This window comes from Rhizobium sp. HT1-10, from assembly GCF_049472505.1.
GTDB lineage: Bacteria > Pseudomonadota > Alphaproteobacteria > Rhizobiales > Rhizobiaceae > Rhizobium.
The window spans coordinates 1-57,671 of record NZ_JBCEBQ010000013.1 but is presented as its reverse complement, the minus strand read 5'-3'; the positions used below and the strand labels follow the sequence as shown (position 1 = coordinate 57,671).

Annotated in this window: 44 protein-coding genes and 4 pseudogenes (1 of these 48 running past the window's edge); 24 read left to right on the top strand and 24 right to left on the bottom strand. The window is 60.0% G+C overall.

The features are described 5' to 3' along the window. The 5 genes in view from tssK to VH564_RS23220 are tightly spaced (at most 10 nt apart) and all read left to right on the top strand, a layout consistent with a single transcriptional unit that may run on beyond the window. Nucleotides 1-914, top strand: the 3' portion of a protein-coding gene (tssK, locus tag VH564_RS23240) for a type VI secretion system baseplate subunit TssK (protein ID WP_423342222.1). 427 nt of this gene lie to the left of the window's left edge; only the last 914 of its 1,341 coding nucleotides appear in the window; the start codon falls outside the window, past its left edge; it ends in the stop codon at nucleotides 912-914. Next, the gene (tssL, locus tag VH564_RS23235; protein WP_423342221.1) at nucleotides 911-2,452 is read left to right on the top strand and encodes a type VI secretion system protein TssL, long form; all 1,542 of its coding nucleotides are present in this window, start codon (nucleotides 911-913) and stop codon (nucleotides 2,450-2,452) included. Before tssK ends, tssL begins: the two co-directional genes overlap by 4 nt. Continuing rightward, a complete protein-coding gene (gene tssM / locus VH564_RS23230) occupies nucleotides 2,449-5,931 on the top strand; it encodes a type VI secretion system membrane subunit TssM (RefSeq protein ID WP_423342220.1) in 3,483 nt (1,160 codons plus the stop codon). The genes tssL and tssM overlap by 4 nt, the downstream gene beginning before the upstream one ends. A 10-nt stretch (nucleotides 5,932-5,941) precedes the next feature. Next, nucleotides 5,942-7,333: a type VI secretion system-associated protein TagF gene (tagF, locus tag VH564_RS23225; RefSeq protein WP_423342219.1), complete on the top strand. Its 1,392-nt coding sequence runs from the start codon at nucleotides 5,942-5,944 to the stop codon at nucleotides 7,331-7,333. Next, complete coding sequence (locus tag VH564_RS23220) at nucleotides 7,326-8,252, top strand: serine/threonine-protein kinase (protein WP_423342218.1); 927 nt, start codon at nucleotides 7,326-7,328, stop codon at nucleotides 8,250-8,252. Before tagF ends, VH564_RS23220 begins: the two co-directional genes overlap by 8 nt. A gap of 45 nt (nucleotides 8,253-8,297) precedes the next feature. On the opposite strand, the gene VH564_RS23215 is transcribed toward VH564_RS23220, so the two are convergent. Beyond that, entirely contained in the window at nucleotides 8,298-9,401 is a 1,104-nt protein-coding gene (locus tag VH564_RS23215) for a polysaccharide biosynthesis/export family protein (protein WP_423342217.1), read from the bottom strand. Between the two features lie 226 nt (nucleotides 9,402-9,627). Here VH564_RS23215 and VH564_RS23210 point away from each other — a divergent pair. The 6 genes and pseudogenes from VH564_RS23210 to VH564_RS23185 form a co-directional block, all read left to right on the top strand. Further along, nucleotides 9,628-10,328 (top strand): annotated as a pseudogene (locus tag VH564_RS23210) (IS6 family transposase). Between the two features lie 13 nt (nucleotides 10,329-10,341). Beyond that, nucleotides 10,342-11,166 carry a LuxR C-terminal-related transcriptional regulator gene (locus VH564_RS23205; RefSeq protein ID WP_423342216.1) on the top strand — a complete coding sequence of 275 codons (825 nt, stop codon included), beginning with the start codon at nucleotides 10,342-10,344 and terminating at the stop codon, nucleotides 11,164-11,166. After that, nucleotides 11,167-12,822 (top strand): hybrid sensor histidine kinase/response regulator, encoded by a 1,656-nt coding sequence (locus VH564_RS23200; RefSeq protein ID WP_423342215.1) that lies wholly within the window; start codon nucleotides 11,167-11,169, stop codon nucleotides 12,820-12,822. A 1,645-nt stretch (nucleotides 12,823-14,467) separates the two neighbouring features. Then, entirely contained in the window at nucleotides 14,468-15,658 is a 1,191-nt protein-coding gene (locus VH564_RS23195; RefSeq protein WP_423342214.1) for an HlyD family secretion protein, read from the top strand. Then, nucleotides 15,655-17,793 (top strand): peptidase domain-containing ABC transporter, encoded by a 2,139-nt coding sequence (locus VH564_RS23190; protein WP_423342213.1) that lies wholly within the window; start codon nucleotides 15,655-15,657, stop codon nucleotides 17,791-17,793. The genes VH564_RS23195 and VH564_RS23190 overlap by 4 nt, the downstream gene beginning before the upstream one ends. Before the next feature lie 65 nt (nucleotides 17,794-17,858). Continuing rightward, nucleotides 17,859-17,990: pseudogene (locus VH564_RS23185) on the top strand (aquaporin); the annotation flags it as partial. Nucleotides 17,991-18,043: 53 nt separating this feature from the next. Here VH564_RS23185 and VH564_RS23180 read toward each other — a convergent pair. Both VH564_RS23180 and VH564_RS23175 read right to left on the bottom strand, forming a co-directional pair. Beyond that, nucleotides 18,044-18,367, bottom strand: a pseudogene (locus tag VH564_RS23180) (DDE-type integrase/transposase/recombinase); the annotation flags it as partial. Nucleotides 18,368-18,452: 85 nt separating this feature from the next. Continuing rightward, nucleotides 18,453-19,778, bottom strand: coding sequence for an NAD(P)/FAD-dependent oxidoreductase (locus tag VH564_RS23175; RefSeq protein ID WP_423342212.1), 1,326 nt, complete (start codon nucleotides 19,776-19,778; stop codon nucleotides 18,453-18,455). Between the two features lie 230 nt (nucleotides 19,779-20,008). Between VH564_RS23175 and VH564_RS23170 the strand changes: the two genes are divergently transcribed. Continuing rightward, nucleotides 20,009-20,485, top strand: a complete 477-nt coding sequence (locus tag VH564_RS23170; protein ID WP_423342247.1) for an Lrp/AsnC family transcriptional regulator — start codon at nucleotides 20,009-20,011, stop codon at nucleotides 20,483-20,485. A 6-nt stretch (nucleotides 20,486-20,491) separates the two neighbouring features. On the opposite strand, the gene VH564_RS23165 is transcribed toward VH564_RS23170, so the two are convergent. The 6 genes from VH564_RS23165 to VH564_RS23140 all read right to left on the bottom strand — a co-directional run bounded on the left by VH564_RS23165 (nucleotide 20,492) and on the right by VH564_RS23140 (nucleotide 28,305). Further along, entirely contained in the window at nucleotides 20,492-22,147 is a 1,656-nt protein-coding gene (locus VH564_RS23165) for an ABC transporter ATP-binding protein (protein WP_423342211.1), read from the bottom strand. 2 nt (nucleotides 22,148-22,149) lie between these two features. Next, nucleotides 22,150-22,998 carry an ABC transporter permease gene (locus tag VH564_RS23160; RefSeq protein WP_423342210.1) on the bottom strand — a complete coding sequence of 283 codons (849 nt, stop codon included), beginning with the start codon at nucleotides 22,996-22,998 and terminating at the stop codon, nucleotides 22,150-22,152. After that, nucleotides 22,995-23,948 (bottom strand): ABC transporter permease, encoded by a 954-nt coding sequence (locus VH564_RS23155; RefSeq protein ID WP_423342209.1) that lies wholly within the window; start codon nucleotides 23,946-23,948, stop codon nucleotides 22,995-22,997. The genes VH564_RS23160 and VH564_RS23155 overlap by 4 nt, the downstream gene beginning before the upstream one ends. 181 nt (nucleotides 23,949-24,129) lie before the next feature. Further along, the gene (locus tag VH564_RS23150; RefSeq protein WP_423342208.1) at nucleotides 24,130-25,731 is read right to left on the bottom strand and encodes an ABC transporter substrate-binding protein; all 1,602 of its coding nucleotides are present in this window, start codon (nucleotides 25,729-25,731) and stop codon (nucleotides 24,130-24,132) included. A gap of 344 nt (nucleotides 25,732-26,075) precedes the next feature. After that, a complete protein-coding gene (locus tag VH564_RS23145) occupies nucleotides 26,076-27,449 on the bottom strand; it encodes an aspartate aminotransferase family protein (RefSeq protein WP_423342207.1) in 1,374 nt (457 codons plus the stop codon). Between the two features lie 19 nt (nucleotides 27,450-27,468). Next, the gene (locus VH564_RS23140; RefSeq protein WP_423342206.1) at nucleotides 27,469-28,305 is read right to left on the bottom strand and encodes a GNAT family N-acetyltransferase; all 837 of its coding nucleotides are present in this window, start codon (nucleotides 28,303-28,305) and stop codon (nucleotides 27,469-27,471) included. Nucleotides 28,306-28,611: 306 nt separating this feature from the next. Between VH564_RS23140 and VH564_RS23135 the strand changes: the two genes are divergently transcribed. Next, nucleotides 28,612-29,280 carry a haloacid dehalogenase type II gene (locus VH564_RS23135; protein ID WP_423342205.1) on the top strand — a complete coding sequence of 223 codons (669 nt, stop codon included), beginning with the start codon at nucleotides 28,612-28,614 and terminating at the stop codon, nucleotides 29,278-29,280. An 11-nt stretch (nucleotides 29,281-29,291) separates the two neighbouring features. Further along, entirely contained in the window at nucleotides 29,292-30,566 is a 1,275-nt protein-coding gene (locus VH564_RS23130) for an NAD(P)/FAD-dependent oxidoreductase (protein WP_423342204.1), read from the top strand. A 124-nt stretch (nucleotides 30,567-30,690) separates the two neighbouring features. On the opposite strand, the gene VH564_RS23125 is transcribed toward VH564_RS23130, so the two are convergent. The 6 genes from VH564_RS23125 to argE form a co-directional block, all read right to left on the bottom strand. Next, the gene (locus VH564_RS23125) at nucleotides 30,691-32,148 is read right to left on the bottom strand and encodes an NAD-dependent succinate-semialdehyde dehydrogenase (protein ID WP_423342203.1); all 1,458 of its coding nucleotides are present in this window, start codon (nucleotides 32,146-32,148) and stop codon (nucleotides 30,691-30,693) included. A 10-nt stretch (nucleotides 32,149-32,158) separates the two neighbouring features. Further along, a complete protein-coding gene (locus tag VH564_RS23120; RefSeq protein ID WP_423342202.1) occupies nucleotides 32,159-33,208 on the bottom strand; it encodes a tartrate dehydrogenase in 1,050 nt (349 codons plus the stop codon). Between the two features lie 10 nt (nucleotides 33,209-33,218). Further along, a complete protein-coding gene (locus tag VH564_RS23115; protein ID WP_423342201.1) occupies nucleotides 33,219-34,682 on the bottom strand; it encodes an aldehyde dehydrogenase family protein in 1,464 nt (487 codons plus the stop codon). A gap of 147 nt (nucleotides 34,683-34,829) precedes the next feature. After that, nucleotides 34,830-35,183, bottom strand: coding sequence for a cupin domain-containing protein (locus VH564_RS23110; protein ID WP_423342200.1), 354 nt, complete (start codon nucleotides 35,181-35,183; stop codon nucleotides 34,830-34,832). A 19-nt stretch (nucleotides 35,184-35,202) separates the two neighbouring features. Then, nucleotides 35,203-36,126 (bottom strand): 2-hydroxyacid dehydrogenase, encoded by a 924-nt coding sequence (locus VH564_RS23105; protein WP_423342199.1) that lies wholly within the window; start codon nucleotides 36,124-36,126, stop codon nucleotides 35,203-35,205. A gap of 14 nt (nucleotides 36,127-36,140) precedes the next feature. After that, nucleotides 36,141-37,265: an acetylornithine deacetylase gene (gene argE, locus VH564_RS23100; RefSeq protein ID WP_423342198.1), complete on the bottom strand. Its 1,125-nt coding sequence runs from the start codon at nucleotides 37,263-37,265 to the stop codon at nucleotides 36,141-36,143. A 264-nt stretch (nucleotides 37,266-37,529) separates the two neighbouring features. Between argE and VH564_RS23095 the strand changes: the two genes are divergently transcribed. From VH564_RS23095 to VH564_RS23085, 3 genes are all read left to right on the top strand, one after another. Beyond that, nucleotides 37,530-38,387, top strand: a complete 858-nt coding sequence (locus VH564_RS23095) for a GNAT family N-acetyltransferase (protein WP_423342197.1) — start codon at nucleotides 37,530-37,532, stop codon at nucleotides 38,385-38,387. Nucleotides 38,388-38,457: 70 nt separating this feature from the next. Continuing rightward, nucleotides 38,458-39,450, top strand: a complete 993-nt coding sequence (locus tag VH564_RS23090) for an ornithine cyclodeaminase family protein (protein ID WP_423342196.1) — start codon at nucleotides 38,458-38,460, stop codon at nucleotides 39,448-39,450. Between the two features lie 116 nt (nucleotides 39,451-39,566). Then, nucleotides 39,567-40,559, top strand: coding sequence for a threonine ammonia-lyase (locus VH564_RS23085; RefSeq protein WP_423342195.1), 993 nt, complete (start codon nucleotides 39,567-39,569; stop codon nucleotides 40,557-40,559). Nucleotides 40,560-40,913: 354 nt separating this feature from the next. On the opposite strand, the pseudogene VH564_RS23080 reads toward VH564_RS23085, so the two are convergent. The 3 genes and pseudogenes from VH564_RS23080 to VH564_RS23070 all read right to left on the bottom strand — a co-directional run bounded on the left by VH564_RS23080 (nucleotide 40,914) and on the right by VH564_RS23070 (nucleotide 44,736). Continuing rightward, nucleotides 40,914-41,520 (bottom strand): annotated as a pseudogene (locus VH564_RS23080) (IS6 family transposase). Nucleotides 41,521-41,643: 123 nt separating this feature from the next. After that, on the bottom strand, nucleotides 41,644-43,788 hold the full coding sequence (locus VH564_RS23075; RefSeq protein ID WP_423342246.1) for a methyl-accepting chemotaxis protein: 2,145 nt from the start codon (nucleotides 43,786-43,788) through the stop codon (nucleotides 41,644-41,646). A gap of 18 nt (nucleotides 43,789-43,806) precedes the next feature. Beyond that, a complete protein-coding gene (locus VH564_RS23070) occupies nucleotides 43,807-44,736 on the bottom strand; it encodes a substrate-binding domain-containing protein (RefSeq protein ID WP_423342194.1) in 930 nt (309 codons plus the stop codon). Nucleotides 44,737-45,068: 332 nt separating this feature from the next. On the opposite strand from VH564_RS23070, the gene VH564_RS23065 reads away from it, so the two are divergent. The 3 genes from VH564_RS23065 (at nucleotide 45,069) to VH564_RS23055 (ending at nucleotide 47,270) form a co-directional block, all read left to right on the top strand. Next, a complete protein-coding gene (locus VH564_RS23065) occupies nucleotides 45,069-46,607 on the top strand; it encodes a PAS domain S-box protein (RefSeq protein ID WP_423342193.1) in 1,539 nt (512 codons plus the stop codon). Nucleotides 46,608-46,744: 137 nt separating this feature from the next. After that, nucleotides 46,745-46,924, top strand: coding sequence for a CsbD family protein (locus VH564_RS23060; RefSeq protein WP_423342192.1), 180 nt, complete (start codon nucleotides 46,745-46,747; stop codon nucleotides 46,922-46,924). Between the two features lie 76 nt (nucleotides 46,925-47,000). Further along, nucleotides 47,001-47,270, top strand: coding sequence for a BON domain-containing protein (locus VH564_RS23055; protein WP_423342191.1), 270 nt, complete (start codon nucleotides 47,001-47,003; stop codon nucleotides 47,268-47,270). Between the two features lie 363 nt (nucleotides 47,271-47,633). On the opposite strand, the gene VH564_RS23050 is transcribed toward VH564_RS23055, so the two are convergent. The 5 genes from VH564_RS23050 to VH564_RS23030 form a co-directional block, all read right to left on the bottom strand. Next, nucleotides 47,634-48,248, bottom strand: coding sequence for a DJ-1/PfpI family protein (locus tag VH564_RS23050; protein WP_423342190.1), 615 nt, complete (start codon nucleotides 48,246-48,248; stop codon nucleotides 47,634-47,636). 61 nt (nucleotides 48,249-48,309) lie between these two features. Continuing rightward, complete coding sequence (locus tag VH564_RS23045) at nucleotides 48,310-49,260, bottom strand: substrate-binding domain-containing protein (RefSeq protein WP_423342189.1); 951 nt, start codon at nucleotides 49,258-49,260, stop codon at nucleotides 48,310-48,312. Nucleotides 49,261-49,316: 56 nt separating this feature from the next. Next, complete coding sequence (locus VH564_RS23040) at nucleotides 49,317-50,309, bottom strand: ABC transporter permease (protein ID WP_423342188.1); 993 nt, start codon at nucleotides 50,307-50,309, stop codon at nucleotides 49,317-49,319. Next, the gene (locus VH564_RS23035) at nucleotides 50,306-51,793 is read right to left on the bottom strand and encodes a sugar ABC transporter ATP-binding protein (RefSeq protein ID WP_423342187.1); all 1,488 of its coding nucleotides are present in this window, start codon (nucleotides 51,791-51,793) and stop codon (nucleotides 50,306-50,308) included. Before VH564_RS23035 ends, VH564_RS23040 begins: the two co-directional genes overlap by 4 nt. Nucleotides 51,794-51,893: 100 nt before the next feature. Next, entirely contained in the window at nucleotides 51,894-52,595 is a 702-nt protein-coding gene (locus VH564_RS23030; RefSeq protein ID WP_423342186.1) for a GntR family transcriptional regulator, read from the bottom strand. Nucleotides 52,596-52,683: 88 nt separating this feature from the next. On the opposite strand from VH564_RS23030, the gene VH564_RS23025 reads away from it, so the two are divergent. From VH564_RS23025 to VH564_RS23010, 4 genes are read left to right on the top strand one after another with little or no spacing between them, the layout of a single operon-like run. Then, nucleotides 52,684-53,718 (top strand): Ldh family oxidoreductase, encoded by a 1,035-nt coding sequence (locus VH564_RS23025; protein ID WP_423342185.1) that lies wholly within the window; start codon nucleotides 52,684-52,686, stop codon nucleotides 53,716-53,718. Further along, nucleotides 53,715-54,941 (top strand): iron-containing alcohol dehydrogenase, encoded by a 1,227-nt coding sequence (locus VH564_RS23020; protein WP_423342184.1) that lies wholly within the window; start codon nucleotides 53,715-53,717, stop codon nucleotides 54,939-54,941. Before VH564_RS23025 ends, VH564_RS23020 begins: the two co-directional genes overlap by 4 nt. Before the next feature lie 14 nt (nucleotides 54,942-54,955). Continuing rightward, on the top strand, nucleotides 54,956-56,443 hold the full coding sequence (locus VH564_RS23015) for an NAD-dependent succinate-semialdehyde dehydrogenase (RefSeq protein WP_423342183.1): 1,488 nt from the start codon (nucleotides 54,956-54,958) through the stop codon (nucleotides 56,441-56,443). A gap of 15 nt (nucleotides 56,444-56,458) precedes the next feature. Beyond that, nucleotides 56,459-57,277, top strand: coding sequence for an alpha/beta hydrolase (locus VH564_RS23010; RefSeq protein ID WP_423342182.1), 819 nt, complete (start codon nucleotides 56,459-56,461; stop codon nucleotides 57,275-57,277). Nucleotides 57,278-57,386: 109 nt separating this feature from the next. Here VH564_RS23010 and VH564_RS23005 read toward each other — a convergent pair. Continuing rightward, a partial coding sequence (locus VH564_RS23005; protein WP_423342181.1) for an integrase core domain-containing protein occupies nucleotides 57,387-57,671 on the bottom strand: 285 nt, incomplete at its 5' end.

Here is a 57,671-nt window from a genome sequence, read left to right as displayed (position 1 = left end):
CGCCGATCGATGTCGGTCGCCTTAGCCTGCGGTATCTGAAGACGGGCGACGAACTCGCCGGTTACGAACTCATCGGGCTTGCCCGGGTGATCGAGGTGCGTTCCGACCGCGCTGTCATCCTCGATCCGGAGTTCATTGCCGCCAGCCTCAATTGTGCCGCCGAATCCCGGTTGAGCGAGTTGATGACCGAGCTGCTCGGCATCGTCCGTCACCGCGCCGAGGCGATTGCCGAGCGTATCGGCGATCCTACGATCCGCGGCACCGCAGAAGTCGGGGACTATTTCCTGCTGCAGATCCTCAACCGTGCCGATCCCATGCTGAAGCATATCGCCGCGAACGCAACGCGCATGCATCCGATGGATTTTTACGAGACCTGCATCCAGCTGGCCGGCGAACTGGCGACGTTCACCACCGATCGCAAGCGCGCATCGGACTTTCCACCCTATCGTCACGATGACCTGAAGGCGACGTTTGCAGCCGTGTTCGACGATCTGCGGGCCTCGCTCTCGGCCGTTCTCGAACAGGCGGCCGTGCTGATCGAGCTGGCAGAGCGCCGCCATGGGGTGCGCGTCGGTACCATCAACGACCGCTCGCTGCTGAAGGATGCAGGCTTCGTGCTTGCCGTCCGTGCCGAAATGCCGGCGGAGGACGTGCGCCGCAAGCTGCCGGCGCAGATCAAGGTCGGGCCCGTCGAACGGATCGCCGAGCTCGTCAACGTCGCGTTGCCCGGTATTCCCGTCCGGCCCCTGCCGGTGCTGCCGCGTCAGCTGCCCTATCGCGCCGGCACCATCTACTTCGAACTCGACACCAAAAATCCGATCTGGAAGCAACTCGAGACCTCCGGCGCCATCGCCTTGCACCTTGCCGGCGATTTCCCGGGTCTCGAAATGGAACTGTGGGCCCTTAGAGAATGAGCAACGAACCCACGCCTGGCTGGAAAGATCAGCCGACCCTTGTCGAAGTGACAGAGGAGGGTACCAAGAAGACCCAGTCCGCCCAGAAAATGGCGGAGATGCTCGACGACGTGCTGGACGGCGGGCATTCGATGCCGGCATCCGGCATTTCCGCGGCGCCGGGCGGCGGCTGGTCCGTCGAGACCATGGTCCGCGACTTCCGCTTCGGCGGCGAGGAAGTGCCGACGCTGGTGCGCTCCGCCGCGCCATTGCTGAACCTCGCGCATGTGCTGCGCTATACGGAAGAGCAACCGGATATCGACCAGCTGCGGCGGGTCGCGGTCGAGGCTGTCGGCCGCTATGAGCGGGACCTGGCGGGTGCGCGCATCAGCCAGGAGCGGGCCCGCGCCGCCCATTACGTCATCTGCGCCACCGTCGACGACGTGATCCTCAGCAAGCCCTGGGGCGTGCGGGCCGGATGGGCGCGTTCGGGGCTCGTGTCCACCTTCCATATGGACGTGACGGGCGGTGACCGGGTTTTCGATTTGCTCGACCACTTCCATCAGAGCCCTGGTGCCAACAAGGATTTGCTGCTGCTGCTCTATTTGAGCCTTTCGCTCGCCTTCGAGGGTCGCACCCGCGTTTCGCCGCGCGGAAACCTCGAACTCGGACGCATCCGCGACAGCCTCTACAAGACGCTGCTGGGCCAGTACGGGATTTTCGAGCGCGAGCTTTCACCGCACTGGAAAGGCGTCTCGGCCCGCCACAAGCCGCTGCGCACGTCGGTTGCGCTGTGGACCTTGCTGTCCCTCCTCGCTTTGATCCTTGCGCTCGGCTACCTGTTTTTCACGCTGTCGCTCAACGGCGCTTCCGACGGAACCTTCCAGCGGCTTGCTTCCCTGCCGCCGCGCGACACACCGAGCCTGCTGATCAGCGCACCGCAGCGGCCTCCGGAAGAGAAACCGGCGGTGGTAGAGGCCAAGCCTCAACCTGTTCAGGAACCACCGCCAAAGACCCCGCCGCCGCCGAGCCGGCTGGACAGCCTGCTTGCCTTCCTCCAGCCCGAGGTCGACAAGAAACTGGTGACGCTGTCGGATTCGAACGGCAAACTGCTGGTGCGCATCAACAACTCAGGCCTGTTCGAAGTGGGCAGCGCCGAGGTCAGCCCCGAATTTGAGGGCCTGATCCAGCGTATCGGTGGCGCCCTTGCGCAGGAGAACTTCCGCGCCGTCGTTGTCGGCTATACGGACAACATCCCCATCCGAACCATCCAGTTCCCATCGAACTGGCATCTATCGGAAGCGCGCGCCAAGGCCGTGGGCGACATACTCAGCGGCTTTACCGGCCCCGGTGCAATCCTCACCGAAGGTCGCGCCGACAGCGATCCGATTGCCGACAATGCCACGCCACAGGGTCGCGAGATGAACCGACGTACTGAAATCCTCGTGCTGACCGATCCAAAGGAAAGGCTGACCGATGCCGGTCTGAAGGTTCCGCCGGCGAAGGCGGAACAACAGACCACGCCAGAGGCCCAGGCTGAGCCAGGTGCAACCCGATGAACAATCCGCTTAGCCTTTTCTACACGCTGCGATCCTATGTCGAGGCCTATGCCGGCCTGGTCGGCCGGCGGTTCATCTCGGTCATCTGGGTCGCGGCGATCTGCGTGGTCGTCTGGTTCTACGGCTCTCTTGCAGCCTATGGCGACTTCAAGCCGTTGGCCACGCCGAACGCGCGGATCACGCTCATCGTCGCCGTCATCGTCGCATGGCTCATCTATCTCGGCTATTCGACCTACCGCGATCGTCGCCGCGACAAGCAACTGGTCGAAGGGATCGAGCAGGATGCCGCAGCGGAAGCGGCTGCCAGCCAGAATGCTGAGGTCGGAGAGATCCACAACCGGCTGAAGGAAGCGCTGCAGCTCCTGAGGCGGATTACCAAGAAGCGTTTCGGCTATATCTACGAACTTCCCTGGTACGTGATCTTCGGCGCGCCGGGCTCCGGCAAGACCACGGCACTTTCCAATTCCGGCCTGAAATTCCCGCTCGGCGATGCGCTGGGCAGCAATTCCGTTCAGGGGATCGGCGGCACCCGCAACTGCAATTGGTGGTTCACGGACGAGGCGATCCTGATCGACACCGCCGGACGATACACAACGCAGGACGATCTCAATGGCACCGCCAAGGCGGGCTGGGAGGGATTCCTGGGGCTATTGCGCAAGTACCGTCGCTCCCAGCCCATCAACGGCGCTCTGCTGACGATCTCGATCGGCGATCTTCTGACCCGCGATGCAGGAGCCCAGCGCGAGGAAATCCGCGTCATACGCCAGCGACTTTCCGAGCTCGACGAACATCTGCAGGCGCGTGTCCCGGTCTATCTCGTGCTGACCAAGGCGGACCTGTTGACCGGCTTCGTCGAATTCTTCGACGGTCTCAACAAATCCGACCGGGAGCAGGTCTGGGGAACGACATTCGGTCTCGACGAAAGCTACAAGGCCGAAACCCTGCCAGAGCGCTACATGGCAGAGTTCACGCTTCTGCAGGAACGGGTCGGCTCGATGCTGATCGAACGGCTGCAACAGGAGCCGAACCCGGAGCTGCGCGGCCGCATCTTCCGCTTCCCGGCCGAGCTCGCGGCCCTGAAGGAAGGCTTGCATGAGGTGATGACGGAACTTTGCTCCGGTTCAAAATTGATCGAGCCGCCTTTGCTGCGGGGTGTCTATTTCGCCTCGGGCACGCAGACCAGCCGGTCTGTCGTGACCGCGTCCCAGTCGCGCCGCAGCTATTTCCTGTCCCGGCTGTTCAAGGAGGTGATTTTCGAGGAAGCTTCGCTCGTCTCCCGCGACAAGCGGCTCTCCCGACGCCAGATGTTTTTCCGCCGGGCAGCCTATGCATCGGCCGTTTTGGTTCTGGCCGTGGTGTTGACCAGCTGGACTGCGACATACTTCCAGAACAATGCGGCGATTGCCAGCGCCGACCGTCGGATCGACGCCTACGAACAATCCATTCGCGGCGTGCCCGTGCGCGATGTCTCCGACGCCGATTTCCTGCGCATCCTTCCGGCCCTGGACAATCTCGCGGCTGTCACCACAGACTTCTCCAGAACCCGCGTCTGGCCCGTCAGCTTCGGCCTCGACCAGGAGGGAAAGGTGGCCGCCCGACAGCGCGATGCCTATCAGCGCGCGCTGAACGCCCTTCTCCTGCCGCGTATGCTGGTGCAATTGCAAAAGCAGATGACCGAGGCCACGAACATCGACGCGACCTTCAATACCCTCAAACTCTACGGCATGCTGGGTGGCCTTGGAAAGATGGAGCCGGAGTTCGTCAGCCTCGAAGCGGACGACATGTTCACCGCCCTTTATCCCGGCGAAGGCCGCGCCGCTGCCCGCCACGCCCTGATCGCCCATGCCCGGGCGATGGCCGACGGCGTCTTGCCGCCCATCGAACTCGACGATGCCTTGATCGCCAAGGCCCGCGATACCATCCGCTCGCAAAGCATCGCCAGCCGCGCCTACGATATTCTCGCCAACGAGCGGTCGGCCCGCGATCTGCCGGAATGGACGCCCGCAACTGCGTTGGGTCCATCCGGCGAGCAAGCCTTCGAACGGACGTCGAAGGCGCCGCTTCAGGATGGCATCCCCGGGCTTTTCTCGACCACCGGTTACCGCAGCGTCGTGCTGCCAGATATCACCGATGCCGCCCGGGAAGCGCTCGACGAGGAGTGGGTACGCGGTGTGGCCAATCCGGCCGGCACCACGATCGATACGACGACACAGGCAGCGCTCCAGCTCTATTTCAATAGCTTCGAACAGCGCTGGACTGCATTGCTCAGCGATATGCGGATCAAACCCTCGCAGACGATCGGCGATGCCGCCGAGACCACGCGGATCCTTGCCAGCGAACCAAGCCCCGTCGAGGGTCTGGCGAAATCCATCGCCGCCTTCACCGATCTGAGACCCGTCGGCGCCGATGTGGCCTCCACGGGAGACGTCGACCCGGTCAGCGCGACGAATGCGCTGACCGCTGCGGCCAACGCACCGGATCCTTTCGGCGGTCTTCGTCTGGCGTTGGAGGTGCCTGTGGCGCAGACACCGATCTCCGACCAGTCCAAGGACGCTCCGAAATCGCCGATCGGCCAGCTCAAGCCGCTGCTCCAGAAGGTGCACGATCAGCTGTCGCGCGCCACCACCTCGACGGCCGAAGTGGCCAAGGTGTTCGATGTCGATAGCCAGCTCACCGATGCCAACCAGGATCTTCTGCAACAGGCCCGTCGCCTGCCGCCGCCGGTGGACACCTGGATGGCGGGACTGGCTGCAGATGTCGGCTCACTGGCGGTAAAATCGGCCCGCACCCGCATCAGCGATGCCTGGACGGCGGAAGGGGCAAGCCTCTGCTCCAGTGTCGTTGCCGGCCGCTATCCCTTCGACCGGCAATCGCCGCGCGACGTGGCGATGAGCGATTTCATCAGGCTGTTCGGACCGAAGGGGCTGTTCAAGACATTCTTCAGCGAACGGCTGGCTGCCTTTGTCGATACCAGCGCCACCCCATGGGGCTGGAAGGGGACGTTCGGCGCAAAAAGCATTCCGAGCGAGGCGATCGCCCAATTCGAAAATGCCGACAAGATCAACCGCGCCTTCTTCCCGGCAGGCAGCGAAAATCCGGCAGTGGCCATCAACATCAAGCCGGTCTCGCTCTCGGAAGCCTCCAACGCGGTGATGCTCGAGATCGAGGGTGAGCGCGTCGTGTACTTCCACGGCCCCGTTCAATCGAAATCGATCTCATGGCCATCGACCGGCGCAAGCAACGTCTCCCGTCTCGCCTTTCAGCCCGGCGGCTGGGAGCAGGCATTGACGGAAAACGGCGACTGGTCGCCTTTCCGGCTGTTCGACGATGCCAAGATCGATAACCAGGGCAGCGACCTGTTCCGCGCGGCATTCAGCAAAAACGGCAAGGTCGCGGAATTCGACGTGCAGTTCGGATCGGTCCTCAACCCATTCCGGCTGGAAGCGCTCTCGGCGTTTTCCTGCCCGGCACAATTCTGAGTGGACCGATATGAACGACCGAGCAGCCCTCCGCCTCACCACAACGGACGCCGAAAAGATCGGCTTCTTCGGAAAGGTGCCCAGCCACGGTGATTTCGTCTCGACCTCGCTCTCGCGTGGCTTGCAGGATTTCCTTCAGGTGTGGCTGCAGGCCGGCCTGCAACGTGTGCAACAGTCTTTTCCCATAGACTGGGAAGCACGGTTCAGGGCGATGCCCGCATGGCGCTTCGTGATCGAGCGCGGCCAATGGGGTCCGGCGACGCTTGCCGGTGTCGTCGTGCCGAGCCTCGACCGTGTGGGACGCAGCTTTCCGCTCGTCGTGGTCGCCCCTGTCCCGGGCTTCAGCGGCGATCCGCGTCGCGTCTGCCTCGACGACAGCTGGTTTACCGCTGCGGAAGGGATTGCCGAAAGCTCCAGCCGCCGAGACTTCGACATCAAGGAGTTCACCGCAGGCCTCAAACGGTTGCGAAGGCCCCACCCCGGCGACCTCGAACCAGAGGCAGGACCGCGCACAACGGGAACCCTCTGGTGGCGCAGAGGCGATGACCGACGTCTTGTCGGCTTCCGCACATCCGCTGCACCACAGCCCGACGATCTCCTGAAACTGCTCCCGGATGACGCTCCGCCCAGCCGCCCGTCTGCCACGCCAACCCAGCCGCAGCCTGCGACGGCGTCGATCGCCAAGCCCGCTGCCGCCCCGCCTCCGCCTCCCAAAAAGCCGGCGCCGTCGTTGAGCTTCACCCACAGCGAGGTATCCCACCCCGGGACACGGCTTTCGGTGAATGCGGACAGCATGCTGATCGCAGCGGACCGGGGGCTGTTTGCCCTGGCCGACGGGATCGGAGACGGCCACATGGCGGGAGAAGCGGCCAGGATAACCGTTGCAGCGCTGGACGAGACCAACCCGCAAGAGACAATCGACGACGTCGTGCGGGACGTCAAAGGCAAGCTCGGCCGCGCGCACGGCCTTGTCCAGGCGGTGAAGATGTCGTTCGAACGCGACCCGCCGGGCGCCGCCGTTGCGGTTCTCGCGAGGCATGGACAAAGCTTCGCCTTGATCTGGGCCGGCGACGTGAGGTGCTACCTCATCCGCGACGGGATGATGCGCTGCCTCACCCGCGACCATCTCGACGTCGGACTGAAACGGGGCCTGTCGCGCTATGTCGGTCGCGCCGGCCAGTTCAGTCCTGAGGTCGTCACCGACACCATCCATCCCGGCGACCGGCTGCTGCTCTGCAGCAACCCGCTTTGCCGCGTGCTTTCGGAACGCAGCATTGCCGAACTGCTGATCTCGACAGCGCTCGATGACGCTGCCGAGGTTCTGGGACAGGAAGCGCTGATCGCCGATTGCCGCGAGAATTTCAGCGCCATCGTGATCGACGTCGGCGTGAAGAATGGCTAGCGCCTCTCCGCCACCGGGCTTCAGCGCGGTGCAACGCCAATTTTCCGCGCTCGTGCAAACCTTGTCGAGGGACGGCGAGCGGTCCCGGTCGGCCGACGAAAGAAGGCTCCTCGTCGACCAGATAAGGGCAGCGCTGGACCGCGGCGAGGCACGTCTCTCGCAAGAACCGGAAACGGTTGTCGCCAACACATTTGTGCTCGAAGAGCGGATCCACGCGGGGACATCGACGGAAGTCCACCGCGCCCGCCACCGCGATCTCGGCACCTATCATGCAATCAAGACGCTGACGGCGCAGCAGGCCGGCGATCCCGTCGCCAGCCGATTGCTCTTGCACGAAGCAGCGATCGGGCTGGCCCTCAGGCATCCCCACATCGTCGCAACGCAGGCGCTGCTGCGCCTTGCGGATGGGCGCCCCGCCCTGGTGTTCGAATGGAGCGGCCGGAGCCTTGCCGAACACCTCCGGAAGGGCCCGATTTCGCTCGCCGATATCCATGCCGTCATGGCGGCGCTGCTCTCGGCTCTATCAGGCCTGCACGACGCGGGCTGGGTCCATTGCGACATTTCGCCTGGCAACCTGCTGATCGACGAGGACCGAGCGGGGCAGGCCCGGCTTGCAGACTTCGGCGTTGCCGTGGCCACCGGCCTTCGCCAATCCGACCTCGATCTCAGCTTCGCAGGACAGCCGGAGTTCGCCGCACCCGAGCAGATCGCCAGCGAACCGCTCGATGGCCGTTCGGACCTCTATGCCGCCGGTCGGTTGCTGTCTGTTCTCCTCGATCGTTGCGACCAACACTCGCACGGCTGTAGCGCAATCTCGACACTCCGGTTATTGGCAACCACCCTGTCTCACCAGAGACCGGAGATGCGCCCTGAAAATGCAAAAGCCGCCCAGGCTCTCCTTGGCGGCTTTCGGGTTTGAACGTCCGGCCCAGCTAGGGCTATCTCGGCTCGCAAATCTGCGGTTTCACTTACCGCCGGGCAGTGGTGCGGCCGCTGAGGGCGCGCTCTTCTGGTAGATGGTGAAGAGCTTGGCGAAATCCACGCTGCCGGAATTGCTGGCGTAGAGGATATCGCCGTTCAGAATCTGGAAACGTTGCATCAGCGCCAGGTTGGCAACATCCTTCATGTCGACGCGATAGATGGCGGGCTTTGTGGTAGCGCCGACCGAAGAGCCGTAGACTTGCTGATTGCGAACGACATAGAAATTGCTGGCGTCGGCACGGTCGTCCAGCAATCCGCCGGCACGGCTGAAGGCCTGCATCAGGGTCAGCTTGCCCAGCTCGAATTCGAATTCGCCGACACTCTTGAAGGCGCCGAATGCAGTGAAGCTCGGTGCATCCTTGCCGACAACGACCTGATCGTCGGGCAGCAGGTAGATGTTCTGGCGGTTGTCGTCGAGGACGCGCTGCAGCGGCGCCGTGGCGCGTTGCGTGCCACGAATGACCGTGACGCTGGTGGAACTCGGAGCGGACGAGGCGCCGCCGGCAAGGGCCACCGCGTCGAGCACCCGCTCCTTGCGAGCGGTGAGCGGGAAACGACCGGCCGAACGCACGTCGCCATTCACGGTGAAGGCGCTGCTTGGCTTGTCCACCACGGTCACCACCGCCTGCGGATTGACGGCCGACCCCTTCAGGCCTTTGACGATGCGCGATCGCAATGCGTCGGGCGACGAATCCACGACCCGCTGCCTCCCGACGAAGGGAAGCGTGACGGTCCCAGCCGAATCGACGGTGAAGCGTCCGAGGTTGAGGGTCTTGCTCTGGGTCGAGGAGAACAGGCCGTCTTCGCCGGTATCGAGGATCGTGACGTCGATGACATCGCCCCGGCGCAATTTCGTGTCGCTGAGACCGCCGGAATGCAGCTGGCTTAGTCCTTGGTCACCGGATGCATAGGACAGCGGCGCCGTCATCAGCGGCGACATCGGTGCATCCGCAAGTCTGGTCACCGGGATCGACTGGTTGGTGCGCGGGTCCTTGGCGCTGTAGAAGCCCCCGGCCCGCGGTCCATCCGAGGGCTGTGCACAGGCGGACAAAATCAGCAGCATAAAAAGAGGTGCAAGCTTCCGCATGACGTCGCCTTTGATAGATTCGCGTAATTGATAACTATCAAGTGACGCGGAGTGGGCAAGACGGCGTTGCCGGAAAAAGGCAAATATGACTTTCCTGAGGCGGGCGCTGTGGCTTATCGGCAACCAGTGCTCGTGCCGGGCACCTCAAATAGAGCTGGCTCGGGAAATCGGAGAGCGGGTATAATGGCATCGTCAACTCAACGGAATGTGTAATTCGATGTGCGCCATGACAGAGCGTGATCCACTCTATCGCCGCCATCGCTTCCCCGCTGAAGTGATTGCCCACGCTGTGTGGCTCTATTTCCGTTTCCCTCTGAGCTTGCGAACGGTCGAGGACTTGCTGGCGGCCCTGGGATCATTGTCTCTCATCAGACCGTCAGGCTATGGGTGGAGAAATTCGGCCGCACCTTTGCTAACGAGATCCGTCGTCGATCATCGGGTCGGCTTGGGGATAAGTGGCACCTCGACGAGGCCGTCGCTTCAATCCGTGGCAAGACGCATTGGCTGTGGGGCGCTGTAGATTAGGACGGTTTCGTCTTGGAGGTTATCGTACAAAGCCGCGGAAATACAAAGGCGGCCAAGCGCCTGATGCGTAAGCTCTTGAAGGGTCAGGGACGGTCGCCGCGTGGGATGATCACCGACAAGCTGCGGTCCTACGACACAGCAAAGCGTGAGATCATGCCGGCTGTCGAGCACCGCTCCCACAAAGGGTTGAACAATCGGGCGGAGAATTCTCACCAGCTAGTTCGGCGGCGAGAGCGGATCATGAAGCGCTTCAAGTCAGAGTGACATCTACAACGCTTCGTCTCCATTCATGACCCGATTGCCAACCTATTTCAAATCCCACGCCACGGCATCTCCTCCGGCCACCATCGCGAACTGCGCATGGCGGCGATGAGCCTGTGGGCGAAAATTGCCCGAGCATGACAGATATCTGCGGATGACGTCCTTCGCTGGCCTGTCATCCGTTAAGTTTACGATGCCTTACCGGGCTATAGAAAGTGAAAGCAGGCTCAAACCCGACGAAGGGGCCCTGCTCTCCTTAAGCTGCATCACTAGCACAGTCGTGCTAGTGTTCATGACGGTTTTGGCTGTTAATGAAGGGTTCCAAGAACAGCAAGGAGGTGGCCAGTTGGCTCTAGAATGCATAATAGTTGCAGATGACCATCCCGTCTTCCGTGATGGTGTCTGCTCACTAATTCGTGGCCTGTTGCCTGATGCCGAAGTGCACGGTCTTGGTACTTTCGAGGAAGCCCGGGATTTTGCCCGGGCGGCGCCAACGCCGCCGAGTATGTTCATACTCGACCTGACGTTTTCACACAAGAAAATCCGTTCCGAGCTGGAAGCCTTGCGGCGGGAATTCGATTGCGCAGCAATAATTGTGGTGTCGATGGCAGATGACCCAAACACAGTGCAGACGTTGCTATCTTATGGCATCAATGGCTTCGTACACAAGTCTGTGGCGGGCCACGAGTTGTGCCGCGCCATAGTGGCGGCTAGGCAGGGTGACGTCGTTATCCGCTTACCTTTGGCCGACGCCATCAACGAAAGGTCGCCATTCCGCTTGAGTGATCGGCAGACAGAAGTCCTGCGGCTCGTGGCCGAGGGCAAGAGCAACAAGGAAATCGCCGTAGCTCTGTCGATATCTCCATTCACCGTGCGAATCCATGTTTCGGCCATGCTTCGCGCCCTCGGCGTTTCGACGCGAGCCGCCGCTGTTTCCAAGGGGATCAGCGAAGGCCTCTTGGACATTGGAGGGGAATAGATGCTGAGCGCGGAAGCGAACAGGCATGAAGGCTACAAAAGCGAACAACGCCATGCGGCAACACGAGCCGCGGTGATCGGCTGCATATGTGCCTACATCCTCGCCCAGACATATAGGGGCTACCCTTTACCCAGCGGGCTTTTCATTGCCTGCGTTGTGACAGTCCACTTCATCACCTCGTGCGGCCTGCTTCTGTGGATCCGGCGAAGACCAGGCGAAAGTCACCCTCGGCACTACGTCATGACGATATTAGACATCAGCGGCATGACTTACATGATGGCGGTCGGGGGCGCGCCATTTCTCCTACTCTACACTGTGATGCAGCGGATGGTGGTCGCCAACGGGATTACTTATGGTCCTAAGTCGATGAAGATCTCTACCGGAGAGGCGCTCATATCGCTCGCGGTCGTGACCTATTTCAACGACTATTGGCGGAACAACCTCTTCATGGTTCTTACCTTGGCCAGCGGCATGATCCTTGTGCCAACCTACATTTATATGATGCTGAAACGCTTGGAGCTTGCCTACGAACGAGCGCAAGAAGCGAGTATCTCAAAGTCCCGATTTTTGGCCCAGGCCAGCCACGATCTGCGGCAGCCGGTGCACGCAATCAGCCTGTTTACTGCCTGTTTGCGCGATGCACAGCTGCGCGCCGAAGAACTGAAAATGGTGGACAATATCGATCGCTCCCTGCAGAGCGTATCGCGATTGTTCAAATCGCTTCTGGATATCTCCACACTCGACAGCGGCAGAGTCCGCCCTGCCATTAAGCCCGTGGCAATCAGCGAGATTCTTGAAGAAATTCTTCACCAGAACAAGGAAGCAGCTCAAGTCGACGGCACCAAACTGCGAGCTATCGCCTGCGATGTCATCGTGAAGACAGATCGAGCCCTGTTCGCCACAATGCTGCAGAACATCGTGAACAATGCCGTCAAGTACGCTCCTGGGAAAGAGATCTTGATCGCTTGCCGGCGCCGCCGCGATACACTTGCCGTTCAGGTCTTTGACCGCGGTCCAGGGATCCCGGAAGGACATCGGGCAAAGGTGTTTGAGGAATTCCACCAGGTTCGTCGACGCGGCGACAAAGACGTCGAAGGGGTGGGGCTAGGACTGGCCATCGTGCGCAGGCTCGGCAACGTTCTAAACATCGACGTTGCACTTCGCTCTGTGATTGGCCGCGGCACCTGTATCACGCTATCGAACTTGCCGATCTCTACCGATCCAATACCCTTGCCTCGCGCTTCGTCGGCAATTTCTCCCGGCCTCGAGCACGGGTTACGCGTATTGCTGGTCGATGACGACGAGACCGTCCTAACAGCGACGGCGATCCTCCTCCGTAAATGGGGCTGCGACGTTCAGGCGGAGCTTGCTCCGCCACTGAAGCTGTCAGAGCCGGACCTTCTTATCACCGACTTCGATCTTGGCAACGGCGTTACCGGCAAAGAGTGCATTGACCAGGTCCGGCGCCTGGCGGGCCGACCGGTGCCATCGGTTGTATTGAGTGGGCATGACCAGGAACGCGTACGCGAAGACTTAGACTTGCCCGAGGTTCCCGTCCTGGTCAAACCAGTGCGGCCAGCCGAGTTGCGCTCTATCCTGCTTGCCCAGGCAGTTCAAGCGAGATCGCACCGATCTATGCAGCGCTCGACAGAGTAAGCACCAAGCCACTAGGGTGCGCCGGTTCAGTTCTGGAGGTGGCAAGCACACAGGCAATTTGACGATTTCTAGGCAGATATCGCAGTTTCCGCCAAGCGCACAATTGCTATTCTCAATAAGCCGTCTGGCCATAACCGGTGGCGATAAACGTCCTGTCGCCACCGTATTTGTTGATTTCGCTTCTTTGCGAACCCTGCGCCTCAGCTATTTGCCCCACTCGCTTAATAACAGCCCCATGGTCCGCAACGGCGATAGTAGTAGTGGTGGTTGTCTAAGGAAGCGCCAAGCACAGTTCCGCCTACGACACCCAGAGCGGCCCCGGCGACGGCGTTATTCTCCGCTTGCTGGGACTGTTGCCGGTTACTCTGGTATGTAGCGCTCACGCATTTTTCGTATCGCTTCGTACCGGCTTTTAGACCCTGTGCACTGCATGTCATCTGAGCGCTAGTTGCGGATTCTTGAGCCGTTTGGCATGACGTCAATCCCCCAACAACGACGAGTATTAAAACTCCTAAAATAGCGTTTCGCAGCATCTCTTCCCTTTCTAGATTTCCATCCTGATGATTTAAAAGCAATGCGTCCTTCGCACGTAGGAAGAGAGATGCCCAGTAGTACTGATGGACTAGCACCCGGCAGAAAGACTCCAGCGGAGCGAAGGAAAAGTGAATTAGGTGAGATCCGGAGCTGCACTCGTTACTGGTCGTGGGGCAACCGCCGTCCACGGATCATCAGGGATGAGCGATTAGCCAGCGACGCCCGGCGCACTATCATTTCGCTCCAGCCGGAACTGACCGCGAGCTGCCGAGTGTTGTAACGAAGGTGATCGCAAATTTCGGCGGGGCGCGCGATTGATGGATTGAAAGTCAACATCTCTGCTTCTCAACGCATGCGGTTGCATAAATCCACTTCCTATTCGCTCAGCGCAAGACAAAATGCATACGCACGGGCACAACTAGTACAGGTGTATTATTGCGGATCCCTGTCGGTCTCGAATAATAAGATCTATCTGTTCGTGCTGTCCGACGTGGCAGCATCGACAGTAACTGGCGGGTCTTTGCTTGATGGCTGATCCGCCGGATGTCAGATATATTTTAACGTCTCAAACATAGGAGAAGATCAATGGCAAGTTCAATTCGTGAATTGAGTGCGAATGAAATGACGGCGGTTGGCGGTGGCGACACATACACTTGCACAGTTACTACCAATGCCCAAGGAAAAGCGACACGAGTAGATTGCGTGAACAACCAGACTGGCCAAAGATCTAGTACCGTCTACTACAACGGCTACCAGCCCCACTAACTGCTGGCGCTTTTCGGCGCAGAGCAACGCCCATTTACTGGGAGCTTGCGGTCATTGCGGGACAGCGTCTCCGCTTAGCCGTTATGAAACGAAAGAAGCGCATGTTTCTGACGGTAAGTGGAATAACGCCTTGGCTTGCACTGTAGCTAGCTCCAGCACGAGCATGGCCAGCTCCGACAATGGGTTCCACATGATTAGATATAGGAAGTTGGGCGGGGTTCGCGGACGCCGCCCATTTCATTGAATGAACAATAAATCCCCTCTTTTTCGCGAAGAATCGCTTACGGCCCGGCGCATGGCGTGGCTCGGTCGGCCGACAATTGTCAGCCCGTTATCACGATGGGGGGTGGTAGCCTTCAGCCTGTCGTTCGTCGCCGCGGCACTGTTGTTCCTGACGTTCGGCGAATATACGCGTCGGGTGCGCGTGAGTGGCGTTATGCTTCCGGTGCAAGGATTGACGCGCCTGGTCGCCTCCCAGCCCGGCCGGGTAGAGAATTTGTTTGTGCACGACGGCCAGACCGTCCGAGCAGGTGACCTCCTGTACGTCCTTGGTCTGGACAGCACCACGTCGCTAGGCGACACCAACGGCGGAATCGTAGCTGCACTTCGCGATCGTCGGCGTGAATTGGTCGAGACGCTGCAGCGCCAGGGGGATCTGGCCGAGGCGAATAAGCGCCGCCTCATTGAGCAGGTCGGCAGTGTCGCGAGCGAGCTGGACCAAGTTGGGGCGCAGGTCAGCTTGTTGGAACAGATTACGGAGGAAATGAAGGGTTTTGCGAAGCGCCAGCAGGATCTTATGGCTAAGGGCATCACCACTATGACGCAGTACGAGGATCGCCTACAGGCCTACAACGCCAGCAGGATGCAGCTAGAAGCGCTTCGCCGCGAAACAATCCAGCTTAAGGCGCGGCATGAGGACCTGAATGGCGAACTGTCGGCCTTCGATCTGGAGACGGCGGAGAAAACCTCTGCTATCCGGCAACAGATCCTCGAAGTCGATCAGGAGATCGGCAAAGCGGAGTCACAGCGGGAGGTGCGCATCACCGCGCCGCGGGACGGTACCATCACGGGCATCATCTCACTGGTCGGGCAGACTGTTAATGCGGGCACGCCGCTTTTGACGATTGTCCCATCCGATCAACCATTGGTAGCCCAGCTGCTCGCGCCGACGAACGCCATCGGCTTCGTTCGCAAAGGATCAGACGTGCTGCTGCGCTACGCCGCTTTTCCTTACCAGAAGTTTGGGCAATACGCCGGGAGTGTGGAACTCATCTCACGGGCGACCCTACGACCGGAAGAAGTGGCGCTGCTCAACGCCGGCGGTGGTTTCGACGCCGCAAGCTCGCCGTCCCTTTACCGCATCACCGTCACGCCGAAGGAGTCATTCGTCAACGCCTACGGCCGCCAAGAACCGTTGCAGGCTGGCATGCAGGTGGAGGCGCATATCCTGGCCGAGACGCGGCCTCTCTACCAATGGCTGTTGGAACCCATCTACGGGCTGCGCGGCTCGGTCAGCGCCGGCGGCAACGGCGCATGATCGAAGCCGTACAGTCGATAGCTGGGCGCTTGTCAGGCAGCTTCTGGAAGGCGGTACCGGTCGTTCTGCAATCAGAGGCCGCGGAATGCGGCTTGGCCTGCATGGCGATGGTCAGTGGCTTTCACGGACGGCAGACGGGAATCGCCGGTATCCGCCGCCGCATGGCGATTTCTCTTAAAGGATTGACGCTGCGGGATCTTACCGAGGTCGGTTCAGGTCTGGGCTTGGCGACAAGAGCGGTCCGCCTCGAGCTGGACGATCTTGCGCAACTTCGGCTTCCATGCATCCTTCACTGGAACCACAATCACTTCGTGGTGTTGACGAAGGTTGGCGCCAAGTCAGTCGTCGTCCATGATCCCGCAATCGGCCGACGAAGCCTCTCTATGAAAGCCTTCTCGGAGAGTTTCACTGGCGTCGCCCTGGAGGCATGGCCCGGGGAGAGCTTCGAGAAGCGCGATGAGCGCGAGCAGGTTCGCATTCTCGATCTGTTGCGCCGCACGCGCGGAATCGGAAAGGCCGCCGTGCAGGTCCTGGCGATCTCCTGTTTGCTGGAGATGGCCTTGGTGGCGGCTCCGATCGGATTTCAGCTGATTTTGGACGAAGTGGTCGTCGCGGCCGACTACGACCTCCTGACCTTGATCGTGCTCGCGCTTGGTTTGTTGCTCACTTTGCAGGTGGTGACTACGCTGGCTCGCAGCTGGATTACAATGCTTGTCGGGTCCAGCCTCGCTCTGCAATGGAAAGTGAGCCTGTTCGACCAGTTGATGCGGCTGCCACTCAGCTTCTTTGAAAAGCGCCACGTAGGTGATATCGTCTCGCGCTTCGGCTCGTTCGACGTGGTGCAGCGCACCTTGACGGTTGACGCCATCACCGCCTTTCTCAACGGCGTGATGGCGGTCGTTCTCGTGCTGATGATGTGGCTCTATGGCGGCTGGCTGCTGGCGATTGCCTTGCTAAGCACGGCGATCTACGCCGCGCTTCAAACCCTCGTCTACCGGCCGTTCCGGGCCTGCTCGGAGGAGGCGATCATTCACGCCGCGCAGGAGCAAAGCCATTTCATGGAGAGTGCAAGGGGTATCGCGAGCCTCAAGGCATTGAACCTGGAAGCCCGCCGGCGAGGCGTGTGGGTCAACTACCTGGTGGATCGGATCAACGCAGATCTGCGGGTGCAAAAAATGCAGGTACTGTTCAACGCAGCCTCGACGGGCTTGTTCGGGCTAGACCGGCTTATCATCATCTACTTCGGCGCGCGAGCGATCATGGCCGACAATCTAAGCGTCGGAATGTTAGTCGCGTTCCTGGCCTACAAGGACCAGTTCGCGGGCCGGGTCGACAGTTTCATCGGTGCAGTGGTCCAGTTCGTCATGTTATCGATGCACGGCGAACGCATCGCCGATATCGCCTTGGCCGAGCCGGAGACGCAAGCGCTTGCACCGATACTGCAGCTGTCACCGAACCGAACCGCATTCCACGCCAGCAATGTCGAGGCAAGGCGCATCCGGTTCTGCTATGCCGAAAACGAGCGAGACGTTCTGCCTGGCGTTAGCTTTTCCATCGCTGCCGGGGAGTGTGTCGGCATTGCCGGGCCATCCGGCGCCGGCAAGACGACGCTATTGAAGATTATGGCCGGCCTCATTGTGCCTACGGGCGGCCAACTTCTGATCGACGGTAACCCAGTCACCCCTGGCAGCCTAGCCAGCTACCGGGCGCGGATCGGCTGCGTCCTGCAAGACGACCACCTGTTCGCTGGCTCGATAGCGGATAACATCGCAGCGTTCGATCCGGACCACGACTCTGGTTGGCTGTCCGAATGCGCGCGCATGGCGGCGATCCACGACGAAATCCTCGCCATGCCTATGGGTTTTGAGACGCTGGTTGGAGATATGGGGAGTACACTGTCAGGCGGACAGCGCCAGCGCATCATTCTCGCGCGGGCGCTCTACCGGCGGCCCTCGATCCTCTACCTTGACGAGGCCACCAGCCACCTCGACGGCGACAATGAAGCGAGGATCAACGGGGCAATCAAGCAATTGTCAATGACCCGCATCATGATCGCGCATCGGAGTTCGACGCTGGCGATGGCCGATCGAGTGCTCACGCTGGGAGGATATGCCGTTGGCGGTCACACGACTTGAAGCCGCACAAGCGATGGTCGGGTTTCGTTATACAAATTACGTTTTGGAGCCTGTGTAACGTGGAAGCGGCCGGTGGGCGCTTTCCAGCCAATCAGATCCTTCCCTATATCGTCGCGCAGGTTGTCGGCGGCGTTATCGGTGGGGCTGTCCTCTATAACATCGCAAGCGGAAAGGCAGGCTTCGATCTCACCGGAGGGCATCGTAAACTTAACGGATGACAGGCCAGAAGGACGTCATCCGCAGATATCTGTCATGCTCGGGCAATTTTCGCCCACAGGCTCATCGCCGCCGTGCGCAGTTCGCGATGGTGGCCGGAGGAGATGTCGTAGTGTGGGATCTGAAATAGGTTGGCTATCGGGTCATGAATGGAGACGAAGCGTTGTAGATGTCGCGGTGACTTGAAGCGCTTCATGATCCGCTCTCGCCGCCGGACTGGCTGTTGAGAATTCTCCGCCCGATTGTTCAACCCTTTGTGGGAGCGGTGCTCGACACCCGGCATGATCTCTCGCTTTGCTGCGCCGTAGGACCGCGGCTTGTCGGTGATCATCACACGCGGCGACCGTCCCCGGTTCTTGTCGTGACGGTCGCTCTTCGTCGATCGGTTGCCTGGGTTCCTCCGGCTTCCGGGGATAGCGCCAGCGTTCCCGACAGAGGGCTCGTCAGAACTCTGCGATCTTGCCCCATGCCGATGCCGAGAAGCGATCCGGATGGTAGGGCCTGGCGGGCACCAATGGCTCTGCGCCTGTGGCAATATCCGCCACGAGGTGACCGGCGCCCGGGCCGATGCCAAAGCCGTGGCCGGAGAAGCCGGCGGCCAGAATGAAGCCCGGAAGGCCCGTGACCTCGCCGATCGCCGGGACGCCGTCGGGGGTCGAGTCTATATAGCCTGCCCAGGAGCCCGTCACTGTCGTCTTCTTCAATTCTGGCAGCAGTTCGAGGGCGCGCGCATGGATCAGGCGGATCGTCGAAGCGTCCGGTCTGGGGTCGAGGATCCGCATGCGCTCCATCGGTGTCACCTCATCCAGCCGCCAGCTGCCGAGCGTCTCGTGGCCGCTGCGAATGCCCTCGAGGTTGCCGGGCGCAAGGTTGCGCCAGCGCTTGACGAACATCGGCAGAAATTGCGGCGCGAACCTCAGTTGCTGCGAGGTGACGTCGACACGGCCGCGCCCGCTGATCGCCAGCGTATAGCCGCCATCGCCCCTGCGGGTGATCGAGACGCCCGCAGTATGAAGCGCATCGGGAAGGCCGACCGCCCCTGCCGAGACCGACAGTATCGACGACCGGATGGAGGCTTGTGGAAAGCGGATGCCCAGCTGTCTGCAAAAGGACGAAGCCCACGCCCCGCCGGCAAGAATGGCCGTTTTTGTCCTGATCGTCCCGCGTTCCGTGACCACAGCGCTCACGCGGCCGGCTTCGGTTTCGATGCCGCGCGCGGCGCAGTTCTGGACCACGGTGCCACCGGACTTGACGATGGCGCGTGCAACGGCCGGCGCGGCCTGCGCCGGATCGGCGATCCCGTCGGTCGACGAGAACACGCCGCCCTTCCAGCTTTTACCGGTGGCTCGGCCCCGCTCCGCGGCCTCAGCGCTTGAGAGCATGTGCGTGGTTACGCCGACGGTTTTCGCAAAGTCGCGCCAGCGAGCCCAGCCTGCAATTTCGGCCTCGTTGTTGCTGAGATAAAGGAGGCCGCAACGGCGAAAGCCGGTTTCCTCCCCGGTCTCTTCCGCAAAGCGCTCCCAGAGCTCGAGGCTCCGGGTGGAAATCGGCAATTCGCGGGCGTCGCGATTCTGTTGCCGGCACCAGCCCCAGTTTCGGCTCGACTGCTCGGCTCCAATGCGGCCCTTCTCGATGAGGACCGTCTTCAGTCCGCGCTTTGTGAGGTAATAGGCCGCGAAGGCACCGATGATGCCGCCACCGATGACAACCGCATCAGCAGAGTCGGGCAGGTCCGATGGGGTATCGATCAGCGTCAGTGGCGCAGGCATATTCATCTCCGGTTTTCACCCCTTACACTAGGCGCACCGCGGACGCATTCACTGCCGGAAATATCTGTAGCACGGCAGAAAATCCTCTGGATGAAACACCCATCGGCATCTTCTGCTCAGTTTTGAAATCACCAATTTGTAGATTTGGGCGGCGTGTGTGGTAAGGTCGCCCGGATATCTGCGGCATTTTATGCTGCAGTCAAAGTCAGCAGGAAGGCGTCAAACCCGTGATGAAACTGGACCGGACGGACATCAGGATCCTCTCTGAGATGCAGAAGAACGGTCGCATCACCAATGTCGAATTGGCCGAGCTTGTCCACCTGTCGCCGAGCCCATGCCTGATGCGGGTCAAGCGGCTGCAGACAGAGGGATATATCGAGGGCTATTCGGCGCAGATCAACCTGGGAAAGCTCGGGCAGACGCTGACCGTCTTCACGGAAATTACCCTCAAGAACCACCGGCAGGTCGATTTCGCCAGGTTTCTGACGGTCGTCGGCAAGATCGACCAGGTCGTCGAATGCCACCTCGTGTCCGGCGGCTACGACTATCTGGTGAAATTCATCACCGCCGGGATCGGCGAGTATCAGATCATCATGGAACGGTTGACGGACATGGATGTTGGCATCGACAAATATTTCAGCTTCGTCGTGCTGAAGTCGCCGATCGTCAAGTCGCATATTCCGTTGACCAGCCTCTTCCCGCTCTAGCGTCCCTCAGAGACCGCCATATTGCCGGATGAGGTCCGGCTCCAGAACCAGATTGTCCAGCCATGCCGGATCGAGCTCGGGGACGGAGGAGAAGAGCAGTTTCGAATAGGGATGCACGGGCGCCTTGATGCCTTCGCGCGTCAACTGCTCCACCTTTTCCCCGCGATACATCACCACGATTTCGTCGCAGATCGCCTTGACGACCGAAAGATCGTGACTGATGAAAATATAGGACAGGTCGAGTTCGCGCTGCAGTTCCTTCAGTAGCTCGATGATGGCCGCAGCCACGACCGTATCGAGAGCCGAGGTAATCTCGTCGCAGATGATGAGCTTCGGGTCTGCGGCTAGCGCGCGTGCAAAGTTGACACGCTGCTTCTGGCCGCCGGACAGTTCCGCCGGATGCCGGTAACGCAGCGACTTCGGCAGCCGAACCATGTCGAGAATCTCGTCGACCCGCTTGCTGCGGGCCTTGCCGCTCATGCCATGGTAGAAGGTCAGCGGCCGCCCGATAATGTCTTCGATGGGCTTGGCAGGGTTGAGTGCGGTGTCTGCGGACTGGAAGACGATCTGCATCTGCCGCAATTGTTCCCGGCTGCGGTTCGTCGCGGCGGGCGGCATCTGCTCTCCGGCAAAGAGAACTTTCCCGGCGCTGGCGGGAAGCATTCCCGCGATCGTCCGTGCCAGCGTCGATTTTCCGCAACCGGATTCGCCGATAATGCCAAGATTGCGGCCCTTCTGGAGGTCGAACCCCACCGAGCGGACGGCGCAAACGAGGGGAAGTCCGTCCGCCTGAATCTGGCCGTAGCCGGATGACACATTCTCGATCCGCAACAGGGGCGCTGCCGACGCTTCGTTGCGACCGGAGAACTCGAAATGCTTGGGCTCGAATGCCGAAAGCAGCTCCTGGGTATAGGCATGTTTCGGCGTCGACAGGATGTCCTGCGTGGTGCCGGTTTCCTGAACCGCTCCGTCTTTCAGGACGACGATCCGATCCGCGATCTGGGCGACAACCGCGAGATCGTGCGAGACATAGACGCCGGCAATACCGCCGGCCCGCATCACCGACTTGAAAGCCTTCAGGACCTCGATCTGCGTCGTCACATCCAGCGCGGTGGTGGGTTCATCGAAGATCATCAGCTTGGGATCGCCAATCAGGGCCATGGCGGCGGCAAGACGCTGCAACTGTCCGCCCGAGACCTGGTGGGGGTAGCGGTCGCCGATATTTTCGGGGTCCGGCAGCGACAGTGCACGAAACAGCTCGATGGCGCGCAGGCGCGCCTTGGCTGGCGGCATCAGTCCATGGATCCGGGTCACCTCGATGACCTGATCCATGATTTTCGCCGATGGATTGAAGGCCGCAGCGGCACTTTGCGGCACGTAGGCAACCTCCGTGCCGCGGATCCGCTGACGCTGGCTTTCGGAAAGCGCCGTCATGTCGCTCCCGTCAACCATCACCGAGCCCCCGGTGATCTTGCAGCCGGGTCGTGCATAGCCCATCAGTGTGAGTGCTATCGTCGTCTTGCCGGAGCCGCTTTCGCCGATCAGGGCAACAATCTCACCCTTGGCGATGTCGAGATCGACGCCGCCGATGATCTCGATCCTGCGTCCCGAATCCGTCGTCGCTTCGACATGCAGATTTCTGATTTCGACGAGATTGGTCATGGTCAGGCACTCCGATCCCGTATGGCGCGCGGCAGATTGTCGATCAACAGATTGACGCTGATGGTCAGGCTGGCAATGGCCACTGAGGGTGCGATGACAGCCGCCGAGGCATAGGACAGGCTCTGGATATTCTCATGCACGAGCGCACCCCAGTCTGCCAGCGGTGGCTGAACGCCGAGCCCGAGGAAGGAGAGGCCGGAGAGCAGCAGCACGATGAAGACAAAGCGGATGCCGAAATCTGCCAGAACCGGACGGATGATGTTGGGCAGGATCTCCGCGCCGACGAGATAGAGGGTGCTCTCCCCCCGGATGCGGGCCACCGCGATAAAGTCCATCGTGTTGACGTTCACGGCAAGCGACCGGGCGAAGCGGAAGGAGCCCGGTGCATAGATAAAAGCAAGCGTGAGGATGAGTGCCGGCAAGGAAGACCCGACGGCCGCCACCACCACCAGGCCGAAAAGCTTGCTGGGAATGGAAAGCATGGCATCCATGAAACGGCTGAGTAACGTGTCGAACCAGCCTCCGAGAACGGCGGCTGCCATGCCGAGCACGACGCCGCTCGTGGAAGCGATGAGGACACCCGCAAGGGCGACGCCCAGCGTGTAGCGAGCCCCCATGATGATGCGGGAGAGCATGTCGCGCCCCAGATAGTCGGAGCCGAGCCAGAGTTTGCTGCTGATCGGACCAAAATAATCGGTATCGACGATCTTGCCGGGCGAATAGGGAACAAGATGCGGCGCGAAGATGGCCACAATCGACCAGAACAGGATGACTGCCAACGCGATCATGCCGACCGGGCTGAATGTATAGTCGAAACGGCGAAACGGCTTGGATGTAGCGATCTGCGTCATTTGCGGAGCCTCGGATTGGAAATGATCGCGATGATGTCGGCAATGGTGATCAGGATCAGGTAGCCCGCACAGAAGATCACCGCGCAGGTCTGGATCAACGGCAGGTCACGGGTTGCGACCGCATCCACCATCAGCTTGGCAATGCCCGGATAGTTGAAAATCGTTTCAACGATGATCACGCCGCCAATGAGATAGGAAAGCGACAGAGCCAGAGCGTTGACGATGGGACCCAGCGCATTCGGCAAGGCGTGGCGCAGGACCATGCGGCTGCGTGAAGCGCCCTTCAATAGCGCCATTTCGACATAGGGTGTGTCGAGCGTCTCGATCACCGCAGCGCGCGTCATGCGAATGATCTGCGCCGAGACCACGAAAGTCAGCGTGACGACCGGCATCGCATACATCCGCAGCATGTCGGAAAAGGAGTGGATTTCATTGACGAAGGAAATCGCCGGCAGCCACCGCAGATAGACGGCGAAGACAAGGACCGCCGTAGAGGCGATCACGAACTCGGGCACGGAAATCACACCGATGGTCAAGACGCTGACGACCCGGTCATAAAGCCTTCCCCTCATGACTGCGGAGGTAATGCCAAGCGTCAGCGCAAGGGGAACTGCGATGATCGTCGTGAGGCCTGCAAGTTCCATCGTGTTGACGAAGCGACCACCGATGAGGGTCGAAATCTCCATATTGTTGGCATAGGACTTTCCGAGATCGCCCGTCAGAAAGCCGAGGCCCCAACGGAAGAAGCGCAGGATGGCGGGATCGTTGAGGTGCATTGCCTGGCGCAGCCCTGCGATTGCTTCCGGCGTCGCTGCCTGGCCGAGCAGGATGGTGGCCGTGTCGCCTGGCAAAAGGTTGGTCGTAAAAAATACGGCGAACGACACGATAACGAGGGTGATCATCGCTATGCCGACCCGCCGGAGGATCAGGCTTCCGATTTCAGAGTTCATGGAAGATCTCCCGCCGCGTCGTCCGATGCCGGCGGCCATGCCAGTTTCCCATCAAACGTGTTTAAAAAGAAGAACCGATTGCCGAGGGTCCGCCTGCAAATCGCGGTCGCCCTGCTGTCGCGCAATGGTCTGGCGTTGCTCATGTCCGGAGGGCAGAGCCCTCCGGACGACACGCCTGATATCAGGCTTCAAGCCAGATATACTCAGCCATGGCATAGCCCATCATGCCGCCGAGAGAGTTGGGCAACAGGCCCTTCACCTTGCTGGAAATCGCATCCGCGTTGGTGATGTAGGCCGGGATGATGGTGCCAGCTTCCTCGGAGATCATGGTCTGCATCTCGTTGTAGATCTCCTGGCGCTTGGCCTGGTCGAGCAGTCCGCGGGCCTCAAGCAGCATCTTGTCGAACTTCGGCGACTTGTACTGGCTCTCGTTCCAGGGGGCGTCGGACGAGTAGAGAAGCGAGAAATAGATGTCCGGGGTGGGACGCGGGTTGATGTTGCCGAAATGGATCGGCGCCTTCAACCAGTATTTGTCCCAGTAACCATCGGAGGGCACGCGCTGGACGTCGAGCTTGAGACCGACATCGGCACCGGCTGCCTGGATGATCATTGCCATGTCGATCGAGTTGCCGGCGGCTTCCGAGGCGACGACCGGGATCGACTGGCCGAGAACGCCGGCCTTTTCGAAGTAATGCTTGGCCTTGTCGGGATCGAAGGCCTTGGGCTTAAGGTCTGCGTTGTGGAAGAAATTGGCCTTGGAAATCGGCTGGTCGTTGCCGACTTCGCCAAAGCCCCGAAGCGCCGCCGCGACGATCTGTTCGCGATCGACCAGATACTTCATGCCCGTCACGAAATCCGGCTTGTTCATATCGAGGCGGATGTTGAGGTTGGTATAGTTGCCGCTCGTCGACTTCGACAATTCGAAGCCACTTTGGGCTTCGACCTGCTTTGCCGAACGCGGGTTGATGGCGGAGGCCAACTGGATGTCGCCGGCGAGAAGCGCGTTGACGCGGGCATTGTCGTCGCTGATTGCGATAAATTCGAAAGTATCGATATGCGGAAGGCCCGGCTTCCAGTAGTTCTTGTTCTTCTGCATCAGCGAGCGCACGCCCGGTTCGAATGTCTCGAGCACGAAGGCACCGGTGCCGATCCCCTTCGAAAAGTCGGTCGTTCCATCTTGCACAATCATGAAGTGGTGCAGCGCCAGGATAAGGGGAAGGTCGGCATTGGCGGCCTTCAGGACGATTTCAACCGTACTGGTGTCGATCGCCTTGATCTCCGACATCTGGGCCGCGATCTTCGCGACCTTGGAGCCGACGGCCGGGTCGAGGTGACGCTTCAGCGCGAACACGACGTCGGCCGAGGTCAGCGCCTTGCCGTCATGGAAGGTGACGCCCTTGCGCAGCGTCACGGTCCAGGTCTTGGCATCCTTAGTATCGAGCTTTTCGGCGAGTTCCATCTGCGGGACGCCGCTGGCGTCGATGAAGGTCAGGCGGTTGTAGAGCGAACAGCAGCGTACATAATCTGTGCCGAGCGAGGCCTTGGCCGGGTCGAGCGTATCGGCGTTGGAAGCGGAAATGCCGGCGGCCTTGAAATGGCCGCCCGAAACCGGGGTTGCGGCAACGGCACTCGTGGCCCGGCCGAAAACCGCGCCGCCGGCTGAAAGGGCCACGCCGCTTGCCAGCATCAACTTCAGGAGATCGCGGCGGGATGCACCGCGACGAATGGCGTCCTCGACCTTGGCGTCGTCGGACTTCGTCCAATTGGTGATCTTGTCAGTCATTTCATTCCCCTTTTCTGTCGGTTGGGATAGCGGCCGTCTTGATTGCGGACCTTCCACCTCGGTTGATTGTCACAAACGGACCGTTGCAGGTTTTGTGATGGCGTTGTGCAAGCTAGTTGTCGGTGCAGAGCCGTCGCTTCCCACGATCAGCAAGGTTCCGAATACTGAAATCTGAAAGAAGAAATGTTGCCTTTCACCCAGTCTGCGATGTCGGGGCCTGGAGTTCGGCCCGTTCCCCAATTGAAGTGTTGCATGGCGACTGTGGCTTATTCTCCGATATTGCCGGAGGCAGCAGCATAAAATTGCGAACTTTGCCGCCCCGGCGATATTTCGGGAATCCGCTCTCAAGCCATGGCGGACCTGACATCCGGGTCGGCGAGCGTCTGGTCCAGCGTCTTGCGGGTCCGCTCGACGATGGCGTCGATCTCGGCATCGGTACAGCAGAACGGCGGCGCATAGCCGAGAACGCCCTGCGGGAAGGCCCGGATGACGAGGCCATTGTCCCAGGCGCGGTCGAAGATCCGCCGGGCGGGCATGGCGGCGGCTGGAAGCGGGGTCTTCTTCGCCTTGTCGGTCACGAGTTCGACGCCCGCAAGCATGCCGCGGCCGCGGACATCGCCCACCAGAGGATGATCGCGCAGGCTTTCCAGCCCGGCCATCAGGCGGGCACCGGCCTTGTGGCCATTTTCCAGCAGGCCGCCTTCGTAGAGCTTCAGCACTTCCAGTGCGACCGCCGCACTGACGGGATGGGCCGAATAGGTGTAGCCGTGGCCAACGGCGGTTTCGCCGGCAGCATCGGCAATCACGTCATAGACGCCATCAGACATGAAAACAGCGCCCATCGGCACATATCCGGAGGTCAGGCCTTTGGCGACCGTCATCATGTCCGGAACGATATCCTCGTCTGCACAGGCAAAGAGCGGCCCCGTCCGGCCGAAGCCGGTGATGACTTCGTCGGCAATAAAGAGGATGCCGTAGTGATGGCAGAGGTCGCGGATGGCCTTGATCCAGCCTTTCGGCGGCACGATGACGCCACCGGAGCCCTGGATCGGCTCGGCATAAAATGCTGCAACACGGTCCGGCCCGATTTCCTCGATCTTCGCCTTCAGGGTCGAAAGCGACGCGTCGATAATCGTTGCCGCATCCTCGCCGACCGGGTTGCGATAGGGATAGGGCGAAGGGATCTTGTGCTGCCAGTCGAAGGGAACGCCGAAGCCGGCATGGAAGGCCGGTAGTGCCGTCAGTCCGGCACCGACCGTCGATGAACCGTGATAGCCCTGCTGGATCGAGATGAACTGGTCGCGCTTTGGCTGGCCTTTCGCGTGCCAGTAATAGTGGACGAAGCGAATGGTCGAATCGACCGCATCGGATCCGCCGAGCGTGAAATAAAGCCTGTTGAGATCGCCCGGCGCGCGATCGGCGAGTTCGGCGGCAAGCCGGATGGCTGGTTCAGAGCCGAGGTCGAAATATCCTGTCGCATAGGGCAGCTGGCGCATCTGGCGGGCCGCCGCCTCGACGATGCTCTCGTGGCCGTAACCGGCATTGACGCACCACAGACCGGCGAATCCGTCGACCAGTTGGTGGCCGCTGGCGTCGGTGACCGTTGCGCCGCGGGCGGATGTCAACACCCGCACGCCCTGGCGCTCATGTCCGCGATAGGAGGCGACGGGATGGATAAGATGGGCGCGATCGAGTTCGATCAGGGAATTGGCAAGCATTCTGCTTCTCCAGATGAGTTCAACCGAGGGCCTGGTTGGCCAGAGCGTAGACTTTTCGGCGGGCCTGTTCTGCGTTGTCCTTGGGCGGACGCCGCATCGCGACTCCGCCGCCGGCATGGGCAAGTCCGATTTCGGCAAGCCAGGAGGCAAGGCCGGTCTCGCTTCCCGTGTCGACGCGCAGAAACGCGCCGGGACGGGAGGCGGCATGATAGGCAATCAATGCACGGGCCTTTTCAACATCGGGCGCAATGACCGGGCCGATCACCTCGCCGCGCCCGAAGGGCCGGATCGCCGCATAGGCTTCCACCGCATCGCCCTTGCGGACCACCGCAATGCTGCCACACGCCACCAGCGCATCGATCATGCTCGACCGATCCGCACCATAGGCCTCGCGGTCAAGCATCTTCAGGGCGTCGAGATCGCCGGCGGCCATGTCCTCGACCCCCTCGGCGGCGGCGCAGGGGAGCACGTGGCCCTGGTACTGCAAGATCGTTCCGACGGCGACAAAGCCGAGCTTTTCATAAAGCGGGAGGCCTTCCTGCGTCGCGATGAGGCGGAGCGGCCGATTGCCGGCCAGTTTAAATGCCTCTTCCATCAGCTTGCGTCCAACGCCGAGGCCGCGCATGGACTTGTCGACGATGACCATGTTGATGGTGGCGCAATCGTCCCCATAGGGTGTCACGAGCGTCGTCCCGGTGACGCGGCCTTCCGCGTTTATGGTGACAACGCCAGCGCTCAGCTGCTGCACCAGCATCCAGTCTTCGCGCCGGTGTGGCCAGTTCTCGGCCTGCGTCAGCGCGACTGCACCATCAATATGCTCAGGCCCGAAGGCGACGATATCAAATTGGCTCTGCATGGGTATTCCTTTCCTGGCCTGAAGTTTCGGACAAGAAAGGGAAGCTATTCATCTGAAAGCAGAGGTCTGCGCACTATCTTCCCCCAAACCACCGTGCGCATCCCGCATCTTATGCTGATGGGGATATCGACGGCCCCAGCGGAGGTCATTCCGGGCGGTGAATTGACGGCTGTCATGCAATACTGTGCCAAACGGGGCGGTCATTAAAACACTTTGTGCTTCCGGGGCATGCCAATTCGCGCCGCCAAGGCAATTCGCGTCATTCTATGATGGGGCCAATGCACACAAAGATAGAGGAAGAACGTCATGGCCCCCTTTCGCCCGAAATATATCTCCTTCGATTGCTACGGCACGCTGATCAATTTCGACATGGTGGGTGCGGCCGACGACCTCTATGGCGACCAGCTGGATGAGCAGGCGATGCAGAAATTCAAGACGAATTTCGCCGCCTATCGTCTCGACGAGATCATGGGAGCCTGGAAGCCCTATGCGGACGTCGTCCATAATTCGCTTTCGCGGACCTGCAAGGCGAACGGCGTCACCTTCAAGGACGAAGATGCCAAGACGATCTATGAGCGCGTTCCCACCTGGGGTCCCCATGCGGATGTGCCGGCCGGTCTTGCCAAGGTCGCCAAGGAAATTCCGCTGGTCATTCTTTCCAACGCGATGAACTCGCAGATCATGTCGAATGTCGAAAAGCTCGGTGCGCCCTTCCACAAGGTCTATACCGCCGAACAGGCACAGGCTTACAAGCCGCGTTTCCAGGCGTTCGAATATATGTTCGACATGCTGGGCTGCGGGCCGGAAGACGTTCTGCATTGCTCGTCCTCTTTCCGCTATGACCTGATGTCGGCCCATGATCTCGGTATCAAGAACAAGGTCTGGGTGAACCGCGGTCATGAGCCGGCCAACCCCTATTACGGCTATACCGAAATCGCCGACATTTCAGGACTTCCCGGCGTCGTCGGCTTGTAAGGGCGATGACTATGAAATTCGTCTCCTATTGGCATGACACGGCGCCGGCCTTCGCCGGTGCCGCGCAAGGGCCAGTCAGCGGGCACTTCGATGTCGCCATCGTCGGTGCGGGCTTTACCGGGCTTGCCGCCGCACGGCAGCTTGCCAAGGGCGGGGCGAAGGTCGTCGTCCTGGAAAGCGAGCGCGTCGGCTTCGGCGCGTCGGGCCGCAATGGCGGACATCTGAACAACGGGCTCGCGCACAGCTATCTCGGTGCGAAGGCGGAGCTCGGCAAGGAGCGCGCCATTGCGCTCTACAAGGCGCTGGACGATTCCATCGATACGATCGAGGCCTTGATCGCCGAAGAGCGTATCGACTGCAATTTCCGCCGTTCGGGCAAGCTGAAGCTGGCGTCCAAGCCCAAGCATTTCGAAGCGATCGCACGAAATTTCGAAGCGCTGAACAGGGAATGCGATCCGGATACGGCGCTCCTGACGTCCGACGACCTCAAGAGCGAGGTCGGCTCGCCCTTCTATGGCGCAATGCTCTCAAAGAAGAGCGCCATGATGCATATGGGGCGCTATGTGGTGGGCCTGGCCGAGGCGGCGGCTCGCCATGGCGCTGCCATCCATGAAGCCGCGGCAGTCAGCGATCACCGAGAGGCCAACGGTATTCATACGCTGGTGACCGCGCGCGGCGATGTGACGGCGGCCAATGTGATCCTGGCGACGGGCGCCTACACGACGCGGAATTTCTCCTTCTTCCGCCGCCGCATCATTGCCGTCGGCAGCTTCCTGGTTGCGACACGGCCCCTGACCGAGAGCGAGGCCGCAGCCGTGATGCCGGGCAACCGCACCTGCGTCAACACGATGAACATCGGCAATTACTGGCGTCTGTCGCCGGATAACCGACTGATTTTCGGCGGTCGCGCGCGATTTTCCGCGACCTCCGACCAACGCTCGGATTCCAAAAGCGGCGAGATTCTGCGCGAGAGCATGGAGCGCATCTTTCCGCAGCTGAAAGGCATCGACATCGACTATTGCTGGGGCGGTCTCGTCGACATGACAGCCGACCGCTACCCGCGCGCCGGTTCCCAGGATGGTTTGTGGTATGCCATGGGTTATTCCGGTCACGGCGCGCAGCTTTCGACCCATCTGGGCATGATGGTGGCGGACGCAATCCTTGGCCGCGCCGACCGCAACCCGATGCGCGACTATCCCTGGCCAGCGGTGCCCGGTCATTTCGGCAAGCCCTGGTTCCTGCCGCTGGTCGGCCAATACTACAAGCTGCTCGACAAGTTCCAGTAAGACCCTCCACGCCTACTCCCCGAAGGCACAAACTCAAGGCACCGATTGGAAGCAATCAGTGCCTTCTTTTTTGTCGTCATGGATGGTGAGACAAGGGCGGGATGGAGCCCGCCCGATGTCCCCGTCAGGCGAGCCCGCCGATGTGGAAGCTCTTGGTCTCGAGATATTCCTCGATCCCCATCTGCGCACCCTCGCGGCCGAGACCGGATTGCTTGACGCCGCCGAAGGGGGCGACTTCCATGGAGATGAGACCGGTATTGAGCGCCACCATGCCGAATTCCAGCGCCTCGCCGACGCGCCAGGCGCGCTTCATGTTTTCGGTATAAAAATAGGACGCGAGACCGAACGGGGTGCCGTTGGCAATGGCGATGGCTTCCTCTTCGGTCTCGAAGCGGAAGAGTGGAGCCACGGGGCCAAAGGTCTCTTCGGTCGCAAGCTCCATGTCTGTCGTCGCGCCCGTGAGCACCACGGGCGCGGTAAATTGGGCGCCCCTCGGCAGGACGGGCGTCGCGGTGATGATCTTGCCGCCCTTTGCCAAGGCATCGGCAACATGACGTTCGATTTTTTCAATCGCGGCGCTGTTGATCATCGGACCGATCGAAACGCCGGGTTCCGTGCCCGGGCCGACCTTCATCGCTTCCACGCGGGTCTTCAGCATGGCGGCAAACGTCTCGTAGACGCCGGATTGCACCAGGATGCGGTTGGCGCAGACGCATGTCTGACCTCCATTGCGGAATTTCGAGGCCAGTGCGCCTTCGATTGCAAGATCGAGATCGGCATCATCGAAGACGATGAAGGGTGCATTGCCGCCCAGTTCCAGGCTCAGGCGCTTGATGCTGTCGGAAGCGCCGCGCATCAGGAGCGAGCCGACCCGCGTCGAACCGGTGAAGGAGATCTTGCGCACCGTCTCGTTCGCCATGATCTCGTTGCCGATATCGTTCGGCATGCCGGTGACGATGTTGATCACGCCCGCCGGGATCCCTGCCCGTTCCGCAAGCACACCAAGGGCCAGCGCCGCATAGGGCGTGAATTCCGAGGGCTTGATGACGACCGTGCAGCCGGCGGCGAGCGCCGGCGCCACCTTGCGGGTGATCATCGCATTCGGGAAGTTCCACGGCGTGATGATACCGCAGACGCCGACCGGCTCCTTCATAACGAGAATGCGGCGGTCGCGGCTCGGTGCGGGGATCATGTGGCCGTTGATGCGGCGCGCCTCTTCCGAAAACCATTTGACGAAGGACGCACCATAGCGGATTTCGCCGCGCGCCTCGTCCAGCGGCTTTCCCTGCTCGCTGGTCAGGATGAGCGCCAGATCGTCGATGTTTTCGATGATCAGATCGAACCATTTTTCCAGCAGAATGGCGCGCTGGGCATGGGTTTCGGCTTTCCAAGACTTCCAGGCCGCATTTGCGGCCTCGATCGCGGCGCGCGTATCTGCGCCATCCATGTCCGGAACGGTGCCGATGGCATCCTGCGTTGCCGGATTGATGACATCGACAGTTTTTCCGGAGCGCGCGGCGACCCAGTTTGCGCCGATCAGGCCAGCCTGGCTGAGCAGGCTTTTATCCTTGAGGTTCAGCATGTAGGTATCCTTACAATGTTGTCAGTGCGTTCTTGACCGCACCGGTAATCGTGGCGGTGGTGTCTTTTCCAGGCGCCGTGCCGATGCCCTTGCCCGTGGTGATCGCGAGCGCCTTCATGATGCGCCGGGCTGCCTGTGTCTCGCCCAGATGCTCCAGCATCATGGCGCCCGACCAGATGGTGGCCATCGGGTTTGCAATCCCCTTGCCGGCGATGTCCGGGGCCGAGCCGTGGACGGGCTCGAACATCGAGGGCGCCGACCGGTCCGGATTGATGTTTGCCGAGGCCGCAAAACCGAGGCCGCCTTGAATCGCCGCACCCAGATCCGTGAGGATATCGCCGAAAAGGTTCGAGGCGACGATGACGTCGAGGCTTTCGGGCGCCATGACCATGCGCGCGGCCAGCGCATCGACGTGATAGCTGGTCACCTCGACCTCGGGATATTCGGTGGCCAGCCGCTGGGTGATCTCGTCCCAGAACACCATGGAATATTTCTGCGCGTTGGACTTGGTGACCGAGGCAAGCTTGCCGCGACGGGCCTTTGCCTGTTCGAAACCGAAGCGGACGATGCGCTCGACGCCCTTGCGGGTAAAGATCGAGGTTTCGACGGCCACCTCGTTGTCCATGCCCTGGTGGACGCGGCCGCCAGCGCCTGAATATTCGCCTTCCGTATTCTCGCGAATGCAGAGAATGTCGAAATTCTCCGCCTTCAGCGGGCCTTCCACACCTGGCAGGATGCGGTGGGGGCGGATATTGGCATATTGCACGAACGCCTTGCGGATCGGCAGCAGCAGCCCATGCAGGGAGACTGCATCCGGCACCTCTTTCGGCCAGCCGACGGCGCCCAGGAAAATGGCGTCGAAGCCGCGCAGCGTCTCGATCCCGTCTTCCGGCATCATCCGCCCGGTTTCCTTGTAAAACGCGCAGGACCATGGAAATTCCGTGCCATCGAGCGCGAAGCCGGCGGTTTCGGCAGCTGCCTCCAAGACCTCCCAGGCGGCGTCGACAACGTCACGTCCGATGCCATCACCGGGGATCAGGGCGATTGAATAGGTCTTCATGGTTTCTTCCTCAGAGGCTGATGAGCACGCTCTTGGTCTTGCGGTTTGCATGATAGGCCTCGCGCCCAAGATCCTTGCCGATTCCCGAGCGCTTGTAACCGCCGGTGGGCAGGATATGGTCGCGCGAACGGCTGTAGCGGTTGACCCAGACGGTGCCTGCTTCAAGCTTGCGGGCAAAGCGGATCGTCCGCGACAGGTCTTTCGTGAAAAGACCGGAAGCCAGGCCGTAGATCGGGTGGGACGAGAGCGCCAGTGCCTCTTCCTCGCTCTCGAATGTCTGCACCGTCAACACGGGTCCGAAGATTTCCTCGACAATGGCGGGGTTCATCTGGTCGACATTGGCGATCAGGGTCGGCTCGAAGAAGTAGCCTTCGCCGGCCATCAAGCCGCCGCCCGTCAGGCATTCGCCGCCGGCAACTTTCGCGGCATCGACGATGCTGGCGATGCGGGCGCGTTGCCGCTCGGAAATGATGGGCGAATATTGTGTTGTCTCGTCCCAGGTCGGCCCGGGACGCACTGTTTTCATCTGCGCGACGATTGCCGCGACAAGCCTGTCCGCGACCGATTTCTCAACGATCAGCCGGGTGCCGGCGACACAGGCCTGGCCGGCGTTGAAGATGACGCTGCCCGCGATTGCGGCAGCAGCCTTGTCGATATCGGCATCGGCGAAGACGATCTGCGGGCTCTTGCCGCCCAGTTCCAACGTCATCGGCTTGACGCCGGTGCGGGCAATATTTTCCATGATCGCCGAGCCTGCGCGGGTAGAGCCGGTGAAGCTCACCTTGGCAATGTCGGCGTGGCCGGTGAGCGCATTGCCGGTAACGGGACCATCGCCCAAAACGACATTGATCAAACCCGCCGGAATGCCGGCCTTGACGGCGAGCTGGGCCATGTAGACGGTCGAGAAAGGCGTCATTTCCGACGGCTTGATCACCACGGCATTGCCGGCCGCAAGAGCCGGCCCGAGCTTCCAGCCGGCCATGGAGATCGGGAAATTCCACGGCGTGATCGCGCCGACAACGCCATAGGGTTCGCTGACAATCATGCCGAGCGTCTGATCGTCGGTCGGTACGAGATCGCTGCCTTCCTTGTCTGCAAATTCGGCGAAAAAGCGGATCTGCTCGGCCGTCACGGCAATATCGCCAGCAACGAGCTGGCCCACAGGACGCGTCGAGGACAGGGCCTCGATCTTTGCCAAGGCTTCGGCTTCCCTCTCGATCAGGTCGGCCCAGGCCTGCAGCGCCTTCGTCCGCTCGCGCGGGCGCACGCCGCCCCAGTTGCTGGCTTTCAGCGCCGCTTTTGCATTGTCGACGGCACGGTCCACCAGATCGGCGTCGGCAACCGGACAATCGGCATAGGTTTTTGCATCGGACGGCCGATGCATTGCGATACCGTCGGTGGTCGCGATGAGTTCGCCGCCGATAAAATGGCCGATGGGCAGGGGCAGGCTGTCGGGATCGAAGCTGAGGCTCATGGGATATTCCTTCTCGGGATGTCCGAGACCGGTCAGACCATCCGAGCATAAATCGTTGCGCTGGACTGTGCCGACCAATGTTTCCAAGGTTCTGAAGGCTGCGGCAGATACCCTCTGTGTGGCAGGATTGCCGCCGCCCTCATGCTGTCAGTTCACGACGACGTAGAACTTGCGCACCGTCTCGATCGTCTTCCAGACCCCGACGAAGCCTGGCTTCATCACGAAGCTGTCGCCGGTCCTGTAGGTGACGGGTTCACCGCCCTCGGGCGTGATTTCGACGAGACCGGAGAGGATGTGGCAGAATTCGAAAACCTCGCCCTTGATCGACTTCGTTTCGCCGGGGGTCGCTTCCCAGACGCCGGAGAGAACCTTGCCGTCCTTCGCCTCGTCCATCGCCCAGGTCTTGAAGGATGGGGAGCCGGCAATCAGCTTCTCGGGCGCCGGCAGCGATTCACGCGGCGCAAAGGTCGGGTTAGGGTCGAGGGTTTTCAGCAGGGACATGTCGATCCTTTCGGTTGTTTCAATAGCCTAGGCGTCGGTCGACGAGCCCGATGGGATCGAGGCCGCAGAGGTGACGTTTGATGTTGTCTATGACGATCCGCGCAGCGCTGGCTGGCTGGGTAACGCTGGCGATATGCGGTGTGACGATGATCTTGGGATGGGTCCAGAAGGGATGCGCTTCCGGCAAAGGTTCGGGATCGGTGACATCCGTCATCGCAGCCGAGAGATGGCCGCTGTCGATTGCGTCCATCAGGGCAGCGTGGTCCAACTGCGGGCCGCGGCCCGCGTGAATGAGAGCAGCGCCCTTCGGCATCTTTGCAAAGAGGCTCGCATCCAGAAAGCCGCGCGTCTCGTCCGTCAATGGCAGAAGGCAGATCAGGATGTCGCTTGCCCGAAGCATCGTATCAAGGCCATCGGCGCCGTGGTGACAGACAACGCCATCGAGCGTCCTAGCGCTGCGGCTCCAGCCGGCAATCGGGAAGCCGAGTAGCTGCAGCCGCTCTATGACGGCTTGCGCGAGCATGCCAAGGCCGAGAATGCCAATGCGGCACTCGCCGGCCTGCACTTGCGGCACGGGGGCCCAGAGCCGGCGCCTCTGCTGGTCGAGATAGGCGGGCAGATTGCGGTGAAGCGCCAGGACGGCCATCAGCACGTATTCCTGCATCATCCGGACAATGCCATCCTCGATCATGCGGACGATTTTCACATGGTTCGGCACCCGATCGAGATTGAACTGGTCGACGCCGGCACCGATGGAAAACAGGATTTCCAGGTTCCTGTAGCGGTCGAGATCGTCAGGCACCGTCCAGGTTATGAGGTAGCGGACGGAATCGGGATCGACGCTCTTCTCGTCCATGCTGAAAGACAGGTCAGGCAGCGCCTCGGCAAAGGCCGAGGCGAAGATTGCACCGCGTGTCTGGTCGGACCTGAAGAGAAATGTCATCGAAACCGTCCGCCTCAAGCCTGGCAGCGCTGGCCAAGCGCTTCAATGAAACTCTGGCAGGCGGCAAGCTCGCTTTCGAGAATGAATTCGTCGGGCTTGTGGGCGCGGCCGATGTCGCCGGGTCCGCAAATGAGAGCATCGATACCGGCTGCCTGATAGAGGCCGGCCTCGGTGCCGTAGCTGACTGCGCCGAGCGCCGTCTGGTTGGTGAGGTCTTCGACCAGGGCAACCAATGGAGATGACCGATCGAGCGCCAGCGCCGGGTAGGCGCTCATTTCGTCCCAATCGACGGAGAAACCCGCCTCGCGCAGTGCTTCCGCCTTCTTGCGGATGGGGGCAAGCAGGCTCTGCGGATTGACACCCGATATTGCCCGCGCCTCCAGTTCGAGGCGGCAAAGGTCCGGCACGATATTGATCGCCTTGCCACCACTGATCACCCCGGCCTGCAGCGACGAGTAGGGTGGCTCTAAGGCCTGATCGAACGGCCCGACGGACAGCCGTTCCGCTTGCTCGATTGCCGCATTGAGCACGCCTGCCATGGCATGGATGGCATTGAGGCCGAGGTCGGGACGGGAGGAGTGGCCGGCTCGCCCTCGGACGGTCACGCTGGCGGCGGCCTTCCCCTTATGGGCGAGAACGGCTCGCATATTGCTTGGCTCGCCGATGAGAGCGCCGAGCGGGGCGGCGCAAAGCGCCGGCAGTTTGGCGATCAGATGCGGCACGCCGCGGCATCCGACTTCCTCGTCGTAGGAAAATGCGAGGTGAATGGGACGGGTAAGGCCCGCCTTGGCGAGCTTCGGCGCGGCCGCGAGTGCTGCGGCAAGATAGCCCTTCATGTCGGTCGCGCCGCGCCCGTAGAGCCGTTCGCCGTCACGACGCAGGCTGAAGGGCGATGATATCCATTCGGCGTGTTCCGCGGGCACGACATCCATATGGCCGGAAATGATGTAGCCCGGCACGTCGCGTGGGCCGATGGTCGCAAACAGATTGCTGCGGTCGCCTTCCGGACCCGGCATAACGGTGACCGCGATATCTTCTGCTTGCAGATAGGTGCGGATCCAGTCGACGATTTCCCCGTTGGGCGTGCCCACGACGGTTGGAAACGAAATCAGCCGTGCCAGAATTTCAGTCGCGTTCATAGTTTCCCCGGTGCATGGACAAGCCGCCCCGCAATTTATGGTGATGATGAAGCATGACGGATTATGGGGGGATTGAATGCCGAACCTGCGTTCGCTTCGGTCGATTGTTGTGCTTCAATGGGCCTTAAGAGCGATTTATGCGGTGGCGTAGGTTTAGGATGGCGGGGCTGTCGCCAAAACATGGCGGGTTGCACCTAATCACTCTTGATTGCCGGGGGCGGGACGTTGGGGCCAAGCAAGAAAAATCAGATCGACGCCTTTTCAATGCAGATTGCCGACGTGCAGGATGCCGATCTGGACCAATTGCATGGGCTGTCGATTTCCGTCGGCTGGCCGCACCGGGGGGAAGACTGGCAGTTCCTGCGCGAGGTCGGCGAAGGGGTCGTTACCACGGACGAGATCGGCAGGATCATGGGGTCTGCCATGTGGTTCCGCCAAGCGGAAGATCTCGCGACAATCGGCATGGTCATCACATCGCCCCGCCTGCAGACGCAGGGAACCGGCCTCTGGCTGATGGACTATGCCCTCAAGGAACTCGAGGGCGTCAACCTCAGGCTGAATGCCACCCGGGCAGCGCAACGGCTCTATCATTCCCTCGGCTTTGCGCCGGAAAAGACGGTCTACCAGTGTCAGGGCATCGTGAAGGCCGGAGCTGGTGCGGCCTGTGGCGCGCCGAAGGGTGAAATCCGTCTTCTCACGGCAGAGGACCTGGCCGCCATCACGGCCCTCGACGGCGCGGCCTTCGGCGTAGTGCGCGCGGGTTTGATCGACAGGCTCCTCCGCCAGTCCGTCGGCTATGGCCTCTATCGCGACGACACCTTGAGGGCCTTTGCCCTCTGCCGGCCTTTCGGGCGTGGCCACGTGGTTGGCCCCATCGTCGCGTCAACCGATGCCGACGCCATCGATGTCCTCTCTCTCCACTTGAAGGAGCATGAAGGCCGGTTCCTGCGGCTCGACACCCACTTCGAGAGGGGCGATTTCGCACTTCTCGCCATCCGCAGCGGCATGTCTGTTTTCGACACCGTTCTCACGATGTCCCTGGGCAAGAGGCTGCAGGAGTTTGGCCCGGATGCTTCCGTTGCGCCGCTCACCTATTCGCTGGTCAGCCAGACCCTCGGATAGACGGCGTGACGGACGACACCGCGATCAATGGGCAGAGCCAGAAACGCCCGGCGAATTAAAAGGATGAAACATGAAGACGCTGCTCCTGAGAAAAGAGGACGTAAGCCGCCTGATCAGCAATCGGGACGTTATAGAGGCCGTCGAAGACGCCTACAGAGCCTTCAGTTCCGGTCAGGTCGAACAGCCTGACTATCTCTCGATCCACCTGCCTGCGCCTCGAGGGGAAATCGACTTCAAGCTCGGCTATTGCAAAGTCAACGAAACGATCTCCATGAAGGCCTCTTCGGGCGGCTTCAAGAACAACCCCGAAAGCTTCGGATTGCCGACTGGCATGGGGACGATCATTCTATTTGACGCACAGAGTTGCGCCCTCACCTGCGTGATGGATGGAAGCCTGATTACGGGTTTGAGAACGGGCGCCTCCGGTGCCGTATCTGTCAAGGCGCTGGCCAGGAAAAACGCCTCGAAAATCGCCTCGATCGGCACCGGAAATCAGGCGAGAATGCAAATCCGCGCCATCAACGAGGTCATGAAGATCGACGAGATCCATGCGTGGAGCCGCACGGTTGAAACGCTTGCAAAATTCAAGGACGATATCGAAAGCGAACTGGGCATTCCGGTCATCGTTACCGGCTCCAAGCAGCAAGCCGTCGAGAAGGCCGACATCCTGATTACGACGACCCGCGGCTTGGGCGCACCAGTCGAAGCAGCCTGGGTCAAACCGGGGACGCACATTGTCGCCATCGGAACCGATCAGCGCGGCAAGCAGGAACTGGAGCCGGAAATCTTCAGAAACGCGAAAATCGTCGTCGACTCGATCGCGCAATGTACCGAGAAGGGCGAGACCTGGCATCCGCTCAACCAGAATATCATCACCAGAGACGATATTCACAGCGAAATTGGCGAGATTTTGCTGGGCCACAAACCCGGTCGGGAAAATGAGGATGAGGTGACCATCTTCGATTCCACGGGAATGGCGATACAGGACATCACCACGGCAGCCAGGATCTATCGCAATGCCATCGAGCAGAACGTCGGAACCCAGTTTGAATTCTTCTCGTGAGCAAGCTCTCCCGGCCCCGGCGGAATGGCTTCATGTCCGGAAAGCCTCAGATCCTTCCAGATTTTTCCAAATAGACATCAACTCCAGATTCCTCTGAATTGCAAAAGGCGGCGAAGGTGAACCAGCAAGGCAGTCATCGCAACTACCCCACCATCGAGGATATCCGGGAGGCCCGGATACGACTGCAGCCCTATATCAAGCGCACGCCGCTGCTGCGCGCGGAACGGATCGAAAAGGCTGTCGGCTGCCAGCTCTATCTCAAACCGGAAACGCTACAGATTACCGGTGCATTCAAGATCCGTGGGGCTCTGAATGCGGTGCTCTCTCTGCCCAAGGAAAAGATCGCCAAGGGTCTGATCTCCAGTTCGTCGGGCAATCATGCACAAGGCCTGTCCTATGTCGCCAGGATGCTGGGAACGAAAGTCCTGCTGGTGCTGCCGACCACGACAGCGAAGTTGAAAATCGAGAATACGCGGGCTCTCGGCGCAGAAGTCATTCTTTTCGATGGCGATAATGCTGCCCGATGGAAACGGGTCTATGAATTAGCAGAAGAAAACGGCTACACGGTCGTACATGGATTTGAGGATCCGATGGTCATGGCTGGCCAGGGCACAATGGCCTGCGAAATCCTCGAGGACCTCGAAGACGTCGATACAGTGATCGTTCCCTTGGGCGGTGGAGGCCTAATCGCCGGTGTGGCGACCGCCATCAAGGAAACCAACCTTCGCGTGCGTGTCATCGGCGTCGAACCTGCCCTCACGCCAAAATACTTTCACAGTCGGCTGAACAAACAGCCGACGTCTCTACCGTTGCTTGACACGATTGCCGATGGATTGAGGATCAGCGTTCCAGGAAGAAACCCCTATCCCATCATCGAGAAATATGTCGACGAGATTGTTCTCGTTGATGACGTGCACATCATTCAAGGCATGCGGACCCTCGCCGTTGATGCGAAATTGATCGCCGAACCGGCAGCATCGATCGGCATCGGAGCCTTGTTGGCCGGTTCGATAGCTCTTCGGCCGGATGAAAAGGTGTGCGTCATCCTCACCGGCGGAAACTGGGAATTGGACGCCCTTGCGGAGATCTATAAATCTTCGGCTGTCTGACTTGGCTGATGGCACCTCCACGGATGTTTTAGCGCTAACCGACAGCGATGGTACCGCGCGTCTCATGGCGGTCTTGAATGGATATGAACACCGACCCCGGCATTCGAGGGACCGAGTGCTGGATGTTCGTGACCATTCAATTGCTTAGGACCTGCTCCGTGACTCTCTGCAGCGAACCAGCCCGACTTGAGATCACCTTGCGGATTGCGCTCAGGATGGGATGCTTGATCCCCTCGTCAGCCAGATCCGCAACAAGGGCATCGGCCTCGCTCACAAGGCTCTGTCGCAAATTTTTGCAAAGTCTGCAGAAAGAGCTATCGCTGGACACAGTTATGCAGCGCGCGCCGCGAATTGTTAAAATGCGGATTGGCCACTGGTTGAGAATTGCCGCTTGCGGATCACATGAGCCACCTCGATGCCATCCAATTACTGACGCCGACTGGAAGGATTTGAAGCCTTTCATGGGCCGGGTCAGCTGCTTGATAAACCGGTGATCTTGCTCGATCATGTTGTTGAGATATTTGACTTGGCAAATCTCGATCAGCCAAAACCATCCATGCTGTAGCAGCAGCCAGTTGACGTTTTGCAGTCCGGCCAGGTTCGCGCCGCTCTTGTCGATGACGACCTTTTCGGGCCAACCATTGTTGTCGATCGTGCGGGCGAAGAAGGCGCTGGCTGGAGGCTCATCACGATGCTCGGACAGCATGAAATCAAGGGTTTTACCGAATTTATCGACAGCGCTATAGAAATAGGTCCACTTGCCTTTGACCTGTATATAGGTTTCGTCCATTCGCCAGGAACGGCTGGTCGCGGATTTGCGGCGCCGGGCCTGAGAAGCGATAAGCGGCGAATATTTTACGACCCATCTGTTCAGCGTCGCGTGGTCAACGGCAACCCCGCGCTCGGCCAGAATTTCTTCCAGATCACGATAGGACACGGCATATCTGACGTAAAATAACACCCATTCATGGCACTATTTCCGACAAAATAGGCACTAATGCGTAATTTAAGCCGCTTCCAGCGGATATCCGTTGGCACGTTAGATGGTGGGCCCTGATGAGGCCCACCTAGATCACGGCCCGGTTTAGGACGCCAGAGCAAATGGATAGCCCTGCCTCCCATTGTCCGACTTCACCTTAAAGCGGCGAACCATATCAGCTAAGTGCTCCGTTTCCTGTGTCAGGTTCTGCGCGGCGGCGGTGGTCTGCTCAACCATCGCAGCATTCTGCTGGGTGACTTTGTCCATCTGATCGCCAGCGACCGAAACTTCACGCAGGCTGGTCGCCTGTTCGCGAGCGGCGACCGCGATCTCACCGACAGTAGCGTTCATCGCAGAGACCTGTTCAACGATCTGTGCCAGCGACACGCCGGACTGGCTGACGAGATCGACACCGGTCTCGACCTGGGCTGACGAGGTCGAGATGAGATCCTTGATCTCCTTGGCAGCCTTGGCGGACCGCTGGGCGAGTTCCCGCACTTCCTGTGCCACCACCGCGAAGCCTTTTCCAGCTTCCCCGGCCCGGGCTGCCTCGACGCCGGCATTGAGCGCCAGCAGGTTGGTCTGGAACGCGATCTCGTCGATGACGCCGATGATATTGCCGATCTTGGCCGACGAGTTCTGGATCTCGCTCATCGCCTCGATGGCGCGTGAGACGATCAACCCGCCCTTTTCGGCATTGGTCCGCGCTGTGGTAACTGCACCCTGGGCCTGGCCAGCGCCCTCAGCCGTGCCGTTGACGCCGCGGGTCACTTCACCGAGCGCCGCCACGGTCTGTTCCAGCGATGCTGCCTGCTGCTCGGTCCGCCGCGCCAGATCGTTCGATGCCGTGGCAATCTCGGACAGGCCGGAGCGGATGGTGCCGATGGCGTGGATGACTGAGCCGACAGCCTCCTCGAGGCTCGCAACCGAGCTATTGAAGTGATCGCGGATGCGGGCGTAGCGCGGATCGACTGCGCCGACCCGGACTGTTAGGTCGCCGCGAGACAAGGCGTCTAGCCCGCTCGAAATCTGCTGGAAGGCCTGTTCCATCACCTGGGCGTCGGCAAGGCGCTCTGCCTCCTGGCGAAGGCGTTCGTCCTCGGCTGCAAGCCGCGCACGCTCGGCATTGGCTTCCGCCACCAGCTTTGCGCGACCGGTTTGCTGGAACACCTGCAACGAGCGGGCCATGGCGCCCAGTTCGTGACGATGCTCGATGCCTTCGATCGTGATGTTTTCGTCACCATGGGCAAGCCGTTCCATGGCCTGCGCCATCTTGCTGATGGCGGATGCGATCAGACGGCCGAGCACATAGGAAAGGACCAGCCCGATGACGATCAGCAGGCCGCTGATGATGAGCGTCGTCGAGGTCGCCGAAGCAACGGTGCTTTCGACGGAACCGTCGAGCGACGTCTGCGCGCCGGTGATACGGGCCTGCAGATCGCGGAAGCCGCTGGCGATTTTCGCCGCTTCGGCCTTCATCCGCGTTTCACGGATCTGGTTGCTTTCGAGGAGGACTGCCTTCACGTCGCCAAGACGGGCCGTGTAGTTCTGCATCAACTGGCCGGCACCGGCAAGGCGCTTCCCCTGAAGCTCGACCTTGGCTGTCGCAGCCGACTTCGTGTTCATGTCGACAGCTTCCTTGAGCGACGACTGGGCAAGATCATAGGCCGCCAGATCATCCGCATGCACAAAGCGTTCGGAGAAATAGAGGCTGCGATTGAGCGCTTCCAACGTCTGGGCGGTCCGGTTCAGGAGGTCCAGGTCATTCTGCCGCCACGCGCTTCTCATAACGTCGTTGAGCGCGATACTGGTCCAAGGCCCGAACTCCGTGACCTTGGCGATTAGTGCATCGCGCTTGTCCTGCAGCTTCACCAGTTCCGCGAAGGCGGTGCTGTAGGCCTGCATGTCCTGGCGAATGGTCGTGATCCCCGCCTGCAAGGCCGGATCGCTGGCAAAACGCTGATCGTCCTGCAGGAACGCTGCAACATTCGTCTTGAATTGCTGTGCAACCGCATCACTCGGCGTCGACCGAAAAGCCTCCGCAGCCATCTGGATGTCGTGCAGCTTGTTGGAGTAGTCTGAGATCGAAAGGGTTTGGCTGGCCGTCGCTCTATAGGATGCGAAGATCGATGACAGGCTGTGCATGCCCGAGATCGCGTTGAGTGACAGGAGGCTCATCAGCAGGATTAACGGCACGAAGCCAGCCGTAATCTGGGCCCGAATGCCGAGTTTTTTCCAAAGTTGCATGATCTGTGTCCCCTCGATCTCTTACTGACTTTTCGGCAGGTATTGCGTGACGTTCTGAGGCGTTACCAGTTCGAACGGAACGTAGTTTTCGCGTTGTACCGTTTCTTTGCCAATCAGCTTGAGTGCGGTCTCTATGGCGGTTTTGCCCTGGCCCTGCGCACTTTGCAGGATGGTGACGTCAAGATCTCCGGATGTCATGGCGGCAAGGGCGTCATCGGTCGCGTCCACGCCGGCAACGATAACATCCTTCATCGATACTCCCTTGCGCTTCAGAGCTCGGATAGCGCCCAGCGCCATCTCGTCGTTATTGGCAATTACGGCGTCGAACTTGACACCGGCTGTCAGCCATTCCGTCACCTGCTGGTCGGCATAGTCTCGCGACCAATAGGCAGCCTGACGCTCGACGATCTTCATGTCCTTGCATTCCGGCCTGGCGAAAACAGTATCGACGTCCTGAGTACGGGCGCGGGCTGCGGCATGGAAGAGCTCGCCCATCAGCACGACGACCCTGCCCTTGCCCTTCATAATGCGGCAGACCTCGGCGGCCTGCAGGGTGCCTGATTCCTTCTCGTTCGAAGCCACGACCGCCTGGTCGGCTGGCAACTCGGCGAGGTTGGCGGGTTCGTTGTTGACGTAGATCAACGGGATGCCGCCATCCGCCGCAATCTTGGTCATCTGCGGACCAAGATCTCCGTCGGCTGGCGCAACGATGATTGCGCTCACTTTGGTGTCCGCAAATTTCTTCAATTGTTCCAGCTGACGGTCGTTGCTGCCATCTGCATTCTCGATTGTGACCGTCACGCCCGGCGTGGCTTTAGCGCTGGCGTTGATCGCGTCGAGCAAAGCCGATTTGTACTTGTCGAGTTTCGACATCGACACACCAATCGTCTGCGCCTCGGCGCTTACGGCAGAAAGTAGCAGCGAAATCGCTACCAATATGTTGCTATTCATCGTCAGCCCCGATCCATGATCCCAGCACGATACATTACGGCAACATAGTAAACATTTACCTTATATGCTGAGGACTGAGACAGGTATCGTCTTCTTCGGAGCGTCTGCTTTGCAGCGTGCCTGATATAATGACATGGCTGTGGAAGAATTCATATTCTGAGCCGCATTGGCCAGTTTAACTGTTTTCTCCAGTAGCTGGATCAGAAAGAACTCGTCGTTGCGATTGCGTTTGCACTCCAGGGTGATTGAACCTTGACGAAATCAGATCGGCACAGGCTATTTCCTCGCGGCTAAACTCACCTACATCCACGCCTCAAAATGAGGAGTGTGACATGGACGAAGTGCAGGCGCCGAAGGTCAATCGTTCCATTCTCCAGGAGGTCATTGCGGGCCTCAGCGACGGCGTCATTCTCGTCGATCCCGATGGATCGATTGCCTGGGCCAACACGGCTGCGCTGGCGATGCACCGCATTGAAACGCTGGATGAGCTCGGCAGTGATGCGAAAGGCTACCGCCGCAATTTCACGCTTCGCTACCGCAACAACCATCCCCTGGAAGAAGGGCAATATCCCATAGAGCGCCTGCTCTCCGGTGAAACGGTCGACGACGTGACCGTGGAAATCTCGCCGTCATCGGACCTGGACCTGGTGTGGGTTCACACGGTGCGGAGCCTGGCGATAGCCGATGGCGGCGAAAAGCCCGATGTGCTTGTGCTGGTCATGCGCGACGAGACACCTCGCTTCGAGGCCGAGGAGCGCTTCGAGCGCGCCTTCAACGCCAATCCGGCACCCGGGCTCATCTGCCGCCTCGATGATCACCGCTTCATTCGCGTCAACCAAGGTTTTCTGGAGATGACGGGATTTACCAAGGAAGATGTGGTTGGCAAAAGCGTTGAGGCCCTCGGCCTGTTCGCCAACTGTGAAACCGGCGAGGATGCGCTGACGAAACTGGGCGAGGGACGCGTCATCCGCCACCGGGAAGCGCTGGTACCCCTCCCTGATGGCGGCGACCGACTGGTGATCGTGGCCGGAGAGCCCATTTCGGTGGTTGAGGAGCCCTGCATGCTCTTCACATTTGCGGATCTGGACGGTCGCCGCAAGGCACAGAATGCGCTCCGTCAGAGCGAGGAGCGGTTTTCGAAATCCTTCCGGCTGTCTCCAGCGCCGGCGGCCATCTCGCGGCTCGACGACTTTGTTTTCATGGAGGCCAACGACGCCTTTTTGCAAATCTCCGGATATGCCTCTGCGGAGGTGGTCGGCCGCACCGCCGGCGAGTTGCATCTCTGGGAGGATGTCGCGGCGCGCCGGGCGATCGAACAGAAGCTGCGCGACAATACCTTCATCCGCGACGAGCCCATGCAGATGAAGCAGAAGTCAGGGGGAGCGGCGGAGTGCCTGGTATCCGCTGAACGGGTGGAGATCAACGACCAGCAATGTGTGATCTGGGCCCTGCAGGACGTGACCGAGCGTAGGCGCAGCGAGGCGGAACTGGTCGAGGCCATCGAAAGTGTGATGACCGATACCTCGTGGTTCAGCCGCTCGATCGTCGACCGGCTGGCAACGCTCAAGCACAGCTCCACCGGCCGTGCGCCAACAGCACAGCTTTTCGAGCTGAGCGAGCGGGAACGCGAGATCCTCGGCCTGATCTGCAGCGGGCAGAGCGACGCCGAAATGGGCGAGCACCTGCATCTTTCGAAGAACACGATCCGCAACCATGTTGCCTCCCTCTACGGAAAGATCGGTGTCAACCGGCGGGCAGCAGCCGTCATCTGGGCGCGCGAGCGCGGCTTCACGGGCACGTCCGAGGGAAAGGTCAAATCTCCCAAGCCCAATCCTAAGACTGCAGCCCAAAAAAACCCGCAGAAATCGTGAAAAAAGGTCACTAGATACTAGGCAAGCTGGTATTTCCCAATCTGCAAGAGGCCAGTTCCCAGCGCTATCTTCTTCAGCATGGCACCGGCAAGACCGGCGTCAGCATCGGAAGCCATCCCTGAAAGGAGATTACCGCTATGGACAAGAACCGTATCGAAGGTGCCGCCAAGGAACTCAAGGGCACGATCAAGGAAACCGTCGGCAAGCTGACGGGCAACGAGCGACTGGAAGCGGAAGGCAAGTTCGACAAGGCTGCCGGCGAAGTCCAGAGCACCGTTGGCAAGGGTAAGGATGCCGTCAAGGACGCGCTCAAGTAAGCCCGCCACCTAAATCCGCATGATCGCCGGCTCGTCGGGAGTGACGAGCCGATAGCCCAATGGAGGCGATTTCCAGATGATATTCTTGCCCTACCCCGCCGTATCCATGACCGCGTCGCGCGATTGCTCGATACGGATCGCCATCGAGTGTTCCCTCGCCTACACCTATGGGCACGCGGAATGGGATATCGAGGTCTCCGTGTCGGAAGGCCGCGTCACGCTGAGCGGCCGGGCATCTTCGGTGCCTGCGGCGACAAGGGCAGCCGAGATTGCTGCCGACTTCACGTCGAAGCCCGTTCTGAACACCATCGAGATCGCTTCCGACCTGCCAGCAGCCCGACCCTAGCGTCTCGAAAGCGCTCTCAGGCTCTCTTGACCATTTTATATTGCTCTACGGATTGCCTCTGTCATAGTGGCGCTCCCGTGTAGAACCTGGCCCATAGCGCTTCCCTCCATTCCAAGGAAAATATTGCACCATCAAACCCGGGATCAAACATCTAGGAGACAGAAGCGGACGCGCCTCATTCGTCACGCAAAACTCCGGGACTACGGGACCATACCGGACGAGCGCGAGAACATCCGGAAAGTGGCCTCTCTTTTTACACGCCCAACTTCAGAACTACCCCTGTCTGGCGCGGTTCGCGGGAAATATAAATGGCCGCCCGAGGGCGGCCATTTGTCATCATCCAACATCGCACATTGAACAGTGTTAAGCAGCCTTGGCGACGTCTTCGCTGTGACGGATCTCGGTCCCGAGGACTTTCAGGCACTCACGGATGAACGCTGCAAGTGCGGTCCAACCCTTCGCTGACACCATGGTGCCATCCACATACGCTTCTGTGGGCGAAAGATCGATATAGGTGCCGCCAGCAAGTGTAACTTCGGGCTCGCAGGCTCCAAGAGCTGCCACCTTTTTACCACGAACCACACCGTCGACGGCGATCAGGATTTGCACACCGTGGCAGATCGTGAAGATAGGCTTCTTCGTCTCGTGGAAGTGCCTGACAATGGCCTGAACCCGCTTGTCTGTCCGGATGTATTCCGGACCGCGGCCGCCCGCGGCATAAACCGCATGGTACTGGTCCAGTTGTTTCTCGGCTTCCGAAAATGTCTTGTTGATCGTGAAGAAATGGCCGAGCTTTTCGGTGTAGGTCTGATCGCCCTCAAAATCGTGTAGCGACGTTTTGATCAGGTCGCCCGCATTTTTGTCCGGGCAGATGACGTGAACGGTATGGCCGATCGCTTCCATCGCCTGCTGGAAAACGAAAATCTCGTATTCCTCAGTGAATTCACCTGTCAGCATCAGTATTTTCTTGCCTGGCATGCTTCTCTCCTCTTGCTACATGCAGTGGGGCGGCACGAGCCGCCCCGGTGTGGGTTAGTGGTTAGAACGGCGAATCTGGAAAATAGTATTCCTTCGCATTTGCCTGGGTGATCAGCGGAGCGTCTAGCTTGACGGTTCCGCGCACTGGCGCTTGACCGATTAGATTGGCGACGGTCATGTAGATTGCCGTCTTGATCATCGCTGGTGGATATGGGGTCTCAACTGGCGTCATCGCATCTCCATCGATGACCTTCTTGACGATGTCTTTCATGCCATTGCCGCCGAGAGCAAGCTTGATGTCCTTGCGGCCCGACTCCTTGACAGCTTCAAGTACGCCGAGAAGCATGTCATCATCGTTGGCCCAGACGGCATCGATCTGCGGATACTTTGCAAGGTAGTCCTGCATCAATTTGAAGGCCTCGTCGCTGTTCCAGTTTGCGTACTGGATGTCGAGGACTTTGAGTTCCGTGCCCTGGATGGCGTCGTTGAAGCCCTTGATGCGCTCGTCGTCGATGACCGTCGGGATACCGCGCAGAACGACGAGATTGCCCTTGCCGCCAAGTTTATCGATCATGTACTTGGCGGTATTGCGGCCAACAGCGATGTTGTCGCCGGCAAGGTATAGGTCCTGGATCGTAGCGTCGCTCAGACCGCGATCGACGACAGTGATGAACGTTCCAGCGTCCTTGACGGCCTTGACCGGGGTTGTCAGTTCTTCCGAGGAATACGGCAGAATGACCAGGGCATCGAGCTTGCGCCCAGCAGACAAGTCTTCCAAGGCACTCACTTGCGCGGTTGCTGATGGTGAGGTCTTAACGATGACCTCAACACCGGGAAATGCAGCGTTTATTTCCTTGGCCGCCGCCTGTGCATGGTAGACTACCCCTGCCGTCCAACCATGGTCGGCTGCCGGGATCGACACCGCAACAACCTTCTTATCGGCAGCGAGCGCTTGGCCAGCGAGCAGCAAGCTCCCGATCGCTGCTGCCGCAATCAATTTAGACTTAAACATATAATTCCTCCCAGAATTGGACCAAAAATTAGACATCCATGCGGTCCTGACACGGATTATTTCGAAAACCTTTGAATGAGCATCGCAATGATGATGATGACGCCCTGAACCCCGGCTACCAGGTATTCCGAGACGAAATCGGACAGGACCATCAGGTTTGCGATCAGCTCGAGAATGACGGCACCCGCGACCGTTCCCCAGACGTGGCCTTTGCCACCGCGCAATGCCGTACCGCCGATCACGACGGCGGTGATGACCTGGAGCTCCCAAAGAACCCCTGTTGTCGGCGTCGCGGCTCCAAGACGTGGCACGTAGCAAATGGCAGCGATTGCAACGCATGTGCCCTGGATAGCGTAAGCAATCGTGCGGGTTTTGATGATGGAGATGCCTGAATAGCGGGCGACGTCCTCGTTTGCCCCTACAGCCGCACACTTCCTCCCGTACTTCATTTTGTAAAGAGCGAAGGATGCAACGGCGGCGACCGCGATCGAGATCAGGATGGGGACCGATACTCCGCCGATCGTACCGAAGTACACTGGGCGATAGGCCTCACGCAGGCTGCGGGCGATCGGGATCGTCCCTCCGTCCGACATGTATGTGATCAAGGCGCGGAAGATGCCCATCGTCCCAAGCGTCGCAATGAACGGTTCGATCTTGCCGGCGGTGACGATCAGGCCGTTCATAAGACCGCAAGCGGTGCCAACCACGATCGCCACGACCATCCCGGCTGGAATTACCGCGAGACCCCATTCGGGTGCCATGCTGTTCATGAACATGATGGTGATGCCCGTGATGAAGGCTGCCATCGACCCGACAGATAGATCCAGTCCCCCCGAGGAGATAACAAACGTTGCGCCTACAGCGATAATGGCGATGAACGCGCTTCGGGTGATAACATTTCCAAGATTGGTTGCTGAGAGGAAATCAGGGTTGATGACGAACCCTATGACCAGCAGTGCCAGCAATGCCAGAAACGGTCCCACATCAGCCCAGCCGATGTTCCATTCCCGCTCTTGCCGCAGTGGCGTCGAGCCTACGACTGCACTCATGTCTTCCCTCCCTGCTTGTCTCTTGTCGTCACATTGCTTGTCGCCAGCAGAGCTATTTCATGTTCCGTCATTGTCTCGCCGCTCACCTCACCGGTGATCCGCCCCTCCCGCATCACAAGGATTCGATCGCAGATCCCAATCAGCTCCTGCATTTCCGACGAGATGACGATGCAGGTTCTGCCCTCGCCGACCAGTTGGTGGATGAAGGCGTAGATCTGTGCTTTGTTGGCGATATCGATGCCACGTGTCGGTTCGTCGATGACGACAAGAGACGGACGTGTCATGAGAACTTTCGCCAGAAGCAATTTCTGCTGGTTGCCTCCGGAAAGTTGCCCCGCGTTAACTCCGAGCGTCTTGAGCCGAATATCGTACGCATCGACCGCGTCGACTAGCGCTGTCTGCTCACGAGCCCTGCGCATCATCAGGCCAGGGTGAAACCGCGAAAGCGAGGATAGCGTCAGATTGGGCCCGAGCCGCTCGTGGAGCAGTAAGCCCTTTCCTTTTCGATCCTCTGTGAGGTAGCCGATGCCTGCGTCCATGGCCGCCCGAGGCGAGCGGATGTCTATAGTCTTGCCGTCGAGCATGACCGATCCGCTGGCTGCTCGCAGTCCCATGATGCCTTCAAACACCTCGGTTCGACCCGCACCTATCATACCTGCAAACCCGAGGATTTCGCCCTTCCGTGCGGTGAAGGAAACGTCCTTGGCATAGCCGGGGACCACCAGGCCCCGGACCTCAAGCGATGGATCTTCCGATGTTTCAGATCTTTTCCCTGGATATAGGGCCGCAAAATCCCGGCCGACCATGAGGCGGGCCATGTCCATTTGGGTGAGGCCACTCCCCGGGTACGTTCCCACGAGCTTGCCATCACGAAGGACACTCACCTTGTCGGCTAGACGCTGCACCTCGTCGAGACGGTGACTGATATAAAGAACCGCTGCTCCCTGCTCCTTGAGCTGCAGGATGATTGCCAGAAGCCGCTCGACTTCGTCTCCCGTAAGCACTGCGGTCGGCTCATCGAAAATGACGAGTTTGTACTCATCAAGAAGCGCGCGAGCGATCTGGACCAGTTGGCGATCGGCGAGCGAAATCTCTCGAACCAATGCGTTCGGCTTAACGTGACACCCTAGCTGTGAGAGCTTTTCGGTTGCAAGGCGCCGCATCGTGCGGTCGTCGACCATTCCGTTGCGCATCAACTCGCGTCCGAGAAACAAATTCTCCGCAACCGTCAGACCATCTGCAAGCAGGATCTCCTGATGCACCAAGACGATCCCAGCCCGCTGTGCATGCTCCGGTTTTGAGAAGGCGACCTTCTGACCAGCGATCGTCATCGTCCCGGACGTCGGCTCTGCGTAGCCGGACAGCAGCCGCATGAAGGTCGATTTTCCTGCGCCGTTTTCTCCGATGATGGCATGAATTTCGCCAGGAAAAATATCGAGCGAGACATCGGAAAGAACTGTGACCGGACCATAGTCCTTCGACATTCCCTGCGCCCGAAGGACTGGATGATGCCCGTGACGATCAACGCTCCTCACGTCATCCCTCTCCCGTTGCACACTCAAAACAGTGGACATGGAAGGGTCCTCACTCGAACGCCGGAAGAAGGCGATCACGCGAATGCTCCAAATGCGCCCGCATTGCTTTCTCGGCTGCGTTGGTATCCCCGGCAGCAAACGCCGCTAACAGGGCTTCATGCTCGTCCAGGGCTTCCTCGGTGACCCGCGAATGGAACATCAGGCGGAAAATATGGAAATGCGTGTGCTGGTGATTGAGCGTCTCGCGGATCAACTCGTTTCCTGCGAACTCCATTATCCTGTCGTGGAAAACCGCGTCCTGGCGGGCAAACGTCGAATAGCGAATGCGCTCGTCGGTCCCGTCCCTGCGGCCCATCACTCCACCCGCCTCCTGAAGTGATGCAAGCTTCGCCTCATCCATTCCGGCAGCCGCTTTGGCAGCACCATACGGTTCAAGCAACAGGCGCAGTTCGTACAATTCGTCGAACCTGCGACGGGTAATTTGTGGGGCGGCGCTGTAACCGATCAAATGGGTCTTGACGACCAACCCTTCACCTTCGAGCCTGCCAAGCGCCTCCCGGATAGGGGTCTGAGAAACGTTCAGTTCCCGTACCATGTTGTCGACGGATATCCGGCCTCCGGGCGAGATCTTCAGCGCCATAAGCTGAGCGAAGATCGCTTCATACACGCTTTCCGCCAAACTATTGGCGCGCTGGATAAAGCCGCTGTGATCGGGTGCATTCGTACGGTTCGCTGAATTTTTGTTCTGCATATCGTAACCTCTTGACATGGACGACAGCTAACACGATGGTGCCTTATATGCAATCCCATATCCTATAGGATTTAATATTGGAGACTTCATGAGGGTTCTACGAGAGGATGCGCTGCATTTGGCTTCGACCCTCCTGGAAGGCCGAAACGCACCGCCCGCGTCCGCCGCCCTGCAGGCACAGGTGCTTGTTGATGCGGAGCTGAAAGGTCACCCGTCGCACGGACTTCAAAGGCTGCCCCGAATCCTGACACGGATCGAACGCGGCCTGATCGATCCTCGATCCGACGGCGAAGCGACTTGGCGCTCTGTTTCGTTTCTGGAGGTTGATGGACTCAAAGGATTGGGGCCCGTCGTCGCTGTATCAGCCCTGAAGCAATTGAGTGCGAGGGCGGAAAGCACGGGCGTCGCCATATGCGGCATTCGCAACTCGAACCATTTGGGAATGTTGGCTTATTATGTGGAGTGGCTCGCTACCCGTGGCCAGGTCGGCATTGCCTTGTCATCAAGCGAAGCTTTGGTTCATCCCTTCGGCGGTACACGGGCCGTTCTTGGAACCAATCCTTTAGCGATTGCTGTTCCGACTGCAAACAGGCCAATGGTGGTCGATCTTGCCACGGGTGTCGTGTCGATGGGTAAAATTCACCATCACGCTGCGAACGGCCTGTCGATCCCACTTGGCTGGGCGCGCGATGATACAGGCCAACCAACGACAGATGCAAGTCGCGCCACGAAGGGAGCGATTGCTCCGTTCGGCGACGCCAAAGGCTATGCTCTGGGCATGGCTCTGGAACTCCTCGTCGCCGCGCTGGCGGGCTCCGCCTTGGCACCGGACGTAAGAGGCACGCTTGATGCTGACACTGTTTGCAACAAGGGAGATGTCTTTATTGCAATCGACATCGGCATCCAGCCCGAACTGATGCATCGCCTCGCCGCCTATTTGGACCTCGTCCGCGCCTCGCCCCCGTCAGATGAGAGCATATCAGTGGCCATACCTGGCGACGGCGCAGCGGACAGGCGCACCCAGGGTCTCATCCATGGCTTCGAGATCGCGCCGAAACTTTGGCAGGACCTCAACGCCCTTTCCCAGTTCACAAGATCGCTCTCCAAAGGACATGCACGATGACCCTTTTTGCCGCTATCCGGCTCCCGCAAGAAATCCTCTTCGGCAAAGGCCAGCGCCACGCCTTGCCCAAGGTGGCCACAAGGCTTGGGAAACGCGCGTTGATCTGCACTGACGAAAGATTTTCCGGGACGGACATGTTCGCTGATATCGTCGCGTCGCTTAAAACGGTATCGGTCGAAATCCTGGTCTACGACGCTGTCCAGCCGGATGTTCCGCAAGAGACCGTTTCGGTATGCGTTGACCATGCGCGGGAGTTCAAGCCCGACATGGTGATCGGCATCGGCGGCGGAAGCTGCCTGGACATGGCGAAGTGTGCGGCGCTGCTTTTGACCCACGGCGGTCGATTGCAGGACTATTATGGCGAGTTCAAAGTGCCAGGTCCGATCCTTCCGGTTATCGCCGTTCCCACCACAGCTGGCACCGGCTCCGAAGTAACGCCTGTCGCAGTTATCTCTGATTCCGAGCGCACGCTTAAAGTAGGCATCTCGAGCCCGTACCTGATCGCGACGGCAGCAATCTGCGATCCGGAACTCACCATGACCTGCCCGTCAGGATTGACGGCAATCGCTGGTGCCGACGCCCTCACCCATGCTATCGAGGCGTTCACGGCTGCCCGGCGTGGTGACGACCACAAGCTGGCACAGAACCACGTGTTCATCGGCAAGAGCGCGCTCACGGATCACTTTGCCTTGCTCGCTATCAAGCTGTTGGGACGCAGTCTTGAAAAAGCTTGCAAAGATGGCAGCGACGAAGATGCGCGAGCAGACGTCATGATGGGTGCTCTCGCCGCCGGCTGCGCCTTTGGAACAGCAGGGACTGCTGCAGCGCACGCCGTTCAGTATCCGGCAGGAGCGCTTACCCACACCGCACACGGCCTCGGCGTCGCGACCATGATGCCGTATGTCATGAACTACAACCGGTCCGTTTCGGTCTCTGAGATGGCGGAAATCGGATCAGCCCTTGGCCTGGACAGTGTTGGGGTGGAAATCGAGACCCAGGCGAAAGCTGCGATCGAAGAAGTCCGCAGACTCTTTGCTGCCATCGGGATCACGCCCACACTCGCAGATCTCGGGCTTCCTGCCGACAAGCTGGACTGGACTGCCGAACAGGCTCTTGGCATCGACAGATTGATCAAAAACAACCCCAGACCTTTCGATCTCGACGCCATGAAGCGTCTTGTTAAGGCAGCTTACGACGGCGACCTCGCCGCGTCCGCAAATTGATATCGAGGAATGCCATGACCATCGCTCAGAAAACACCCCACCCTGACCATCAAATGCCCGACATCGACGCTGCGTCCCGCGGCCTCTACATCGATGGAGCCTGGCGACCGTCTCACAGCGGTCAGGTGATCGACGTTGTCGATCCGTCGAGCGGAGAACGTCTGGCCTCCGTGCCGGACGCAACGATCGAGGACGCGCGTCTCAGCATCGATGCGGCTGCAGCGGCGGCCCCCTCCTGGCGCGCGACCCCTCCCCGCCGTCGCTCCGAGGTCCTGCGCCGGTGTTTCGAGTTGATGATCGAGCGCTCCGAGATGCTGGCGACTCTCATCTCAATGGAAAACGGCAAGGCGTTGCGAGATGCCCGCAGCGAGGTCGCCTATGCCGCAGAATTCTTCAGATGGAACGCGGAAGAGGCGGTTCGTATCACGGGAGAATTCGGGATCGCACCTGCAGGTGCCAACCGCATCATCGTCGACTATCAGCCGATCGGTATCTGCCTGCTGATAACGCCGTGGAATTTTCCGGCAGCAATGGCGACACGTAAAATTGCGCCTGCTTTGGCTGCCGGATGCACGGTGATCCTGAAGCCCGCAAGCGAGACACCGCTGACAGCCTATGCGCTCGCGGCAATCTACGAAGAGGCTGGAGTTCCTCCAGGCGTCGTGAACGTCCTTACGACGACCACTCCTGGACCCGTCACCGCGGAGGTCCTTGCAGATCCTCGCGTCAGAAAGCTCTCATTCACTGGCTCTACCGGGGTTGGGCGTCTGCTGCTGGCGCAAGCTGCCCAGCACGTTGTCTCATGTTCGATGGAACTGGGCGGCAACGCGCCTTTTCTGGTGTTTGACGATGCGGATCTGGAAGCTTCGCTGGATGGCGCAATGATTGCGAAAATGCGCAATGCGGGGGAAGCCTGCACCGCTGCCAACCGCTTCTATGTTCAGTCCGGAATATATGATGCCTTTGCAACTGGCCTGTCGAAGCGCATGGCCGCGCTGAAGATAGGTGCGGGCGTTGACGGGGCGACCGAGTGCGGGCCGATGATTACGCGCAAAGCCGTCGAAAAAATTGGCCGTCTGGTTGAGGATTCGAAAATGAAAGGCGCGCGCGTTCTATGCGGCGGAGAAGCACCGGAGGGACCCGGTTTCTTCTACCCACCAACTGTTTTGGTCGATGTACCAACCACCTCCGAGATGGCGCATGAGGAAATCTTCGGTCCGGTCGCGCCTCTCTATCGCTTTAACACAGAGGAAGAAGCCATTAGCCGTGCAAATGATACCGAGTACGGTCTTGCTGCCTACGTCTACACCCGCGATCTCGCTCGCGGCTTGCGCGTCTCCACGCAGATTGAAGCTGGAATGATCGCACTTAACCGCGGGCTTGTCTCCGACCCTGCTGCACCGTTCGGAGGAGTCAAGCAGAGTGGCCTCGGTCGCGAAGGTGGTCAGCACCACGGCATTGCCGAGTTCATGGAAGCAAAATATATCGCGACGAGCTTCTGAACCAGGAGATGTGATTTGGACATCGACCCCTTCCGTATCCGTGCCCATGTGGCAGAATTTGACGCCATCGTAGAGGACATCGTCGCGGCAAGCGTCCGAACACGTGAGACGCTGCAGATGGAGGCAGATATCGCTTACGGGACAGGTAGCGACGAAACGCTGGACGTTTTCTTTCCGGCAGGCTCTCGTGGAAAGTTACCTGTGCATATCTTTGTCCACGGCGGCTATTGGCGAATGTTTTCCAAGCGGGATTATTCCTACGTCGCAGAAACTGTCACTCGCACCGGTGCCATCGCCGTCATCATCGACTACTCGCTGATGCCGAAGATGAGAATGAATGTGCTCGTCGATCAGGTACGGCGCGCGGCGCGATGGGTAGCCGAAAACATATCTGCTTATGGCGGAGACCCGTCTCGGCTTACGGTAAGCGGGCATTCTGCCGGGGCCCACTTGGCGACGTTCCTGTTTCACCAGCAATCCTCGCCATCAATGGTCCGCGCCGCGCTGCTTCTCGGCGGCGTCTACAATCTCAAGCCGCTGCAGGCTTCGTTTCTTGCACCAGAAATTGGGATCACCGATACAGAAGTAGCGGCATTCTCGCCAATATCCCATTCGTATGATACCCGCTGCCGCGTCGTTGTCGCCGTCGGCGCTGACGAGACGCCGCCGTTTCATCAGCAGGCGACCGAGTTTGCCATTTCATTGGAGCAGCAAGGTTTGGCTGTGTCCGTGCAAACCATCTACAGCGCTAACCATATGAGTAGCGTCCGCGATCTTGGCCAGTTAGAGAGTGCGTCGGGCACTCTCTTGAGGACGTTGCTGATAGGGGTTTAGCAGGCCGCGGAACGGCCTATCGCGCCTGGTCAATATGCGGAGGAAAGCAGCGCCTACGTCATTCGCGGGTCTCTCATCCGATGAGTTCACGTGACCTTGCCCCCAAGTTTTATCCAGTTTTGAGTTCGCTCCAGCGGTTTTTGGTTTCTGTTGTTGGGTCGGTAGCGGCGGGTTGCGGTGCGGAGCCATTTCGGCTGCGCAGCACCGCATCACGTCGCGGGTTGAGTGTCCGAGCGAATTCGGCCGGTGTCAGCCAGCCAAGGCCTGAATGCGGGCGTTGATCGTTGTAATCGCTACGCCAGTTTGAAAGTGCAGACCGGGCATGAGCAAGCGACGAGAACAGCGTTTCATTCAAGAATTCGTCGCGCAGCCGCCCGTTGAAGCTTTCGATAAA

Bases quoted from the DNA above. Each gene is read 5' to 3' on its own strand.
- tssL (WP_423342221.1), top strand. From the start codon at position 911: ATGAGCAACGAACCCACGCCTGGCTGGAAAGATCAGCCGACCCTTGTC.
- tssM (WP_423342220.1), top strand. From the start codon at position 2,449: ATGAACAATCCGCTTAGCCTTTTCTACACGCTGCGATCCTATGTCGAG.
- tagF (WP_423342219.1), top strand. From the start codon at position 5,942: ATGAACGACCGAGCAGCCCTCCGCCTCACCACAACGGACGCCGAAAAG.
- VH564_RS23220 (WP_423342218.1), top strand. From the start codon at position 7,326: ATGGCTAGCGCCTCTCCGCCACCGGGCTTCAGCGCGGTGCAACGCCAA.
- VH564_RS23215 (WP_423342217.1), bottom strand. From the start codon at position 9,401: ATGCGGAAGCTTGCACCTCTTTTTATGCTGCTGATTTTGTCCGCCTGT.
- VH564_RS23205 (WP_423342216.1), top strand. From the start codon at position 10,342: ATGACGTCCTTCGCTGGCCTGTCATCCGTTAAGTTTACGATGCCTTAC.
- VH564_RS23200 (WP_423342215.1), top strand. From the start codon at position 11,167: ATGCTGAGCGCGGAAGCGAACAGGCATGAAGGCTACAAAAGCGAACAA.
- VH564_RS23190 (WP_423342213.1), top strand. From the start codon at position 15,655: ATGATCGAAGCCGTACAGTCGATAGCTGGGCGCTTGTCAGGCAGCTTC.
- VH564_RS23175 (WP_423342212.1), bottom strand. From the start codon at position 19,778: ATGCCTGCGCCACTGACGCTGATCGATACCCCATCGGACCTGCCCGAC.
- VH564_RS23170 (WP_423342247.1), top strand. From the start codon at position 20,009: ATGAAACTGGACCGGACGGACATCAGGATCCTCTCTGAGATGCAGAAG.
- VH564_RS23165 (WP_423342211.1), bottom strand. From the start codon at position 22,147: ATGACCAATCTCGTCGAAATCAGAAATCTGCATGTCGAAGCGACGACG.
- VH564_RS23160 (WP_423342210.1), bottom strand. From the start codon at position 22,998: ATGACGCAGATCGCTACATCCAAGCCGTTTCGCCGTTTCGACTATACA.
- VH564_RS23155 (WP_423342209.1), bottom strand. From the start codon at position 23,948: ATGAACTCTGAAATCGGAAGCCTGATCCTCCGGCGGGTCGGCATAGCG.
- VH564_RS23150 (WP_423342208.1), bottom strand. From the start codon at position 25,731: ATGACTGACAAGATCACCAATTGGACGAAGTCCGACGACGCCAAGGTC.
- VH564_RS23145 (WP_423342207.1), bottom strand. From the start codon at position 27,449: ATGCTTGCCAATTCCCTGATCGAACTCGATCGCGCCCATCTTATCCAT.
- VH564_RS23140 (WP_423342206.1), bottom strand. From the start codon at position 28,305: ATGCAGAGCCAATTTGATATCGTCGCCTTCGGGCCTGAGCATATTGAT.
- VH564_RS23135 (WP_423342205.1), top strand. From the start codon at position 28,612: ATGGCCCCCTTTCGCCCGAAATATATCTCCTTCGATTGCTACGGCACG.
- VH564_RS23130 (WP_423342204.1), top strand. From the start codon at position 29,292: ATGAAATTCGTCTCCTATTGGCATGACACGGCGCCGGCCTTCGCCGGT.
- VH564_RS23125 (WP_423342203.1), bottom strand. From the start codon at position 32,148: ATGCTGAACCTCAAGGATAAAAGCCTGCTCAGCCAGGCTGGCCTGATC.
- VH564_RS23120 (WP_423342202.1), bottom strand. From the start codon at position 33,208: ATGAAGACCTATTCAATCGCCCTGATCCCCGGTGATGGCATCGGACGT.
- VH564_RS23115 (WP_423342201.1), bottom strand. From the start codon at position 34,682: ATGAGCCTCAGCTTCGATCCCGACAGCCTGCCCCTGCCCATCGGCCAT.
- VH564_RS23110 (WP_423342200.1), bottom strand. From the start codon at position 35,183: ATGTCCCTGCTGAAAACCCTCGACCCTAACCCGACCTTTGCGCCGCGT.
- VH564_RS23105 (WP_423342199.1), bottom strand. From the start codon at position 36,126: ATGACATTTCTCTTCAGGTCCGACCAGACACGCGGTGCAATCTTCGCC.
- argE (WP_423342198.1), bottom strand. From the start codon at position 37,265: ATGAACGCGACTGAAATTCTGGCACGGCTGATTTCGTTTCCAACCGTC.
- VH564_RS23095 (WP_423342197.1), top strand. From the start codon at position 37,530: ATGCAGATTGCCGACGTGCAGGATGCCGATCTGGACCAATTGCATGGG.
- VH564_RS23090 (WP_423342196.1), top strand. From the start codon at position 38,458: ATGAAGACGCTGCTCCTGAGAAAAGAGGACGTAAGCCGCCTGATCAGC.
- VH564_RS23070 (WP_423342194.1), bottom strand. From the start codon at position 44,736: ATGAATAGCAACATATTGGTAGCGATTTCGCTGCTACTTTCTGCCGTA.
- VH564_RS23065 (WP_423342193.1), top strand. From the start codon at position 45,069: ATGGACGAAGTGCAGGCGCCGAAGGTCAATCGTTCCATTCTCCAGGAG.
- VH564_RS23060 (WP_423342192.1), top strand. From the start codon at position 46,745: ATGGACAAGAACCGTATCGAAGGTGCCGCCAAGGAACTCAAGGGCACG.
- VH564_RS23055 (WP_423342191.1), top strand. From the start codon at position 47,001: ATGATATTCTTGCCCTACCCCGCCGTATCCATGACCGCGTCGCGCGAT.
- VH564_RS23050 (WP_423342190.1), bottom strand. From the start codon at position 48,248: ATGCCAGGCAAGAAAATACTGATGCTGACAGGTGAATTCACTGAGGAA.
- VH564_RS23045 (WP_423342189.1), bottom strand. From the start codon at position 49,260: ATGTTTAAGTCTAAATTGATTGCGGCAGCAGCGATCGGGAGCTTGCTG.
- VH564_RS23040 (WP_423342188.1), bottom strand. From the start codon at position 50,309: ATGAGTGCAGTCGTAGGCTCGACGCCACTGCGGCAAGAGCGGGAATGG.
- VH564_RS23035 (WP_423342187.1), bottom strand. From the start codon at position 51,793: ATGTCGAAGGACTATGGTCCGGTCACAGTTCTTTCCGATGTCTCGCTC.
- VH564_RS23030 (WP_423342186.1), bottom strand. From the start codon at position 52,595: ATGCAGAACAAAAATTCAGCGAACCGTACGAATGCACCCGATCACAGC.
- VH564_RS23025 (WP_423342185.1), top strand. From the start codon at position 52,684: ATGAGGGTTCTACGAGAGGATGCGCTGCATTTGGCTTCGACCCTCCTG.
- VH564_RS23020 (WP_423342184.1), top strand. From the start codon at position 53,715: ATGACCCTTTTTGCCGCTATCCGGCTCCCGCAAGAAATCCTCTTCGGC.
- VH564_RS23015 (WP_423342183.1), top strand. From the start codon at position 54,956: ATGACCATCGCTCAGAAAACACCCCACCCTGACCATCAAATGCCCGAC.